This is a genomic window from Sphaerochaeta sp., from assembly GCF_050256055.1.
In the GTDB taxonomy this organism is placed as follows: Bacteria; Spirochaetota; Spirochaetia; order Sphaerochaetales; family Sphaerochaetaceae; genus Sphaerochaeta.
In genome coordinates, this window is sequence record NZ_JBFWIJ010000028.1 from 1 (window position 1) to 44,081 (window position 44,081).

The 44,081-nt window shown below is 51.3% G+C and carries 39 protein-coding genes; 22 read left to right on the forward strand and 17 right to left on the reverse strand.

Annotated elements, in window-relative coordinates:
• From AB7C91_RS10930 to tkt, 5 genes are all read left to right on the forward strand, one after another.
• On the forward strand, positions 1–184 hold a 184-nt coding region (locus tag AB7C91_RS10930; RefSeq protein ID WP_428591367.1), incomplete at its 5' end, for a hypothetical protein.
• On the forward strand, positions 181–675 hold the full coding sequence (locus tag AB7C91_RS10935; RefSeq protein ID WP_428591370.1) for a rhamnogalacturonan acetylesterase: 495 nt from the start codon (positions 181–183) through the stop codon (positions 673–675). The genes AB7C91_RS10930 and AB7C91_RS10935, both read left to right, overlap by 4 nt.
• Positions 676–702: 27 nt before the next feature.
• The gene (locus AB7C91_RS10940) at positions 703–873 is read left to right on the forward strand and encodes a hypothetical protein (protein WP_428591373.1); all 171 of its coding nucleotides are present in this window, start codon (positions 703–705) and stop codon (positions 871–873) included.
• A 109-nt stretch (positions 874–982) separates the two neighbouring features.
• A complete protein-coding gene (locus AB7C91_RS10945; RefSeq protein ID WP_428591377.1) occupies positions 983–1,849 on the forward strand; it encodes a hypothetical protein in 867 nt (288 codons plus the stop codon).
• A 125-nt stretch (positions 1,850–1,974) separates the two neighbouring features.
• Positions 1,975–3,969 carry a transketolase gene (tkt, locus tag AB7C91_RS10950; protein WP_332447790.1) on the forward strand — a complete coding sequence of 665 codons (1,995 nt, stop codon included), beginning with the start codon at positions 1,975–1,977 and terminating at the stop codon, positions 3,967–3,969.
• A 72-nt stretch (positions 3,970–4,041) separates the two neighbouring features.
• On the opposite strand, the gene AB7C91_RS10955 is transcribed toward tkt, so the two are convergent.
• The 3 genes from AB7C91_RS10955 to AB7C91_RS10965 form a co-directional block, all read right to left on the reverse strand.
• Complete coding sequence (locus AB7C91_RS10955) at positions 4,042–4,989, reverse strand: ADP-ribosylglycohydrolase family protein (protein WP_428591380.1); 948 nt, start codon at positions 4,987–4,989, stop codon at positions 4,042–4,044.
• A 99-nt stretch (positions 4,990–5,088) separates the two neighbouring features.
• Entirely contained in the window at positions 5,089–5,961 is an 873-nt protein-coding gene (locus tag AB7C91_RS10960) for an HNH endonuclease signature motif containing protein (RefSeq protein WP_332447792.1), read from the reverse strand.
• A 49-nt stretch (positions 5,962–6,010) separates the two neighbouring features.
• Positions 6,011–6,985 carry a DUF523 domain-containing protein gene (locus AB7C91_RS10965; RefSeq protein WP_428591383.1) on the reverse strand — a complete coding sequence of 325 codons (975 nt, stop codon included), beginning with the start codon at positions 6,983–6,985 and terminating at the stop codon, positions 6,011–6,013.
• 104 nt (positions 6,986–7,089) lie between these two features.
• On the opposite strand from AB7C91_RS10965, the gene AB7C91_RS10970 reads away from it, so the two are divergent.
• From AB7C91_RS10970 to AB7C91_RS10980, 3 genes are all read left to right on the forward strand, one after another.
• Positions 7,090–7,560, forward strand: a complete 471-nt coding sequence (locus tag AB7C91_RS10970) for a putative immunity protein (protein ID WP_428591386.1) — start codon at positions 7,090–7,092, stop codon at positions 7,558–7,560.
• 196 nt (positions 7,561–7,756) lie between these two features.
• The gene (locus AB7C91_RS10975; RefSeq protein WP_428591389.1) at positions 7,757–9,100 is read left to right on the forward strand and encodes an alpha-galactosidase; all 1,344 of its coding nucleotides are present in this window, start codon (positions 7,757–7,759) and stop codon (positions 9,098–9,100) included.
• A 429-nt stretch (positions 9,101–9,529) separates the two neighbouring features.
• Positions 9,530–10,729, forward strand: coding sequence for a restriction endonuclease (locus tag AB7C91_RS10980; RefSeq protein WP_428591392.1), 1,200 nt, complete (start codon positions 9,530–9,532; stop codon positions 10,727–10,729).
• Between the two features lie 36 nt (positions 10,730–10,765).
• Here the strand turns inward: AB7C91_RS10980 and AB7C91_RS10985 are convergent, their stop codons facing one another.
• Entirely contained in the window at positions 10,766–11,245 is a 480-nt protein-coding gene (locus tag AB7C91_RS10985; RefSeq protein ID WP_332447796.1) for a ferritin family protein, read from the reverse strand.
• 157 nt (positions 11,246–11,402) lie between these two features.
• Positions 11,403–12,428: an HD domain-containing phosphohydrolase gene (locus AB7C91_RS10990; RefSeq protein WP_332447797.1), complete on the reverse strand. Its 1,026-nt coding sequence runs from the start codon at positions 12,426–12,428 to the stop codon at positions 11,403–11,405.
• A gap of 597 nt (positions 12,429–13,025) precedes the next feature.
• Between AB7C91_RS10990 and AB7C91_RS10995 the strand changes: the two genes are divergently transcribed.
• Positions 13,026–16,157: a GNAT family N-acetyltransferase gene (locus AB7C91_RS10995; RefSeq protein WP_332447798.1), complete on the forward strand. Its 3,132-nt coding sequence runs from the start codon at positions 13,026–13,028 to the stop codon at positions 16,155–16,157.
• Here AB7C91_RS10995 and AB7C91_RS11000 read toward each other — a convergent pair.
• On the reverse strand, positions 16,154–17,224 hold the full coding sequence (locus tag AB7C91_RS11000; RefSeq protein ID WP_332447799.1) for a mechanosensitive ion channel family protein: 1,071 nt from the start codon (positions 17,222–17,224) through the stop codon (positions 16,154–16,156). The two genes, AB7C91_RS10995 and AB7C91_RS11000, sit on opposite strands and share 4 nt — an antisense overlap.
• A gap of 180 nt (positions 17,225–17,404) precedes the next feature.
• Here AB7C91_RS11000 and AB7C91_RS11005 point away from each other — a divergent pair, with 180 nt between their 5' ends.
• From AB7C91_RS11005 to AB7C91_RS11025, 5 genes are read left to right on the forward strand one after another with little or no spacing between them, the layout of a single operon-like run.
• Positions 17,405–18,679 (forward strand): KamA family radical SAM protein, encoded by a 1,275-nt coding sequence (locus AB7C91_RS11005; RefSeq protein WP_428591397.1) that lies wholly within the window; start codon positions 17,405–17,407, stop codon positions 18,677–18,679.
• Positions 18,664–19,650 carry a D-alanine--D-alanine ligase gene (locus AB7C91_RS11010; protein WP_332447801.1) on the forward strand — a complete coding sequence of 329 codons (987 nt, stop codon included), beginning with the start codon at positions 18,664–18,666 and terminating at the stop codon, positions 19,648–19,650. Before AB7C91_RS11005 ends, AB7C91_RS11010 begins: the two co-directional genes overlap by 16 nt.
• Complete coding sequence (locus AB7C91_RS11015) at positions 19,638–20,582, forward strand: hypothetical protein (RefSeq protein ID WP_332447802.1); 945 nt, start codon at positions 19,638–19,640, stop codon at positions 20,580–20,582. The genes AB7C91_RS11010 and AB7C91_RS11015 overlap by 13 nt, the downstream gene beginning before the upstream one ends.
• A gap of 1 nt (position 20,583) precedes the next feature.
• On the forward strand, positions 20,584–21,066 hold the full coding sequence (locus AB7C91_RS11020; RefSeq protein WP_428591402.1) for a GNAT family N-acetyltransferase: 483 nt from the start codon (positions 20,584–20,586) through the stop codon (positions 21,064–21,066).
• 2 nt (positions 21,067–21,068) lie between these two features.
• Complete coding sequence (locus AB7C91_RS11025) at positions 21,069–21,527, forward strand: GNAT family N-acetyltransferase (RefSeq protein WP_332447804.1); 459 nt, start codon at positions 21,069–21,071, stop codon at positions 21,525–21,527.
• On the opposite strand, the gene AB7C91_RS11030 is transcribed toward AB7C91_RS11025, so the two are convergent.
• A complete protein-coding gene (locus AB7C91_RS11030; protein WP_332447805.1) occupies positions 21,522–22,454 on the reverse strand; it encodes a D-alanine--D-alanine ligase in 933 nt (310 codons plus the stop codon). The two genes, AB7C91_RS11025 and AB7C91_RS11030, sit on opposite strands and share 6 nt — an antisense overlap.
• Before the next feature lie 46 nt (positions 22,455–22,500).
• Positions 22,501–23,928, reverse strand: coding sequence for a sucrose phosphorylase (gtfA, locus tag AB7C91_RS11035; RefSeq protein WP_428591406.1), 1,428 nt, complete (start codon positions 23,926–23,928; stop codon positions 22,501–22,503).
• 204 nt (positions 23,929–24,132) lie between these two features.
• On the opposite strand from gtfA, the gene AB7C91_RS11040 reads away from it, so the two are divergent.
• The 6 genes from AB7C91_RS11040 to AB7C91_RS11065 all read left to right on the forward strand — a co-directional run bounded on the left by AB7C91_RS11040 (position 24,133) and on the right by AB7C91_RS11065 (position 31,367).
• Positions 24,133–25,110, forward strand: coding sequence for a tripartite tricarboxylate transporter substrate binding protein (locus AB7C91_RS11040; RefSeq protein WP_332447807.1), 978 nt, complete (start codon positions 24,133–24,135; stop codon positions 25,108–25,110).
• 95 nt (positions 25,111–25,205) lie between these two features.
• Positions 25,206–25,685, forward strand: a complete 480-nt coding sequence (locus AB7C91_RS11045; protein ID WP_428591409.1) for a tripartite tricarboxylate transporter TctB family protein — start codon at positions 25,206–25,208, stop codon at positions 25,683–25,685.
• Between the two features lie 18 nt (positions 25,686–25,703).
• Positions 25,704–27,206: a tripartite tricarboxylate transporter permease gene (locus tag AB7C91_RS11050; protein WP_332447809.1), complete on the forward strand. Its 1,503-nt coding sequence runs from the start codon at positions 25,704–25,706 to the stop codon at positions 27,204–27,206.
• A gap of 2 nt (positions 27,207–27,208) precedes the next feature.
• Positions 27,209–28,342 (forward strand): hypothetical protein, encoded by a 1,134-nt coding sequence (locus AB7C91_RS11055; protein ID WP_332447810.1) that lies wholly within the window; start codon positions 27,209–27,211, stop codon positions 28,340–28,342.
• A gap of 16 nt (positions 28,343–28,358) precedes the next feature.
• Entirely contained in the window at positions 28,359–29,357 is a 999-nt protein-coding gene (locus tag AB7C91_RS11060) for a LacI family DNA-binding transcriptional regulator (RefSeq protein ID WP_332447811.1), read from the forward strand.
• Positions 29,358–31,367, forward strand: a complete 2,010-nt coding sequence (locus AB7C91_RS11065; protein WP_332447812.1) for an FAD-binding protein — start codon at positions 29,358–29,360, stop codon at positions 31,365–31,367.
• Between the two features lie 15 nt (positions 31,368–31,382).
• Here AB7C91_RS11065 and AB7C91_RS11070 read toward each other — a convergent pair whose 3' ends face one another.
• The 7 genes from AB7C91_RS11070 to arsB all read right to left on the reverse strand — a co-directional run bounded on the left by AB7C91_RS11070 (position 31,383) and on the right by arsB (position 38,849).
• Positions 31,383–32,156 (reverse strand): 3-ketoacyl-ACP reductase, encoded by a 774-nt coding sequence (locus AB7C91_RS11070; protein ID WP_332447813.1) that lies wholly within the window; start codon positions 32,154–32,156, stop codon positions 31,383–31,385.
• A gap of 150 nt (positions 32,157–32,306) precedes the next feature.
• Positions 32,307–32,588 (reverse strand): RNA-binding protein, encoded by a 282-nt coding sequence (locus AB7C91_RS11075; RefSeq protein ID WP_332447814.1) that lies wholly within the window; start codon positions 32,586–32,588, stop codon positions 32,307–32,309.
• A 226-nt stretch (positions 32,589–32,814) separates the two neighbouring features.
• The gene (locus AB7C91_RS11080; protein WP_332447815.1) at positions 32,815–33,819 is read right to left on the reverse strand and encodes a 2-dehydropantoate 2-reductase; all 1,005 of its coding nucleotides are present in this window, start codon (positions 33,817–33,819) and stop codon (positions 32,815–32,817) included.
• A gap of 67 nt (positions 33,820–33,886) precedes the next feature.
• Entirely contained in the window at positions 33,887–34,375 is a 489-nt protein-coding gene (gene xdhC / locus AB7C91_RS11085; RefSeq protein WP_332447816.1) for a xanthine dehydrogenase subunit XdhC, read from the reverse strand.
• Positions 34,368–35,255, reverse strand: coding sequence for a xanthine dehydrogenase subunit XdhB (gene xdhB, locus AB7C91_RS11090; RefSeq protein WP_332447817.1), 888 nt, complete (start codon positions 35,253–35,255; stop codon positions 34,368–34,370). Before xdhB ends, xdhC begins: the two co-directional genes overlap by 8 nt.
• Before the next feature lie 12 nt (positions 35,256–35,267).
• Complete coding sequence (gene xdhA / locus AB7C91_RS11095; protein ID WP_428591416.1) at positions 35,268–37,556, reverse strand: xanthine dehydrogenase subunit XdhA; 2,289 nt, start codon at positions 37,554–37,556, stop codon at positions 35,268–35,270.
• 255 nt (positions 37,557–37,811) lie between these two features.
• On the reverse strand, positions 37,812–38,849 hold the full coding sequence (gene arsB / locus AB7C91_RS11100; protein WP_332447819.1) for an ACR3 family arsenite efflux transporter: 1,038 nt from the start codon (positions 38,847–38,849) through the stop codon (positions 37,812–37,814).
• Positions 38,850–39,144: 295 nt separating this feature from the next.
• On the opposite strand from arsB, the gene AB7C91_RS11105 reads away from it, so the two are divergent.
• A complete protein-coding gene (locus AB7C91_RS11105) occupies positions 39,145–39,921 on the forward strand; it encodes a DUF4037 domain-containing protein (RefSeq protein WP_428591420.1) in 777 nt (258 codons plus the stop codon).
• Positions 39,922–39,925: 4 nt separating this feature from the next.
• On the opposite strand, the gene AB7C91_RS11110 is transcribed toward AB7C91_RS11105, so the two are convergent.
• The gene (locus AB7C91_RS11110) at positions 39,926–40,978 is read right to left on the reverse strand and encodes an LCCL domain-containing protein (protein WP_428591423.1); all 1,053 of its coding nucleotides are present in this window, start codon (positions 40,976–40,978) and stop codon (positions 39,926–39,928) included.
• Positions 40,979–41,143: 165 nt separating this feature from the next.
• On the opposite strand from AB7C91_RS11110, the gene AB7C91_RS11115 reads away from it, so the two are divergent.
• The gene (locus AB7C91_RS11115; RefSeq protein WP_428591426.1) at positions 41,144–42,133 is read left to right on the forward strand and encodes an alpha/beta fold hydrolase; all 990 of its coding nucleotides are present in this window, start codon (positions 41,144–41,146) and stop codon (positions 42,131–42,133) included.
• On the opposite strand, the gene AB7C91_RS11120 is transcribed toward AB7C91_RS11115, so the two are convergent.
• The coding region (locus AB7C91_RS11120; RefSeq protein WP_428591429.1) for an ATP-binding protein at positions 42,126–44,081 on the reverse strand (1,956 nt) is incomplete at its 5' end. The two genes, AB7C91_RS11115 and AB7C91_RS11120, sit on opposite strands and share 8 nt — an antisense overlap.

Below are 44,081 nucleotides of genomic sequence, written 5' to 3' on the forward strand. Positions count from 1 at the left end.
GGCCATGCGTGATCTCATAATTCTGGCAGCTTTCTACCTGATCGGGCTGCTGCTGTTGGGCTACGGCCTCTATGGGTTGCTGCAGGGGCGTAGAGAGAGGTATAAGCAAAAACAAGGAGTGTTGGTCTCCTCTGAGGATATGCTTGCGGGTTGGGGGAAGGAAGAGGAAGAGGCGAAACGATGAACCGGATTTTCTTGCTCGGTGATTCCACCTGCGCCCGGAAGAGTGACGACAAACGACCGGAGACGGGGTGGGGAATGGCCTTCCCTTCCTTGGTCGACAAGAGATGGAAGGTGGTTAATCTTGCAATGAATGGTCGGTCGACCAAATCCTTTCTTGATGAGGGCCTGTTTGCTCTCTGCCTCAAGGATCTACAACCCGGAGACTGGGTGCTTATCCAATTCGGTCACAATGACAGCAAGGAAGACGAGGAACGCCATACCGAACCGTGGACGAGTTTTCAGGACAACCTGTCCTTCATGGCTGATCAGGTGCTTGCAAGGCAAGCCCGTCCGCTTTTGCTCACCCCGATAGCCAGAAGGCGTTTCGATTCACAGGGGAATCTTATCCAGACCCATGGTGATTATCCTTGGGCGCTTCGTGAACTTGCCGGCAGAAAGGGGTATCCATTGCTTGATATGACCGAGGCAAGCGCCGATTTGCTTGCAGCTTAGGGTCCGGATGGTTCCAAGAGATTGTTCTTGCATCTCAAACCAAACCAGCATCCAAATTACCCTGATGGAATCGCTGATGATACCCATCTCAATGTAGAGGGGGCTCTGGTAATTGCCAGGATCATCTGTGATCGCTTGAGAAAGGCAATTCCCGACTGCCCGTTTCTGGGGGTTGGTAAGTCGATGGGGCAAGGTTGAACCTTCGGGTTGGGGATCTTGGTATCCACATACAGTTTTTGCTATTTAACTAACGGGTTTTTGGACACCTATGCTATGCTGTAGCTAATTCATGTAGGGAGGAAGTACTGTGAAACGGAATGCAATGAAGAAGACCCTTGCTGTTCTGGTGATGGTCATGCTCGGTTTCAGTTTGTTTGCCCAGAATACGAGTTCGGGGAGTGTAAAACTCACCGCAGCATATGGTACCGGTCTTGAAGCAAAGTTGGATGCAGCCTATCAGGTCAAGATTCCGATGTTGGTGGGAGACGGCGCATTGTTCAGTGGGAACAATCTGAAAGTCAAAGCTGGATTGGGTCTTTCCCCGATTGCCGGAACCTTCACCCTGGATGCTGTGCTTACCCCGATGGCGGTCTTTGAATTCAGCCTCGGTGGCGGGGTGGGGACCGGTTGGGATTTTGATCTCATGAGCCTGAATGGTCTGAAGATTGCCAGCGGCGGCATCGGTTCTCCGCTTGCTTCCGATTCTCTCGGCGGTTTGTATTATCTGGGAAAAGCCGGAGCGGCCTTCCAGTTCGATACCGGGGCCGTTTTCAAAGGTGATTGGATGAGCGTCGTCATCCGGTCCTATCAGGAGCTCAACTATAAAGGATACAGTGCTGCCGATGCTTCCATTGCCTGGGAATATGAGAACGGGGGCTCCATGGTGAATGGGTTTAACTACAAGGGTGAATACGTGTTGGGATACCAGATGCCTTTGATGGTAAATTTTGTTGGGTTGCAATTGGAAACCTACCGCTACGACCTTTTCGGGACAAAGAGTGATTTGGTTGGGGATTTGAGCATTCTGGCGAACACGCAGATCAATGACCAGTTTTCCGTGCTGACGGCCATCCAGCTCACCAATTACGTGAAAGAGACCGATACAACCAGGGTAATCACCAAAGTGGATCCAAAATTCAAGCGTGTTGCACTTATTGCAAGTTATGCTTTCTAAACGATTTTGACACTTTTGACTATTTTTCGATACTACGGTATCTTTCCAGTATGGATCACACCCCGGTTTCCCAGAGATCCGGGGTGTTTCATACCAAACCAGAAGAGAAGTTATTGGAGGGATGAATGAAAACGAATCGCCTTGCTGATGCAATCCGCATATTAAGTATGGATGGTGTACAGAAAGCCAACTCCGGACACCCAGGTGCTCCGATGGGTATGGCCGATATCGCTGAAGTTTTGTGGCGCAAGATCATGGCACACAACCCAAAGAATCCACAGTGGGCAAACCGTGACCGTTTCGTGCTTTCCAATGGGCATGCCTCAATGTTGCTGTATTCACTGCTGCATCTCAGCGGGTATGACCTGAGCATCGAGGACCTGAAGCAGTTCCGGCAGCTGCACAGCCGCACTGCAGGACATCCTGAATACAAGTTGACTCCGGGAGTTGAGACTACCACCGGACCGCTTGGGCAGGGAATCGCCAATGCCGTCGGTATGGCTCTGGCTGAAAAGATGCTCGCAGCCCAGTTCAATAAGGAAGGTTTCCCGGTTGTCAACCACTACACCTATGCGTTCCTTGGTGATGGTTGCATGATGGAAGGCATCAACCATGAAGTAGCTTCGCTCGCTGGAACCTGGAAGCTTGGCAAGCTCATTGCCATCTACGACAACAACGGCATCTCCATCGATGGGGAAGTGAAGGGCTGGCTTACCGAGGATACCGCCAAACGTTTCGAGGCATATGGCTGGCAGGTGATCAGGGATGTGAATGGGCATGACTCCGATGCAATTCAGAAAGCCATTTCGGCCGCTCGGTATGAGACCTCCAAACCTTCCTTGATCATGTGCAAGACCACGATCGGCTACGGTTCTCCCAACAAGGGTGGAAAGGAATCCTGCCATGGGGCACCCCTCGGAGCAGAAGAGGTCGCCCTCGTCCGCAAGCAGTTGGACTGGGAGTACAGTGAACCGTTCTTTGTTCCCGAGGATATCTATCAGGCTTGGGATCAGACGGAACGGGGTGGAAAGCTTGAGAGTAAGTGGAACGAGCTATACAAGGCCTATCAGAAGGCTTATCCGGTTGAAGCCGCAGAGTTGAAGAGAAGACTCGACGGCGAATTCCCTGTCGATTGGGAGAAGACATTCAACGAAGTGGTACAGCAGTGGCAGACGGAAAAGGTGAAGGTGGCAAGCCGCAAAGCAAGCCAGATGACCCTTGATGTTCTGGGCAAGCTGCTTCCCGAGCTGGTTGGAGGATCGGCTGACCTTTCTCCCTCCAACCTTACCCAGTGGAAGGGTGTGCAGGACTTCGATGTTGCTACCGGAAAAGGGACTTACCTCCGCTTCGGTGTCCGTGAGTTCGGCATGACGGCCATTCTCAACGGTCTTTCCTTGCATGGCGGCTTCCTTACCTATGGGGCAACCTTCCTGATGTTCATGGAGTATGCACGCAATGCGCTTCGGATGTCTGCCCTCATGGGACTGCGCAATGTCATGGTCTTTACCCATGATTCCATTGGGCTTGGCGAAGACGGTCCGACCCACCAGCCGGTTGAACAGATCGCCAGCCTGCGCATGACGCCGAACATGGTGACATGGAGACCCTGTGACGCAGTGGAGACTGCTTGTGCTTGGAAGAGCGCAGTCAAACGGACCAACGGTCCGACCTCCTTGTTGCTCAGCCGCCAGAATCTGGCTCCGCAGGAGAGAACTGAAGACCAGCTTTCCCAGATTTCCAAGGGTGCATATGTGCTCTATGAGTCTGCTGCAAAGCCGCAGGTCATCCTGATCGGAACCGGTAGTGAGGTTTCCCTCGCACTCGAGGCCGGAAAGAAGCTTGCTTCTGAAGGAAAGTCGGTACGTGTTGTTTCCATGCCCTCTCCTGAGGTCTTCGAGATGCAGGACGCTTCCTATAAGGAAGCAGTGCTTCCTGCCTCGGTGAAAGCACGTGTTGCTGTCGAGGCCGCTTGGACGGATTACTGGTACAAGTATGTCGGTCTTGATGGAAAGGTCATCGGCATGCACAGTTTCGGTGAGTCCGGTCCTGCCGACCAGCTTTATGAGTACTTCGGCATTACCGCCCAGAAGGTCTACGAAGCCGCGGTTTCACTGCTGTAAGGCATCTAGAATCAAACAAAATCAGCCCGCGTTCCTTTGGGGATGCGGGCTGATCTATTTGCTGGATCTACTTTATGAAAACCTTGGGAAAGCTGGTATCTCCAGCAACTCGGAGACCCAGGTCTCGGCAAGATCGGGGAGAGCCTTATACGGTTGCCCGATCAGTCGCTTCAGACAGGATGACAACTTGAGCTGCTTAACCCACCGTTCAGGAATTCCTGCTTTGCTTACAAAGGCTCCTGCCAGTGCCCCATAGATGGCTGCATTGGTATCGGCATCTCCTCCACGCATGATCACATCGATCATACCTTCCTCGAAGGATGATGCATTGAGGAGGGTATAGAAGGCCAATTGGAAGGCAACCAAAACCCAGCCTCGTAGATTTCCGTCAATCCCTTCAGGGGGTTCGGTTGCAGCAGCTTTCAGTGCCGTCAACACTTCAGGTCGGGTGACATAGCTGGGGGCGGCTTCTAGGAGATATGCGTAGACTTCATGTATGGTCCATCCTTTGCTGATGGCAAGACTGAGTGCGAAAGCAGTCAGGCGGTTGCAATCACGGCAGACGGGATTCACATGCGTGACACTGCAGTCAAGATCACTGAGATGCATGAGGTCGGGGATGGAGAGTTTGCTTCCCAGGATTCCCAACGGGGCTATGCGCATGAGAGCGCCATTTGCTTGGCTGCTGGGGTTGAAACGTTCGTCCAAGGCCCCGAAAATGGTAATCCCGATGTCCAAAGGCCCTGCATCACGCCATTTGCGATACGCATTAAGTACCGCCTGTTTGGAATACGTGCCATGTTGGAGGACGGATTCGATCATCATAATGGCCATTTCGCTGTCGTCCGTCACTTCTCCTGCTTCACCGATAAAACGGGGATTCTGATCCATGTCCCGAATTCCTTGGGGGAATTGTTTCTGGACCTGTTTCCCCATTTTGAACTCGGTTTGCGCCCCAAAGGCGTCACCGACGAAACTTCCCAGCAAGGACCCGAGTGCTCGATCATGGACTGTAGTCAAATGCGCGTCTCCTTTTTATACAGTGTAGCACAGAGAAGCCCGAGAGACAGGATATCTCATCTGATTGGCAAGCATAATTTGTAAGAATGGAGGAATAGCCTAGGGGTGGAGGATGATAGGATGCTTTTCGGTTACTTGCCATTGTCTCCCCAGTATCACATCCTCGCAGCCCAGATTCTGGTTGTGTCGGATGAGGTGCAGCTGTTCAGTATGAAATTTACGATGACATGTCGGGCATAGACACAGCAGGTTGTCCAAGCTGTCGGGGCCTTCCTGATACAAGGGGAGTATATGATGGGCATCGGCGTTGAGGAAATGCCATTGTGCACTTCTGGGGAGGGTTGCCAGCCAACCTGGTCGATACACACGAGTTTGGCAGATTTGGCATTGGAAGTCATACAGGCATTTGACCGCTTCCTTCAAGGCTGCATCGCTTACGTGGTAGTGGTGCTTTCCCAGTTTCACCGCATGTTTCTTCGGATCGAGTGTTGCCAATGCTCTCAGTTGATCATCGATTTGTTGCTCATCGGAACTGTTCACCAGCGTATGCAGTACCCAATAGGAGGCTTCCACCTGTTGGGTCTGATAGTCTGGATCATGCTCTTTCGCCAGAAGGACTGATACCTCCTCTTCTTGTGGATGGCTTTGATGCCAATCGCGCAGGTAACAATAGATGAGTGCATAGGCAGGGTCCTGGTCGCTTTGTGCAAGCAACAGGGAAAGGGCATAGGACATCGGGCATTGGTCGAAGAAGTTGTGATGCGCTTCGTTCAATCCCAGATAATGGGCGATTCCCATTGATTGCCAACCATGGGAATGAGCTCCATCCAGATTCAGGCAGAGGGTGTCGAGTTCCCGAAATCCGTTGGAGGTGAACAACCAATGGTACACTACCGAACTGCGCTCTGCATCAGTATACAGGGAGAACTCTCGTTTTCGGCTTGATTGCTGCAAGGGTGGGAACGCCTTCATGGGTGTATGGTAGCAGCCTGTTGTCGGCTTTGCCAGCCTATTGTTTTGCCTAAGGTTCCATTTCTTCGGTTTTCTGCTTCTCCAAAGCTTTCATTCGGTGCTCGTCCCGGTAGATGACCGGGCTGGCTCCAAAGAAGAAATCCTCTTCAACCGCTGTCCGTTCCATTTTCAGGAGTTCCTTGGCAATGGTGGTGACATTCCGCTTGAACGTCGGGCTGTTGATTTCCTCAACGGTCTTCCCTCGCTGTTTGCGATAATGCGAGTAATGCTTCCAAAGGCTGTTGGTGATCTTGGCAGTGGTGGAAGGTCGGCGCAGCAGGTCCAGAACCTGTGACCGGAAGGTTGGCTCAAACTCGGCGAAGTCATTTTTGGAGAGAGATGCGAGGGTGCGTCCCATCCCCCGAGCCCAGGTGTTGTCCAATTCCTGGCAAAGGAACTTGAGTGCATACCAACTCTCATAGAGCTCCTGCATGGAGTGGAGAGGATGACTTGCAAACCAGTGGAAGGCCAACAGCCTTCTTCTCCAATCCCACCACTTCAAGGGGCTTTGGAGGTCGCTTGAGGGGATGAGAAAGAATCCTTCGTCCAAAAGAAGTGCCCCAAAGACTCCTGGAGGGTTTCCTCGTTTGGTGTTCTTCAAAGTGGTCCGATATACCCCGCAAGAAGGACTTCCGTCCATATAGATGAAGGCTTTGACGTTGCATCGTTGGAGTACCTGCAAACATTCCAGGGAACCTTGCTTCATCTCCTTGGTGACCAGACGTCCGGTGCGGTTCTTCACTTCTGCTTCCCCGCTCCAAACCTGCTCCCCATTCCCTCCTGAAAGATGCACCGGGTCGCGGGTGATGCCCAGCCCTGCCTGACACTCCGGGCAGAGGGGGAAGAACGTGAAGTCGTTCTTTTCCCTTCCCAGGGAAGAAAGGACGTCGATTCCTTTGCCATTATACCGAACCGGGCCTCCCATGGCACACAAACTGATGCCGATGGGTATCTTTTGGGTAAGGATGATAGGTTTTTGTTCCATGGGATTCCCCCTCTTAAGCAAAGTGTAGCATTGCAGAAGGTAATCGCAAATTAGTTTTTTTGCATTGTCATTTCTGTTGTACCATGGAAGGTAAGGAGATCCCAATGCGTAATCCACAGTTCATAGCCGTTCACCGTGGTGGATTGTTGAAGAAGGAAGATCACAGTGCTTTGTTGTTGTGGGCGCTTGACTGCACCAATCATCTGCTTGAGCGCTGTCCGTTTTCTTTGGATCCTATTCTGGAGCAGGCCCTGGAAGTAGGGTATCGTTGGACAAAAGGAGATGCCACCACCGGAGAAGCAATGCAGGCAAGCAGGGCTGTCCATCGGTTTGCCCGAACGGTTGAGGATCCTGCCTATACCTTGTTTTGTCGTTGTATAGGGCAGGCGGTGGCTACCGCCCATATGGCTGACCATTGTATGGGACCGATCTGGTATGGACAGAAATTGTTTGATCTATGTGGGTTGCCCTATCAGCAAGAAGTACAATGGCAAGCCAAGCGGTTGTATGAACTCTGCCCTTCCCTGTATACGGTGGTGCAGGAAGAAATGAGAGTACGGCATCTGGTGAAATGACGGAATTTCTGTACATTCTTCTTTTTTTTAATCGATTCCTGGATCTCATGAAAAAATCTGTACTGCCTTTTCATTGCATGACGTTCCTGCACTATTTGCTCATAAATGTCAAAAAAAGATACCCAATGTCAATGTAATCTTCCTGTTCTTCTGCTAGGATAGGGAAGAAAATGCAACTATTGATAGGAGGTAGGGAATGAAGGAAACTCGTATCTGCATTGTCGGCGGAGGTGGTCGACTTTGGGCCATTCAGTTCATGAAGGATCTTGCGTACAACACCATGACCCACGGGACATTGGTTCTGTACGATATTGATAAGGAAGCCGCCCGGAATAACGTTGCGGTAGCACATCAGATTATGGCAGTCAACAACAGTGAGGGACGTTTCAACGTCGTGGCTGTTGATGATTTGGGTGAAGCCTTGACTGGTTGTGATATGGTCATCATCTCGATCGAGCCGGGAAAAACCGAGTGCCGGTATGGTGATTTGGTGCTTCCCGAGGAATATGGGATTCTCCAGAGTGTTGGGGATACCACCGGTCCCGGTGGGATCATGCGTGCACGCCGGGCGTTGCCCCTGTTCTTTGATCTCGCCAAACATATTGAGCAATTCTGTCCCGATGCCTGGGTGATCAACTATACCAATCCGATGACGCTTTGCACTGCGGCGCTGTACAAAGCATTTCCGGACATCAAAGCCCTCGGGTGCTGCCATGAGGTATTCCATACCCAGAATTTCCTTGCGAAGAAGGTCAGTCAGTGGTTCGATGTCCCGGTTCCCGATCGCAGGGAGATCAAAATTGATTTGACGGGGGTGAACCATTTCACGTTTGTAACCAAGGCTTTTTGGCAAGGGCATGATCTTATGGAGAAATTGGTTGCTGAACTCGGGGATCCCCAGTTGCTTGCCGATGAGACCGCGATTGCCCACAAACGTCTTGCTGAAGAGAAATGGTTCGATTGCGATCAAAAGATTGCATTGAGCTTCCTTAGAGACTTTGGTGCATTGGGTGCTGCCGGTGACCGACATTTGGCTGAATTCGTTCCTTGGTTCCTTACCAGCGATGAGAATCTCCATACTTATGGAGTTATTCGTACTCCATATTCCTGGCGTCTGAGTCAAGCGAAGGAAAAGCGGGAGCGTATATTCAAGGATGAAGACCTGAAGGCTTCGCTTTCCGATGAGGAAGGGGTGGATATCATGCGTTGCTTGATGGGGGACAAAACGATGGTCACCAACATCAATCGACCAAATGAGGGTCAGATCAGTTACTTGCCGAAGGGAAGGATTGTGGAAAGCAATGGAGTCATTTCCGAAGACTCAATCCGCCCGATTGTAGCAAATGATCCCCCGCTTGCCATCCAAAACCTGGTCAGACAGGTCAGCGATGTACAACAGATGACGTTGGATGCAATCTACAACGGCGATGATGATCTTCTGTTTACGGCATTCCTCTCCGATCCTCTGATGAAATTGCCTAGGGATACAGCTCGCGAATTGTTTGAAAAGATGCTCGAGGCCTGCAAACTGGAGTATTGATTCCCACAGTGACAGGGGAATCTGGTTTGCTGACTTGTGCCTCCTTTTGGAGCCGGTCATTAGCCTGAATACCTAACATACTGGCCAAGGATTGGATCAAGTCCTTGGCCAGATTTGGTTTTACCCCGAACCGTATATACCATCCAACGAAAATAAAGCATTCTATCGCTTAGCCAAGATTGCTCGTGTTTCGTTGCAGCTTAGAATTCCGGCGCTTAGTTCCACTTCCTAATACTGGGATGAAAGTATAAAAAATTTTGAAAGCTATGTAGATATAGGGTTTTTTCTCGACTGTACTTGCCTGATCTGAAATGATTGAACCTGTCAGTACAGTGGTCTTGAAAAAGTAAAGCTTGTTCTCTTCCTATTGCAGGATTATGCTGCTGGTATGGTGTATGCAAACCAATATCTATCGTTAAGGAATTATATATGAGCATGCGTTTCCGCTTTGATGAACTCCCATCAGCCGATTTGTATGTCGATGCAGTGTATGAAGGAGGGGAAGTTTCAAACTTATCGTCCGAGCCTTTGCGCAAGTTGTTTCCAAAATTAGGAACCAGCGGAGGGTTTCGGAAAGTAAATAGAAATGATGGTAGCGGGAAACCTGCATATGTGGTGCTCTATACATCGATGGAAGAACTGGAATGGCCTGATTATTTGGATGAAGAGACTGGGGTGTTCAGATATTACGGTGACAATCGACAGCCGGGAAGAAATATCACAGATACAAAGTTACGAGGAAATGCACTGTTGGAGGAGGTGTTTGGGAAACTCCATATGTTTTCTGATTTATCTGACATCCCACCGTTTTTTGTGTTCAAGAAAACGGGCAGGGGACGTGATGTGCAGTTTCTCGGCCTTGCCGCACCAGGGAATCCAAGAATTTCTCCTGATAAGGATCTCGTTGCATTTTGGCGAACTATGAAAGAATATCGCTTCCAAAACTACGAAGCATATTTTACCATCCTTGATACAAAGAATTCCATTATATCAAAACAATGGCTCGAATCGCTTATTTACGATCATGAACATAGTCTACGGTTTGCGCCTCCTGCATGGAAGGAATTCATAGCTTTTGGACGAGATGGCATCTCTGCTTTGAAGGCAAAGCGAATTCTCGATATACCTACACGTTATGAACAATTACAGAGTGATGAAGAAGGAAATCGATGCATCGATGTAATTCGGAATTTTTTTAAAACAGATCCATTCGGGTTTGAACGTTGTGCTGTTGATTTGGTTTCCAAGATGGATACACGGTTTGTAGGTTTTGATTTAACCAGACCTTGGCGTGATGGTGGAAGAGATGCGCTTGGTTATTATGTGATTGGCACAGGGGGAAAGGCAAATCATCCTTTGCGTATAGACTGTGCTTTGGAAGCAAAATGTTACGGGCAGAAAAATGCTGTCGGTGTCAGACAGATGAGTCGACTGATTTCAAGGATTCGATATCGACAATTCGGAATCATTGTAACTACCAGTTTTGTTGATTCTCAAGCCTATAAAGAGGTCGTGGAGGATGGGCATCCAATTCTAATTGTTACGGCATCTGATATAGGCACAATTTTACGAAACAATTCAATTAACACAAGTAATGTAAATAGTTGGCTTAGCTCTCTTCATGCATGACATTGCGGCATAAAGAGAGCATAACCGAATTATATCCTAATAATCTTCTCGAACCCCAAATTCTGCGTTTTCGACCCAACGATGGGGGCGGGTGACCAACTTGAGGATTTCTTCAAGAATTGCATAGTGTTTCTGCTCTTCTGCCAGGATCTGGTTCAGCGCTTTCTTCTCGGCATCAAAGACGACAGTCGGCAGCTGTTCCTTATAGAAATCTATGCTTTTCTTTTCGATCGCCAAAGCCTCTTCATATGCTGGTATCTGGTCTTCTTCCGGGGAGAATGCATCAGGGTTGAATGCTCTGAAAATGGTCTTTGCTGTTTCAATAGCAGTCGAACTCACCGAGATGGGAGCATTCCGTTGCTGAAGGGCACGAAAAATATTCTCATGCTTCTTCTCATCTTCCGCAAGCATGGAAAAGATATTTGCAAATCCGTCCGAAGAGGTCTTCTTTGCAAGTTCGGTATAAAACTGAGCGCCATCCTCTTCCAGTTTGATTGCTACTTCAAATAAGTCCATAAATGCCTCCTAATGTCATAGAGTATAAGTAGGATCAGGGATTGTAGCAAGGTTTACCAGCTGTCGGAGCAAAAGATGATAATTCTTTGGTAGTCCGCGTAACCTGAAACATTGCACCCTTCAAGGTGTATGAATTTACTATATTGAATTGCCTGTCCTACAGTAAATACAACTCATGCTCTATGAAGAGATCAACCAATTCAGCATCGAATTGGGTGCCAGAGAAGAACTTCAGTTCCTCAATGGCAATCTCGGTGGGGAGAGCTGAACGGTAGGCACGGCTGCTGGTCATTGCATCGAAGGCATCAGCAAGACTTACAATCTTGACCTCCAGAGGAATCTGATCACCTTTCAGCCCATCAGGATAGCCAAGACCGTCGATTCGCTCATGATGACTCCGTACGATGGGCATGTACCGCTTGAACAGCGGAAGATGGCTGATGATCCGCTCCCCCGCCTCGGGATGCGTTTTGATCTGCGCATATTCCTCTTTGGTGAGGGAAGTGGTCTTATTCAGGATATCTTCGGGAATGCTGATCTTGCCGATGTCATGCAGCAATGAACCGCCTTCCAGAATTTCCAATGTCTCCGGGGGGAGGTTGAGGACCCTGCCCAAGGCTACCGACAGTGTCCGCACCCGACTGCAGTGTCCTTTTGTATATGCATCTTTCTGCTCGATCGTCTCACTGAAAGCCTGCAAGGTTGCCACCGTAGCATCCTTCAGGGCAGAAAGCGCCAGCTGCAGCTCCTGCTCCAGCTTGAGCATGTGCGCCTTGCTTTTATCTTCTTCCGCATGTTGCTGTTTTTCTTGCTCAGCATGGTCCAACACTCGTTTCACACACGATACCAACGTCTCACGATGCACTGGTTTTGCCAAGTAATCTACCGCTCCCATACGGATCGCCTTCATGCCGGTATCCAGATCATTGAAGGCGGTGATCATGACCACCGGGATCTGCGGGTAACTGACATGGATCATATCCAAGAGCTCAAGGCCGGTGAATCCAGGCATCTTGATATCGAGCAACAGAAGATCCACATCCTGGGCACGGGTTCGCAGCAACGCCAACAATTCGTTGCCGTCCTCACATGCAGTAACCAGGTATCCTTCCTTGCGAAGCATGATCTGAAGTATTTTTCGGATAGCAGGATCGTCATCAGTAGTCACAATATGTCTAGTCATCTCAAGCATCTCCGTATCGTCGGTCCTAGCAAGGGATCAAGAATGGGGTGGTTTTCTTATACTCACCATACTGAGGGAATAGTCTGGGAAACAAGATGACATCCTCAAACACGATCAAAAGGAAGTTGCACGCTATGAACCCAAAACCTACCAACACGATAGGAGCATACCAGAAATATACAATAACGCACAAGGTAAAGATGGTATACCACCAAAACCCCGGATGTCGACAGAAAGCATACGTACCTTTTGTATACAGCGTGCCGTCGGCATGCCCCTTCAGCGGTATTTCCACCAATACCGAGTAAATCAATAGGAGAAGGGAGGCCCCCATTCCGAAAATGAGGACAATTTTGAAGGGGGTGGAAAAAGGAGACTGATAGGTGTAAAACAGAAACGGAAAGGGCAGGGCGGTAACAAAAAAACCCAGGTAGAGAACCCTGCTGAGAAGGTGATGTTTGTACAATAAAGCAATATCGTATAGGGCCGCCAGCAAATATCCACAGGCTCCCAGTAAAAATAGTTTGATTAACTCCATAATTTGCTTCTATAATAATACAAATTTCTTGCATTTGAAAGAAAAATAGAGGAATCCTCATGATCATTGATGTTTCAACCATAATTCCTGCGGTGGCCTGTGTTTTATATGTCTCATTCGTCATATTCGGTTTCCTCCAATACAAGAAGGATCGCTTCTACTGGTCGTTTCAGCTGTATATGATTTTTGTTTCCATCTGGAGCTTCGGGTCCATGATGATGCACCTCAACAGTTCCATCCTTACCCCGTTGTTCTGGAACCGTATCATGCTCATAGGCCTGCTCTCCGTACCCTATGCACTCAGCAGCTTTGTCGTGGACATTCTGGAGATTCATCAAAAGACGATCCGTACCATTCTCAAGTTCAGTTACATCCTCATCATCCCCCTCATGTATCTCAATTTCACCGGAAACATCGTCCATGCTGCCGGATTCACCAGTGATGGCGTATTCTATTATGACTTGGCCTCCGGCGCGCTGGGTGCTTACAGTTTCAGCTATGTCTATCTGATCCTTACCTTGGTCTTGTTGCTCTTCGGTTCACGCATCCGCTCCTCCCAACAGTTCCAGAAGAATCTGCTCCTCCCCTTGATCGGGGTGGTCATCATGCTCATCGGCATCTTCATGAACGTATTCCCCGAGCTCGGGCGCTATCCCATAGACATCTTTGCGGCTACCATCAATGCTGTCTTGCTCTTCTACACCATTTACAAATACAAGTTGATCAACTACTCACGATTCGGCCTTTCGATCATCTACTCAACGCTCCTTGCCATAGCCGCCTCGGTGGTCTATTACCTGATCATCAGCTTTATCAAAGTCTTCAACAGCAATTTCGCCCCGGGCAACATCTTCCAACTCTCTTTCATCCTGGGCATTGCAACCGTCCTGATCATCTATCCTCTGAAGAATCTGGTGTCCTACTTGGTTGACAACGTCATCATTCCCAAACGTCACCCCTACCAGATGACGATCAAGAAGCTGAGCAAGCGTCTGACCACCATCGTCAACCTGCATGAATTGGGCGATGAGGTGGTGCAGAATCTGAGTAGTGGAATGAAGACCGAGTGGGTTGTGTTCATCGCCAAGCGCATTGATGACGGACAAAAGTTCTATCTGGTGGCAAACAACAATTGCCCGACCAACCGGAGTATTGGAACGGAAATATCGTTCTCCTTCCCCCCCGCCATCGAAGAACGTCTTGAAGCCTGTAAACGTGAGAACGTATCATCGGTCATCAATGTGGATCCGGATGAACAACGTCTTGAAGTCAGCTCCCATCTTCCCCCCGCCGATGTCTTGATTCCACTGGTATTCCGAAAGCAGATCGCCGGCTACATACTCATCGGGTATGACCATACCAAAGCCCTGATCAGTGAAATTGAACGAGAAGCACTGGAAATTCTTGCCGCGCAAAGCAGCCTTTCCTTGGAAAACGCCCTCAGTTTTGAACAGTTGCGCATCCAAGGTGATGAACTGACCATGAGCAAGAATAAGTTGGAAGCCATCTTCAATGGGATCGCTTCCCCTGTTTGCTTGATCGACATCGATTATACCATACAGGAAGCCAATACTGCGGCGGTCAGCTTCTTTGGAGAGAACCGGGAAAGCATGATCGGAAGCAAATGCTATCGTGCATTCTTCCACCGCAATCGTCCCTGTCCGTTCTGCCAAGGACTTGAGTGCATCCATACCGGGGTCCTGCAGGAAACCGAGGCCGATGTATCCGACCAGGTATTCTCCTTCCAATTCCATAGTGTCCGTTCACCGGACAAAACCAAAAGTGTATTCATTGAGATCATCAACGACATCACCGAACAGAAGCATATGCAGGAAGAATTGGTCCGTACCGAGAAAATGGCCGGTATCGGAACCTTGGCCGCCGGAATCGCCCATGAATTGAATAATCCTTTGGCCGGCATCGTCGGTACTGCCGAGATCATGCTCTCCGAATTGGAGGAAGCCAACCCCCATCATGAATACGTCCAGGACATTCTTTCCTATTCCAAGACGGCCAGCGATGTCATCAAGGAACTTTCCATCTACAGCAGAAAGGAAGAAGTGAAGAAGACTGAACCCGTGGAATTGGTACGGGTATTGGAATTCTCCCTCCGTCTTGCCCTGCGCGGTGTTGATTCCCAGAACATCCGGGTCGAGCGCAACTACCATGCCCTGCCCACGATTGAAGCCAATGAAGGGGAGCTCCAACAGCTCTTCCTCAACCTCATCGTCAATGCCATCCAGGCGATGGATGGAGATGGGAAACTTACCCTCACCTGCTTTGAAAAGGACGGCTTTGTGCAGATCAAGGTGATCGACACCGGGTGCGGTATTCCTGAAAAGTACATGAGTCAGATTTTCACTCCCTTCTTCACGACCAAGGCACCGGGAAGCGGCACCGGCCTCGGGCTCTCCAACTGTTACAACATCGTCGAGAAAATGGGCGGCCGAATCAGGGTCAAGAGTGAGGAACATGTAGGGTCGGAATTCACCGTCATCTTCTCCCTCGATGAGGAAGGCAAGGAAATCATCCGGTTCAGCATGGCAAGCGACCAGAACAGCATGAATGACGTCTTCTTCATCCAACGCAAGGTGTTGGTCGGGGAGAAAGGCTACCTGGAGGAGTCGATCCATCGCAAAGTCGATGAGAAAGCGATGCATATCCTTGCTTTCAGGGGTCTGCAACCGGTTGGAACAGTATCTCTGATGACCAGTGAGCATTTCTGGCCGCTTCCCATCAACAAGTACTTTGACATCCAATCGGTGTTGAAGACCAAGAAATGTGCTGAGATCATCCGTCTCGCCGTACTGCCGGAAATGCGCAACACCAGTGCCTCGATCGGCTTGATCATCTTGGTCTTCCTGTTGGCAAGGGCTACCGGAGTCGAGGAATTGATCATCGATGTCTTCGCTGATGATACCAAAACCATCAAGCTGTACAAGAAATTCGGGTTCGTCGAGGTCGGCTCATACAACTCGCCGTCTGCCGTGACCGTCATGGTCCTGCAGAGCAAATCCACGCTTGAGAAGGACCGCAGTCAACTCAGACATTTCGTCAGGCCTCTGTTCAACCGACTCAGACCGTTGTTTGATTTCGGTCCCTACACCAAGGCAGTCCATGAGGAAATGGATCGCATCCTCAGTGCAGACACCGAGGAAGTGCAGGAAGCACAGGAAAGCCAGGTCATCTAGGACGAGACCGTAAAGACCTTCTGGGTGGGGTAAGCGAACTCGATTCCCTCAGCGGCGAATGTCTTTAAGAGCTTCAAGTTGATTTCTTGTTGTACATCCATAAACAACGTGTAGTCGGAAGAAGGGATGTAGTAGACCGTTTCAAAGGCCAGAGCTGAAGCACCCAATGTCTGGAAATGGGAACGGTCGCATACCACCTCCTGTGCCGATTCCACCGAAGCGATGATTTCTTTGATCAAGGAAGGCACCTTCTCCACTTTCCTGAGGTCGGTTTCATACGGGATGGTCGTACTCATCACCACCCTGCGCCGTTGCATTTTCTTGTAGTTGTGGATACGGCTCTTGGTGAGATCGGAATTGGAGATGATCAGAATTTCCCCGCTGAGTACCCTGATTCTGCTGCTCTTGATGCCGATCTTCTCCACCACACCGGCTTTGTCATCGAATACAATGAAATCACCCAAAGCAAACGGCCGGTCGAAGAAAATGACAAAGTAGCTGAACAAATCTCCCAGAATCCCTTGGGCGGCGATTGCAACGGCAATGCCGCCGACGCCAAGGCCGGCAAGAGCGGTTGATACATTCACTCCCAAATTACTGAGCAGCACCAAAAAGCCGACCACCCAGAGCAGCAACTTGATGAAGGAAATCAAAGGTCTGAGGTTGTTCTCCTGTTCGTGCGTGGCATATTCCTTTTCAAAGTACTTGGAGAAACTCAGTTCCAGTCCTTTATTCAGAGACCGTACGATGATGACGGTCATCACCAGGGCAAAAAGGATATGCACTACTTTCTGGATCTCCTCGGCGAATGAGATCCTACGCAAAGATATGGAAAGAATTCCAAGAAACAACAACGGGATGGCTATGCGCTTGACGAAACGCAGCAGCGGCAGCGAACCCGCACGAACCTTGGTCTCATCCTGCATCTTGAGCGCCTCGAGCTTGGTAATCCGTTTGCCCAACAGGGCGTTTGCCGACAACAGCAGGACGGTTGAAACCGCCAAAAGCAGGATCGAGGGCAGGTAGTCAGTTCTCACGATTTCGAAGAATTTGGTGATATATTCCATACCTTCACTATACTATACTTTCTGCTTGGCTTCCATCGAGAAAGTCGGAGCGGAATTTATAAGAAAATGTCAGAAAATGGGGATAATATGGCGACGTTTTTTTGCCTTGGTGATACACTACCCGCGATGGCCTAGTAGAGTAGAAAAGACCGGTGGTTAGGCCTTCAAGGACGATTTTTTATGGGACAGTTCAATACTAACGATCGTGTTATTATTGATGATGTCGAGCCTCCGCTTATACGGAGCGGCGCACCGGAAGGTACGCCGAAACCCCATCACCAGAACAGTGGCCTTTCAAACTCCAGATACCCTTTGGAAGGCAGAATCGAACAGTTCAGGAAGACCTATTTCCCGGACGCGACCGATGCGATGTGGAATGACTGGCATTGGCAGCTTTTCCATCGGATCACCACCTATCAGGATCTTTGTCGGTTTCTTACTCCCACCAGCAGCGAAGCAGAAGCCCTTCTGCATGCCGACACGCTGTTTCCCTTCTCCGTTACCCCGTATTATTTGAGTTTGATCGATCCTTTGGACAGCAATAGCGCCCTCAGAAAGACTGTCATCCCTTCCATAGAGGAATCGTATGTACAGCAAGGCGAAAGTCAGGACCCTCTTTCTGAAGAGCATACTACTGCGGTAAAAGGGGTGGTGCATCGGTATCCCGATCGGGTCCTGTTCCTTACCACAAGTTTCTGTTCAACCTATTGCCGGTACTGCACCCGTTCGCGTATGGTCGGCGGGCATACCGAACCCCTGCAGAAATACTGGGAGGGTGCGTTGGACTATATTCGTGAGCACAAGGAAATCAGGGATGTAATCGTCAGCGGAGGGGATCCGCTCACCCTCAGTGACGAAAATATTGACTACCTGCTCTCCCAACTCTCCAGCATTGAGCATGTTGAAATGATCCGTCTCGGCACCAAGGTCCCCATGGTCCTTCCCCAACGGATCAACGACAGCTTGCTTTCCGTCCTTCGCAGGTACAAACCCCTGTATCTCAGCATTCATGCCACTCATCCGGATGAATTGACCAGGGAAACCGACCGTGCCCTCAATGCACTTGCCGATTGCGGTATAGTCATGGGAAGCCAGACGGTTCTGCTCAAGGATGTCAACGATTCGGTTGCCACATTGACCGAGCTGTTCCATAAGCTGCTCCGTTCCCGGGTCAAGCCGTATTACCTCTATCAGTGCGACCCCATCCTTGGTTCCGGGCATTTCCGAACAACCGTGGACAAAGGCAAGGAATTGATGCAAGGCATCCGAGGGTTTACCAGCGGCTATGCCGTTCCCCAGTATGTCATCGACACCCCGGGAGGAGGGGGCAAGGTGCCCATTCTACCTCAGTATGAAGTTGGCCAGGATGACCGATACCTGTATCTGCGCAATTACGAAGGGAAGATTTTTACCTATCCCACAACCAGGGAGTGTGCATCGTGCTCGTCGGATTGACGTATGATTTGAAGGATGAGTACCTTGCCCAAGGCTTTGATGCGGAATTGGTAAGCGAATGCGACAGCCCGGTTACGATCAACGCCCTGGAGAAGACCCTCCGTGATCTGGGGTATGAAACCGAGCGGGTCGGGAATCTCCAATCCTTGGTGCAGGCACTCGCCCAAGGAAAACGATGGGACGTGGTGTTCAATATCGCCGAAGGCTTGTTCGGCTTGCTTCGTGAATCCCAGATTCCCGCCTTGCTTGATGGGTATCGGATCCCCTATGTTTTTTCCGACTCCTTCGTCCTCGCCGTCTGCCTGCACAAGGGAATGGCGAAGGACGTGGTCGCCAAGGCAGGGGTTCCCACCGCTCCCTGGCAGGTGGTCTCCCAATGGGAACAAACCCGTTCCCTTGGTCTTGGGTTTCCGTTGTTCCTCAAGCCGGTGGCAGGAGGAACGGGTATCGGCATCAGCAAGAACAGCAAGGTATCCAACCAAACGGAACTGGAGACGACTTGCCGACGCCTGCTTGCCCAATACGGTCAACCGGTGTTGGTCGAGCCATTCCTCAGCGGGAGGGAGTTCACCGTAGGCATCGTCGGAACCGGTGATGCTGCACAAAGCGTCGGTGTCATGGAGATTGTGGTCGACCATGCACGTGACGGCGGCATCTATTCCTATGCGTCGAAACAGGAGTATGAAACGTGCACCCGTTACGAGAAGCCTTCAGTTGAAGTGGCCGGGCAATGCGAACGGGTCGCCCTCGGAGCCTGGAACGCCCTTGGTTGCCGTGACGGTGGCCGGGTCGACCTGAAAATGGACGGGAACGGGCAGGTCCAGTTCCTGGAAGTCAATCCGTTGGCCGGGTTGCATCCGATTGATTCAGACCTTCCCATCCTGTGCAGGATGCACGGCCTTGATTACACAGGGTTGCTCTCCCGTATCATGGAATCGGCAACCAAACGGTTGGGCCTATGCATGTCCTGATCCTCACCGACCGATTGGGGCCGGAGCAAACCAAGGATGCACTCGATACCAAAGCCCAGGTCAAGGCGGTCCGTGAGGCCCTCAAGTCCTTGGGGCATACGGTGGAGGTGGCGTTCTTTTCCATGAATCTTGCGCTCACCGGTCGGAGGATTGAACGTTCAGGCTGTGATGTGGTTTTCAATCTGGTGGAAAACTTGGCTTCAAGCAAGCTGCTGCATCTGCCGGCCTTGGTATGCGAGTCATTGGGTGTTCGATGCACGGGAGGAAGCGCCCATACACTCTGGGTGACCGGAGACAAGCTGGTGGCGAAGCACCTGCTGTCCAGTGCAGGTCTTCCCACCCCGCGATGGGTCACCCGACGCACTGTGGCGGATGCCTGGTACCTCCATACCCCCTTGATTCTCAAACCGATCGCCCAGGAAGCTTCCGTCGGGATCACCGAGGCATCGGTGAAGACCTTCAGCACCACCGAACAGCTTGGTTCGGCTTTGGACGTGGAAGATCTCTTTGGGGAAGCGTACATTGAAGGACGTGAGTTCAACCTTTCCATCCTCCCCGGAGGGAAGGTTCTTGCACCTGCGCAGATGCTCTTTGTCGAATACCCGGAAGGAAAGGCGAAAGTAGTGGGATATGAGGCGAAATGGGAGGAGGACAGCTTTGCCTACCAGCATACCCGGCGTACCTTCACCTTGGGTGAGGAAGACCGTGATCTGGGACGTGAACTGCAACATCTGGCCCTGGAAACCTACACCCTGTTCGGTGGTACCGGTTATGCCCGGGTGGATTTCAGGGTGGACGCCCAAGGCTGTCCCTATATTCTGGAAATGAACAGCAATCCATGCATAGCCGGGGACAGCGGTTTCATCGCTGCAGCCATGCATGAAGGACTTTCCTACAAGCAAGTCATCGATCTGTTGGTGCAGGGAGTGTGAGATGGAAACCATCACCATACGAGAAATGCCGAAGGCCTGTGATCTGGATTCGGTAGCCTATATACTCAAGGCGTCAGGGTTCTTCAACGAGGCTGAACAGGAAGTCGGGGTCTCTTTGGTTCGGGAGCGGCTGGAGGTGGGAGAGTCGTGTGAGTATTTCTTCCAATTTGCCGAGCGTGAAGACGTATTGCTCGGGTACACCTGTTTCGGTCCCATCCCCGGAACCCAAGCCAGCTATGACCTGTATTGGATTGCGGTCGATCCGGTTTACCAACGGATGGGGCTGGGAGGCATGCTTTTGGAGGGTACCGAGGCAGTGATACGCAAACGAGGAGGAAGGCGGGTGTACATTGAGACATCCTCTTCCGACTTGTATGTACCCACCCGCTCCTTCTATACCCACCATGCGTATATCATGGAAGCCCGCCTCAAGGATTACTATGCACCCTCGGACGACAAGTTGATCTATGTGAAGGGATGGTGACCATGGAATTGGAATGCACATGTTACCGACACACCTTGGACATCCTCGATCATGAACGGGTTGTGGAGCTCATCGGTGAACAGATGGTTTTCATCGGATACGAATATGACCACAAGCAGGTACACTATGTTTTGGAAAACGCCATGAAGGCGGAAAGCCGTTCGGCTCTCTGGGTGGCGTACGAAGGGGATAGTGCAGTTGGTTTTGCCTTCGGCAATGTCTGTTGCGGACTGGAAAGCGGTGGCGACTACCTGTGGCTCAATGAATTGTATGTCGGGCAGCGATACCGGAAGCAGGGTGTTGGATCGTTTTTGCTGGAAACCGCCCAGAAATGGGCGAAAAAAGCAGGCTGCACCTACTTTGCCTTGGTGACCCATCCCCGCAACGAACGGGCGCAGAAGTTGTACGAGGATGAAGGTTTTGAATTGGAAGGCTTGGTCTGGGTGGACAAGTACCTATAAGCGATGGGCATGCTCGACGAGGAATACGATGATATCCTCGAATGAGAAGTTCCATTCCTTGGCCAGATGGTAGAAGCCATAGAAACTTGGATTTGCATTGAGCTCGAGGATGTACGGCCGATTCTGGGCATCGACGCGGTAATCGACGCGGGCATACCCGCTGAGGCCGAACACATCCCAGCATGACTGTGCCAGTCTTTTCAATTCCTGCAACAACGCACCATCCGGCCCGTCATGGGTGTATTTTGGCTCGATATGCGTATAGCCGAAGGTATCTTCCGTCCATTTGGCGTCATAGGTGATGATCTTCGCCCTTGTTTCATAGTCCTTGAACACCCATTCGTAGGGGGGAAGGACGACAGCATTGCCTTCGGTACCGTACATGCAGACGGTAAACTCCCTCCCGTCGACATACTGTTCAGCAAAACATGGGCAGCCGAGCAGGGCTTGTTTCGCTTCCAAAGTGGGCATGACCAAGGAAGCAGGTACAAGACAGGTTTCGTCCAGTCCGACCGATGCATCCTGGTTGGTGGGTTTGATCAGAAAAGTCCCCTCCTGCATGCCCTCTTCGTAGCGCAGGGGGGTGGGCAGCCCATGGTTTTTGAGCAATAACTTTGAAAGCACCTTGTCGGTGCTCAGATACAGAGAAGCCAGCGAGCAACCGGTATAGGGAAGCGCCAGATGCTGGAGAATCCCTGCAGCCAAATAGGAAAGCTGTTCCTCTCCCGGTGCGGAATCGACCAGATTGAAGATGACAACGTCCTTTGGAAGACGTTCCAAAGCAGCCAAGGAAAAGGGTAGTGTTTGTACCTGATATCCCCGTTCTGTAAGGATCTCTTCGATCCATTGGGCTTGTCTCAGAATATCCAGAACATCTTCAGGAGCGTCTTGGGGAATCTGATTGTGGAGGATGATGACCTGTTGCATGATGCTCTCCCATCATTCTCCTCTCCAAAGACTTTGTCAAGCAAGGCTACAGCCTCATCAGGACTTTTTCTCCTTCCTTGATGGTGAACGTGCTGCTCTGGAAGTCCGCATGCAGAAACAGCTTTCCTGTTTCATATTCCCAACTGATCGTCAGCAGATGGTCGTCTTCTTCCTGCTCCAACACAAAGGTCCCGTCGAAAGCGGGATGCGTGGAACGCAGTTCCATCAAATGACGCAAGGCTTGGACGACCGGGCGGGCAAGTTCTTCCTCGATTTCTCCAACGCTGTAGGAATGCCGGTTGATGTTTCTGCCTTCCTTGGTCTCCTCGAGTAGTTTCAGGTCATTCATGCCGGCCAGCATACCGACATAGTAGACCTGTGGAATACCCGGGCAGAAGAATTGTACGGCACGAGCCAACAGATAGCTGCGGTCATTGTTTCCCAGGGCTGAATAATAGGTGCAATTGATCTGGTAGATGTCAAGGTTGTTGTACTTTTCCGTATTGTAGATGCGCTTGACGTTCGCCCCATAGGCATAGAGGTGTTCCTTCGTTTTTTCAATCTCTTCAGGCGGCAAGAGGCCGAACACATCCACCACCCCGATGCCGTCATGGGTATCCAACGTGGTGAACTGATTGCGTGGACAGATTTCCAGCCATCCCTTCAGATAGGTGGTTTGTTGGAAATACAGTGCATTGAGCATCAAAAAGGGAAGGGCGAAATCATAGACCGGGTATCCATTTCGGGCCAACTTGAGTTGCAGTGAATAGTGTTCATGGATTTCCGGCAGTACATCCGCCCCATACGGTTCCACAAGAGCACGGCAATGTCCCAGCAATTCCCAGATTTCCGGTTCGACGAAGAAACAGTCGGTATCGATACGCTTGGTTGCATAGGCAAAGGCGTCGAGGCGGATCAGTTTTGCTCCGTTTCTGACCAAGGATTGCAGATTCTGCTCCAGAAATTCCAATCCCCGCCGGCTTCGGGTATCCAGATCGATCTGTTGCTCCCCGAAGGTGCACCAAAGCTTTCGGACCTGTCCATCGGCGAATCGTATTTCCTCATATGGTGCTTTGTCCTTGCGTTTGTAGATTCTGTCCAGCTGTTCTTCGGTGATCGATCCTCCCCAGAACGCATCGAAGTCGAGGAAGAGTGACTGCAACGGGGAATCGGGGCCTTCCTGCAGATAGGTCTGGAAGATTTCACTTTCCCGGGAGATGTGGTTGATCATGTAGTCGAAGACCAGATCATAGTGCTTACCCAGTTTCTGCAGGTCTTCCCAGTTGCCGAAAACTGGATCCACCATCTCATAGGTTTTTGGCGCAAATCCCCTGTCAGCAGAGGATGGGTAGAAGGGAAGTACATGAACAGCGGTGATGGCCTTTGGAAAATGCTTGGAAAGCACCTTCTCCAGACTGGAGAGGTCGGATCCGAGGCTGTCTGGATAGGTGATGAGCAGAACTCCATTTCTCATATGCGATTAGCCTATGATAAAGCAAGAGAAATAGCAACCATGGGGGCAGGGATGTGTCGGCAGAATTCTACCGATTCGAAAGTTGAAAGTTTCCCTTGACAGGACGAAGGAATGAGGTATGATTGTTGCATGCAATAATTAAAAGTTGCATGCAACAATTCTGTATGTGTCACCTGCTCGTGACACGCTCCTAAGGAGGAGACCATGAAAAAACTTTCGGTTTTGGCGCTCATTCTTGTACTTGCGTTGCCCATGTTTGCAAACGGCACCCAAGAACAAGAAGCCAAAGCCTACCCGTCAAGGAACGTCCGTGTGATCATTCCTTGGTCGGTAGGTGGTATGACTGACGTTCTGACCAGGCCCATCGCCAGCTATCTGGAGAAGGAATTCGGTGTTCCGTTCGTAGTTGAGAACAAACCCGGGGGGGGTGGCGTCGTCGGTTCCTTGGAAATCGAGAAGGCTGCAAATGACGGGTACGTCATTGGAACCACTTCCATGTCTACCGTTTCCGCAAAATACGTATCTCCCATCTATCCGGATATCCATAATGTTGATTTGATCAGTCAGGTCATCACCATTCCTGCGACCGTGACCGTCAATGCAGACAGCCCCTTCAAGACGCTGCAGGATTTGGTTGACTATGCAAAGGCTCACCCCGGTGAACTGAAGAATTCCAATTCCGGTACCGGTGCAAGCGCCCATATCTACGCCGCATATTTCGAGGCAATGGCAGGCATCAAAGTGAACCATATTCCGTACCCTGCCTATGCAGAGGCGGTAACCGCACTGCTTGGCGGTCACGTGGATATGACCAATATCCCGCTTCCCGATGTCGCCGCCCACGTTGATAGTGGCGATCTCAGGCTTCTGGCGATTGCTTCAGCGGAACGCCACCCGTCCTATCCTGATGTACCAACCCTCAAGGAATTGGGCATTGATGCCGTGATGGGCAACTACAGTGGTTTCGTTGCACCGAAGGGAACCGATCCTGAGAAGATCCGCGTCCTTGATGAAGCCATCGGAAGGGCGATGCAGGATGAAAAGATCCGCAAGTTCCTCATCGATGCCGGGTATCAGCCGCTGTATCTGGACCGCAACCAATTCGGAGCCGTGATTACGGATGCTGAGAAACAGCTTGACTTCCTGGTCAATGACCTTGGCATCGAATTCATCGATGACTGAGTCGGAAGACGATTGACTTGCCTATTCCATCGTCCCCGGGCAATCGCTTCGGGGACGATATTCACTGCCTCTCTCAGAATGATTTGGAGAATGAGATGACAAAAAGAAATGCCGATATCACTGCAGGAATAGCATTTTTTGCCTTTGCTGGCCTGCTTTTCATTGGATCCGGCTTCATGCCGACGAGAAATGGGGGAATCCCCGCCTTGAATACGGGATTCTATCCCCGGATCCTTGCCGTCCTGCTTGCAATCCTATCGGTCCTGATGGTGGTTGAGGCAATTCGGAAACAAAAGACCGAGGAGCAGGTGGAAACTTGGTGGAACACGAAGAGCGCTTTCTTCATGTTCTTCATCACGCTTTTGTTGTTGGTGTCTTATCCGCCTATCATGAAAACCTTTGGGTTTGCAACTGCCAGCTTCCTGTTCATCACCATCCTGACTTGGCTGCTTTCAGAAAAAGGCAATCGCAAGCCGGTATGGATCATTGGAATCTCGCTGGGTATCACCGCCATTGTGTACGTGATTTTCAAAATGATACTCGCCATTCCCTTTCCGCAGGGAATGTTGCTCTAAAGTACAGAGGAATACAACATGGAATTGTTTTCAATGGACCTATACCTAGCCGGACTGCAATACTTTGCGAATCCCGCCATGTTTCTTGCATCCATCATGGGAGTGCTGGTAGGCATCGTGTTCGGAGCACTGCCCGGCCTCACCTCAACGATGACCATTGCCGTTTTCATTCCTTTCACCTTCGGTTTGTCTCCGTTCATTTCGTTCGCTTTTCTGCTTGGATTATATTCAGGATCGGTGTACGGTGGTTCCATTTCGGCAATCCTCATCAATATACCGGGAACCCCTTCCGCCATTGCAACCAGCTTGGACGGTTACCCGATGAGTAGAATGGGAAAAGCCGGTGAAGCAATCGGCATCTCGACGATCAGCTCCACCATCGGAGGCCTGCTCAGTGTCGTGGTCCTCATGTTCGCTGCTCCTGCCATCGCCAGTGTCGCCCTGAAATTCAGCGCCGAGGAATATGTCGGCATCACCCTGATCGGCTTGAGCATCATCGCCATCATTTCCCCCGGTTCCACGGTTAAAGGCCTGATCAGTGGCGTCATCGGCCTGATCATCGGTATTGTGGGGCTTGATCCGATCACCGGATATCCACGGTTCATCATGGGACAGGCTGAACTTTTGGAAGGAATCGATTCGATTCCCGTGATGATCGGCATGTACGGGCTTTCGGAGATGTTGGTCCAGATCTCCAGTTCCGAATATAAGATTACCGTCAAACAGAAACTCACCAAATTGGTCCCCCCGATCAAGGACTTGAAACGAATCCTCGGGACGGTCATCCGCTCTTCCTTCATCGGCGTCCTGATCGGCGCCCTGCCTGCAGCCGGTGGTTCGATTGCCGCATTGGTGGCCTATGGGCAGGAAAAACGGCTTGGGAAACGGAAAGAATTGTTGGGAACGGGCATCATAGAAGGTATTGCAGCTCCTGAAGCCGCCAATAACGCCAGCACCGGAGGTGCGTTGATTCCCATGCTTACCCTAGGTATCCCCGGGGATGCCATGACAGCAGTTCTTATGGGTGGGTTGATCATCCAAGGGCTGAGACCCGGCCCGCTCTTGTTCCAGCAGCAGATGCCGTTCGTATCTTCCATCTTCATCAGCCTGCTGCTCTCGGTGGTGTTCATGTGCATCCTGGGTTTGCTGGGTGCTCCCGTGTTTGCCCGCTTGATCAGTTTCCCGAAGAAATACCTGATTCCTGCAATCCTGGTATTCGGGTTGGTCGGTTCTTACGCCATCAGCAACTCGATCTTTGACATCTGGGTATTGATCATCAGTGGAATCGTTGGATTTGTCCTGCGCAAGATCGGACTCCCCATTGCACCGATTATTCTGGGAATGATTCTCGGCCCGCTGTTTGAGAGCAATCTCCGTCGTGCCTTGTTGCTTTCCAAAGGAAACTGGGCTACCTTTGTCCAGCGTCCGATCAGCCTCGCCTTCCTCATTGTCGTAGTGTTGGTTCTGGCAGGCCCTGCAATCTTGAAGAAGTTCAACAAAACCATCATGAGGGGTAATTGACCATGCTTGATCCCAACAGCATTCTGCTGACTCCAAGGAACATCGGGAAGCGAATCGCCCAGAACCGATTCGTCGCACAGCCGATGGAGGGAAACGATGCTCTTGACCATGCGGTTTCCGAACGGGCGATCGCACGGTATGCCAAGCTTGCGCAAGGCAAGTGGGGGGTCATTGTCATCGAGGCGTTGGCTGTCCAGGATGACGCCTTGGCGCGAAAGAATCAGATGGTGATCAGTCGTGAGCATCTTTCTGGATTCAAAGCCTTGGTAGCTGCCATGAAGGAAGCGGATCCCAACGTTTTGGTGCTCTTTCAGATCACCCACTCAGGGAGAAAAAGCGGGAAGGATTTCTCCCGTCCAACCGCTTTGTATGCACCACAGGAGCATGAGCATTTTCTGGATACCGAGGAAATCGAGGAGATTCAGCGGTTGTTCATCGAAGCTGCGCTGATCAGTGAGGAAGCCGGAGCAGACGGAGTCGATTTCAAGCTTTGCCATGGATACTTCGGATGTGAAATGCTGAGGCCTGCAAACATTCGCAACGACAAATTCGGTGGTAGTTTCGAGAACCGGACCCGTTTCCTCGCCGAGTCGATTCCGGAGATACGCAGGCGTCTGGTCAACAAGAACTTCATCCTGGGAAGTCGTATTTCCTATTGGGAAGGCATCAAGGGTGGTTGCGGAACAGCTGGCGTGCATGAAGCAATTGAACATCTGGATGAAATGGATGAGCTCCTTCGGCTGATGGTCCGTCTTGGGTTGGACTATGTGAATGTCTCGGCAGGCATTCCGGGTACCACCAGCGAGATTACCCGACCAACCGCCACTTCGAAATGGTTTTACCTGCATCAGTTTCGCTATGCAGAGCGGGCGAAGTCGATTGTGGGGGATGCCATGCAGGTATTCGGTTCAGCCTATTCGGTGCTTCAGGAAGCTGCAATCGGTGAGGCTGAGTACAATCTACAGGAAGGCCGCACTGATTTCATCGGGTGGGGACGGCAGACCCTCGCCGATCCTCTGTTCCCTACTCGTCTGATGCAGGGGGAGGCGGTCGATTATTGCAAACTCTGCTCAGGTTGTTCAAAACTCATGGTGAAACAAGAAAGAGTGGGTTGTATACTATATCCTGCAAAGTAAGGGGATGGTAGCACACATGGCAAAAAAAGTTACGGTCTACGACATTTCCAAGGAACTGGGGATTTCCCCCAGTACGGTCTCCAGAGTTCTGAACAATTCCTCACTCATCAGTGAGGAGAAACGGGAACTCATTCTTCGTACGGCCGAGCAGATGGGATATACCAAACGTTTGATCAAGAAACAGAAAGGCCGTGCAATCATTACGGTCCGTCTGTTCCTTCCCCAGGCGAAATACAGCTATATTCACTTGTTTTACGACATCGCTGAGCTTCTGGAAGGCATCCAACAGGGGTTTGGGGAAAATCGCGTCAATATCATAACCAGCGTCAACGACGGTGATGTCTCCTTGTTTGATTCCAAGAAGCTCGGTGACATCGATGGTTGTGTGTTTGCCTTCACCCAACCATCCGATGCCATGGAAGAGCGATTGGAAGAACGTGGCGTTCCGTTTCTGACCCTCAACCGTTCGAATCCGGAACACAACTACGTCCTGGTCGACAACAAGCTGGGGATGGATACCTTGGTCGGAGCGATGCATGCAAAACGCGGGTCTTCGCTTCGTCCGTGTTTCATTGGATTCTCCCAACTGCCTTCGGTCAGTGAACAGCGGGAGTCGGCTGTTGCTGAGGCGTGTCGTTCACGCGGCATCGTCTTTGACCGCTCCCGGGATGTCCTGTTGGTCGACTCCATCACGCAAATTCGGGAATCCGTGCTTCCTGCGATCGAGACACGAGGGTACAACGGGGTGTTGTGTTTCAATGACTTGATGGCGGTTTCCCTGTACCAAGCGGTACTCCATAAGCGATGGCGCATACCGGAACAATTCTCGCTTTCCGGATTCGACAATTCTCCCATGCTCCAATTGATGGACCAGCGTATCGATACGATTGAGTTTTCCTTGTGGAATCTGGGCACTGAGGCGGGTCTTTGGTTGCGTTCTCGCATTCTTGACCGTTCCGACCTCGTCATCCAGAAAGCTTTGCAGGGAAACTATGTCGTAGGAGACACGATTTGAATGAATGAACCAAATGAATATGTGGTAATAGAAGGGGTGAAGGTGCCACTCAGGCGTACCGGAGCTTTGGTGATTGGAACCGGCTCCGCCTCCCTTTCCTGCGCCGTCCAGCTCAAGCGCTTGGGTTTTGAGGATCTTTTGATCGTAACCGACAACCGGAAGGGCGGCACGAGCAGGAATACCGGCAGCGATAAACAGACCTACTACCGCCTCAGTGATGCCAGCCCGATTCCCGACTCACCGTACGCCATGGTTGAATCCTATACCAGAGGAGGAGCGGTGCATGGGGATGTCGCATTCATCGAAGCGCAGAATTCACTGCGTGCTTTCTACAATCTGGTGTCTCTCGGGGTAGGATTCCCCACCAATCGATATGGTGGGTATACCGGATACAAGACCGATCATGACCCCAGCAATCGTGGGACCAGTTTGGGGCCGTATACTTCCCGGGAAATGGTACGCAAGTTGAACGAGGAAGTGGATCGGCTCCAGATTCCCGTTCTGGACCGCTGTGATGTGGTGCGTCTGCTCGTTGATGACCAGAAGGCCATGGCAGGGGCATTGGTATTGGACAAGGATCGGATGACTGATGATTCGTTCGGCCTGCTGGTCATTCTTGCTCCCCACGTGGTTTTGGGAACAGGTGGTCCTGCAGGTTTCTACGCCGCTTCCGTGTATCCAAAGGTCCATACCGGCAGTATCGGTCTTGCCATGGAAATCGGTGCTGAAGCTGCGAATCTTACAGAATCGCAATTCGGCATCGGCAGCATCTCCTTCCGGTGGAATCTGTCGGGCAGCTACCAACAAGTACTTCCCCGCTATGTTTCCACCGACCAAAACGGCAATGATCCGCGCGATTTCCTGGTTCCTTATTTCTCGAATTGGGACGCCCTGACCCATGCGGTCTTCCTCAAGGGGTATCAATGGCCGTTCGATGCATCCAAGATTCCTGATGAAGGATCCTCATTGATAGACTTGCTGGTGTATCAGGAGACGCAAGTAAACAAACGACGTGTATTCCTGGATTTCCGTACCAATCCGACAGGAAACCATGCATGGTCCTCCTTTTCCCGACAATGTGTGCACCCTGCCGCATTGGGGTATCTCGATGCTTCGAAGGCATGGGCATCCACTCCGATCGAGCGTCTGAAGCTGCTCAATCCGACTGCGATCGAATTGTACGCTCATCATGGGATCGACCTATCCAAGGAGATGTTGGAGATCGATGTCTGTGCCCAGCATAACAATGGGGGGCTGTATGGTGACATCTGGTGGGAATCGACGAATATTACCCATCTCTATCCCATCGGGGAGGTGAACGGAAGCCATGGGGTGGCCAGACCGGGAGGCAGTGCCCTGAATGCCGGGCAGGTCGGTGCGTTGCGTGCCGCCCAGCGTATCGTCGGCTACGGAGTGCTTGGCTCTCCAAATGTCCTTCCCAGCCTGAAATCCCAATTGGCTCAGATGGTCAGACTCATCAAGATGTGGGTTGATGACACCGCTCCGCTTTCTCCGGCAAAACAGGTTCTGGATGCACAGCGCCAGCAACTGCAACACAGGATGAGCGAAGCGGCGGGTCCCCTCCGTCATCAACAGCAACTGGAGCAGGCCCTGTCGGAGGCGGCTGAGCAGCAACGGACCGGTCTTTCGGGAATAGCCGTACCTCGGGTCCTGTTGCCCCAGATTCTGCGCCTCAGGCATATGCTCATCGCCCAACAGTGGTATCTGTATGCAATCGCCCAGTATTTGAAGCGGGGAGGGGGAAGCAGGGGTTCCTATCTGGTTCTTGACCATGAGGGTAGGCCTTCCCATCCGTTGCTGCCTGACTATCGAATGAAGGCGGAAAACCTGAGCCTTCGGTCGGTCGTGCAAGTCATCTCGTTCGACGATTCCCAACACCTTGTGGATCGTTTTGATCCTTGCAGACCGGTCCCTACCGAATCCTTTTGGTTTGAACGGGTATGGAAGGAGTATCGGGAGCAGACCTATCTCAATGCATCCAGGCATTGAGATAGGAACCGTTTACTAAAGCCGGGGAACGGCCAATCCTCCATCAACGGTAATGACCGCTCCACTGGAGAAGGGAAGCGCGCCCTGGAACAGGGAGCTGACGGTTTTGCCGATATCCTGGGGTGTTCCCCATCGCATCTGTGGTACCAATCCGTCCTGCAGCAGTTGCGTGTATTTTTCTTCGACCGCACTGGTCATATCTGTCTTGATGATACCCGGCCTGATCTCATACACCAACGTTCCCTCAGCGGAAAGCCGGGATGCAAAAAGAGATGCAGCCATGGACAATCCTGCCTTGCTGATGCAATATTCCCCCCGATTGACGGAAACCATCGTCGCAGAGACAGAGGTGATGAATATAATCTTCTTGTCCTTCAATTGAGAAGTCAGTTGCCATTGTTTGGCGATTTGTTGGGTCAAGAGGACGGGCCCCCGGACATTGATATGCATCAACCGATCGTACGATTGCGGTGCCATATCCAGCAGGTCTGCACGCTGGGCAGGTGCAACACCTGCATTGTTGACCAGGCCATCGAGGGAACCTGTGGCTGTAAAGGCCTGCTCCACCAATTTGGCACGTTGCTTGTCATCGGAAATGTCTGCTTGGAGCACAATGAATTGCTGGGATGCATCAGGTGCAACCGCCCTGCACTGGGCTTGCGTAGTCCGTGCAGCATCCTCGTTCCCCGCATAGTTGATGAGTACTGAATATCCATGCTCCGCCAAGCTCAGGCAGATGCCTCTGCCGATGCCCCTGCTACCGCCGGTAACGAGAATTGTCTGTGCCATACCATTCCTCCATATTGTTGCATGCAACAATATGGATTGTGGATTGTTTTCGTTCTGCTGTCAAGTCGGAATTGAAATCACAATCGCAGAGATGGGGTGACTATAGAAAAAGGAGCCCTTTCAGGCTCCTTATGCTGCTTGTGGTAGTGATTAATACCGGTAAGAAGGTCTGCGCTCAGTGCGCTCTTTTGCGATGGCTTCGTTGACCTTGAGGTTTCTTCCCTCAAACTCGCTTCCATCAAGCTGGCTGATGGCAGCAACCGCTGCGTCGTCCTGATCCATTTCCACGAAACCGAACCCCTTGGGGCGGTTGGTGTCGCGGTCCATGATGATGCGGGCACTAAGTACTTCACCGTACTGTGCGAAAAGGGAGTACAAAGACTCCTCAGTGGTCTGATAGCTCATGTTTCCTACATAGATTTTTTTTGCCATGTTGATTTCCTTGTGCAGGCTTTGCCTGCTTTCTTTGGGTGTCTTAGGAGTTTGGTGCAGTTTTCGGTCGATTACCCGTCAGAAGTGCAGAAAATGCAAGCAGCATGGCTACAAAGATAGGATCGGGAACAAAAAGGAACACAAAGTCGTAAGCACCTATAGGCTATGTGGTATTGGAAATAATGTCAACGCGTTTAGGAAAAGTATTTTTATATTTTTTCAAGAGTTATGAAAAAGCATCCAGATTCTGCCAACCGACCGATTTCTGTTTTTGCTCAATTGCATGGATCAACGACACCACTTGGTCGTTGACCGGAGTAGGTACTCCGACCTTCCGTGCCTGGGAGGAAAGGACGCCATTGATGGCATCCACTTCGCATGGTTTTCCTTTCTCCAAATCCTGCAGCATGCTCGGTTTGAGTGCACGGTGCTTCTTCATGGCGAGGGGGATGAGCGAGAAACTGATCAAGCGTTTGACCGGACCGTGGAAATCGAACAACCTTGCGATGTCCTTGCCTTGTACCGGCTGGAGCACTACACCGCCGGTCTTTGCCGTATCGAGGCACTCCTTCATAATCTGCTGGGCCAAGCGCCGTGCCTGTCGGTTGTCCACCACCTCCCCAAAGGTACAGCCCAATACGGTGGCAATGCCACTGAATGAAGCATTGATCAGAAGCTTCGACCAGCGTGCTCCCAAAAAGTTTTCTTCAATCGTCACCGGTCCCATGATGGAAAGCAGATCAGAGAGTTTGGTGAGCATCGCGTGATTCACCGGAGGGAGCATCCCCAGATTGAAGGAGAGAGCATCGGTTTCGCTCGTAAGTTCCACCATGCCTGGTTCCAACAGGGTCGCTCCCCAACCGATGGTACACCCGCATACACGGCCCGGTCCCAGCTTCTCCATCAAGGCGGGTTCGGGAAGGCCATTCTGGAGGGTGCACAACACGCCGGTTTCTCCCAAGAACGGGGCAAGGAAGGAGGATACCTTGTCGTTCTCCAACTGTTTGGTCAAAAGCAGGATATAATCGTAGGTTCCTTCCATGTTTTCGTAGTGCAACGCATTCACCGGCACGGTGAGTTCCTGCTTGCCTACGATTCTGGCCCCGTGTTTCCTGAGAGCCTCGATATGGGCACGATTACGGCTGATCAAATCAACCTGCATTCCCGCCTTCGTCAGGTAGGCTCCCAATACAGTCCCTAATGATCCGGCCCCATAAATTGCTGTACGCATACCCTCTCCTTGCTTTCCCTACAAGAAGGGATCCTCCGAAGAAGATCCCGTATCTGGTTGCTTGTATCTATTTCTGGTTTTCTGCGATTCGCTTTTTCTGGGTTTTCTCGATTGCATTGACAATATGTTCATAGCCGGTACATCGGCAAAGGTTGCCGGAAATCTGCTTGCGGATTTCCTCTCGGCTTGCCGGAGTTCCCGCGGTGATGATGGGAACCGAAGCCATGATGAATCCCGGGGTGCAGAATCCGCATTGCACAGCGCCTTCGTCGATGAAAGCCTGTTGGATGTCGCTGATCGATCCCTTCTGGTCGCTCAAGCCTTCAAGGGTCAGGATGGTCTTCCCTTCCGCCCAGACAGCAAGATAGATGCAGGAATTGAACGGTTTCCCGTCGACCAGAACGGTACATGCACCACATTCCCCTACATCACAGCCATGCTTGATGCTGTCCAAACCGGCATTGCCGCGCAGCATATCCGACAAGGATGAACGGACATCCACCGAATAGATTCGCTTCTTTCCGTTGACGATACAGGTAATATCTTTGTTAGCCATTGATTGTTCCTCCTGCTCGCTCGATTGCCGTCTTGGTGGCACGTCGGGCAAGTTCCTTGACCAGTTGCATCCTGAATTCCTTGGAAGCACGCCAGCTGGTTCTGGGGTTCACATCGGAGCTGGCCGCTTGCGCAACCAGTTCCAGCAGCGCTTCATCAAGTGGATGTCCCGTTGCCTGGGTTTCAGCAGTCGTTGCACGAATCGGGGTGGGGGCCGCGACACCGAAGGCTATACGCAGTCGTTCGATCTTCTGCTTATCTTGGGTCAATCGTACATTGACTGAACAGCCGAGGGTTGCAATGTCCATCGCCCGGCGCATCGCATACTTGATGTATTCACCGAATGTTCGGTCATAACTGTCCTTGGGAATACGGATTCCGGTGAGCAACTCTCCCGCTTTGAGATCGACTTTCCCCGGGCCAAGGTTGAATTGTGCATAGGGAAGGATGCGCGTTCCCTCGAGACTGCTGAGCTCCAGCACGGCATCATATGCCTTAAGTGTGGAAGCGGAATCTGCACTGGTGACCCCGTTGCAGATATTGCCGCCGATGGTCCCGATATTCCTGATCTGCGGTCCGCCGACCTGATCGACCGCATCTCCGAGGACCGGCAGATGCGCCTTGATGATCGGATGCATCGTAACATCGGTGAAACTGGTCAGCGGGCGGATGAGGATGGTTCCGTCCTCCTCAAGGCAGATGCCCCTCAGTGCATCGAGGTTGTAGATGTTGATCAAATCACAGCCGGCAAGCTTGCCTTCCCGGATCTTGATCAAAATATCGCTGCCTCCGGCAAGAAAGAGGGCCTGAGGATGTTCTTTCTTCAGGCGCAAGGCATCTTCAACGGAGGTTGGTTCGTATAGGTTCTTGAAATTATACATACGTTGCTTCCTTTATTTGATGAGTCGTGCGTCAGTGAAAGCGTAAAAAAGCTTTTCCGGATTGAGCGGGATCGAGTTGACGGCGACACCGGTTGCATTGAGCACAGCGTTGCGGATGGCAGGGGCTACCGGGATTACCGGGGGTTCCCCCAACGATTTGTTGCCGTACGGGCCGGTCGGGTCGTTGGTTTCCACGAACTGGGCATGCAGTTCCGGGGTGTCCATAGCCGTCATCAACTTGTAGTCCAAGAGATTGTCATTGAGCATCTGTCCGGTTTTCGGGTCGAACTTCAGATGTTCATACAGCCCGTATCCAAGACCCATGCTCATCCCGCCATGCACCTGTCCACGGGCCGTCTGCTGGTTGAGGATGGTACCCGAATCGTGGACATTGATGATGTCCAACACCCTGATCTGACACATCGGAATGTCAACCTCCACCTCGGCAAAGCATACGCCGAAGGAATAGGTGTTGTCCGAGCAGTGGTGCGATTCCTCTGCACTGATATGCGTTGAATTGGTGAGGCTGTAACAGGATTCAATGGCAACCTCGGCAACGGAAAGCAGATGCTCATCCTTGTTTGCATGTACGATGAAGTTGTCCTTGATATCCAGATCCCAGGGGTCTTTCTTGAGCATGAAACCTGCATACTCCAGCAATTTTTTCCTAAAGCTTTCCGCGGTCTTTTTCACCGCCATACCGGAAACATACGACTGACGGGATGCATAGGCGCCGGTGTCGTATGGAGTGACATCGGTATCCTGCTTGCTCACCACATGGATCTTGTCCACAGTCAGCCCGATGGTCTGGGCCGCCATCATGGCAAAGACGGTGTCCGCTCCCTGCCCGATCTCGGTAGCTCCCAGCTGCATCTGCAGCGAGCCATCCTGATTGAGCACCATGCGGCAGGCGGAAGTTTCCAAACTGATCGGGTAGACGCCGGTCTTGTAGCAGAAGATGGCCATGCCGACCCCTTTTCTGATCGGACCGGTCTGGTTGGCATATTCCTTGCGTTTCTTCGAATAGGAGAGATACTGTTCTCCTTGTTCGATGCATTCCTCCAATCCGGTGGAATGGCAGGTGATGGTGGTCATGGGATCGACATAGCCGAGCTTCATCATATTTTTCTTGCGAAGCTCGATGGGGTCGAATCCGGTCTTCGCGACGATGTCATCGATATGGGCTTCCAAGGCGAATCCGATCTGGGGAATTCCGTAGGCTCGCATGGCTCCGGCGGTTGGCAGGTTCGTATAGACCGTGTAGGCTTCCCCCTTGATGGCCCCGACTGGATACATCATACGAAATCCGTTGACCGCATTGGCGACCAAGGCATGTGCATGGGATGCATAGGCACCTTGGTTGGAATAGGCAAGGATTTTCCGGGCGGCAAAGGTTCCGTCCTTTCTGATGTAACTCTCAAGATGGAATTTCATCGCATGCCGGGTTCTGGTACAGGCGAAGGTTTCCTCTCGGGTATAGGCAAGCCGTACCGGCCTGCCTCCGACACGGGTAGTGAGGAATGCATTCAAAGGTTCGGTCAAGGCATCCTGCTTGTTGCCGAAGCCGCCGCCGATATACGGCTTGATGATCCGAATATCCCCGAATCCCACTCCGAGAGCTTGGGAGCATACCCGTCTGACGATGTGGGGGATCTGGGTGGAACTGACGACTACAATTTTGCCGCTTTCCATATAGGCGAATGAGTTGGCACTTTCAATATGGCAATGGCTGACGATCGGGGTATCATAGTCACCCTCGACCTTGATCAAACCTTCTTCCTTGCTTGCTTCTTCGAAGGAACCAACTTCATATGCCGATTTCACTACTACGTTGTTCGGTTTCTCCTCGTGGATGGCTATCGCCCCTTCCTTCATTGCATCTTCGATGGTGAGGATGGGTTGATACTCCTCATAGGTCACCTTGATGCACCGGATGGCTTCTTCGGCAGCAATTTCGTTTTCCGCAATGACTGCGGCGATATCATCGGAATAACACCGTACCCGAGTATTGAGCAGCTTCCGGTCGGCGATGTCCTGATGCTTGGGTTCGGTCGACCATGGGTGGCCGGCGGTGGGGAATTGGATGGACGGTACATCAAAACAGGTGACGATCTCCACGACACCTTCCACCTTCCAAGCTTCTGAGAGGTCGAATTCCTTGACCCAACCGTTGGCGATGGTGCTGTGCAGCACCTTTGCAACCAAGGTGTGGGGAGGTACGAGATCCGGGGTGTATTTTGCTTTTCCTGTCACTTTGTCGAAGGCATCGACTCGGTTCAGGGAAGATCCAATTATGTTCATGGGGCCCTCCTACCGTAAACATGGCGATCTGTTGGCGTTTCCAAGGTTGCGGTATCTATCCTGATTCAGGGTAATGAGGAGGAGAGGCATGCAAACCTGGAAAGGCAAACCTTTCTTCTTGCATTCCTATAATACAACAGATTGCAACAAATTCAAGGAGAATACGATGAATTTTCATGGAGAATACAAAACAAACCCGGCTCGTGGAAAGGATATAGGATGGTTTGTAAGTATATGTACACAAGTGTTTTTAATTCAACGCGCTTGTGATTTATTCGCAATGGAGACCAAGATGAGCATCACCGGAACCTCCACCAGCACGCCGACGACTGTGGTCAGTGTTGCACCCGAATTGAGTCCGAAGAGCGAGATGGAGACGGCGACGGCAAGCTCGAAGAAATTGGAGGCTCCGATCAGGGCTGCCGGTGCTGCGATATCATGGGGTAATTTCCAAGCTTTCGCCCAACCGAATCCGACGAAGAAAATGAAAAACGTCTGGATGGTCAGCATGATGGCAAGCAACAGAATGTGCATCGGATTGGCGATGATGGTTTTTCCTTGGAATGAGAAGATGATGATCAGCGTCAGCAACAGCCCGATGATCGTCACCTGTTTGAAATACGGGATGTAAGTCTGCTCAAAATAGGCGAGTCCCCGGCGTTTGGTGATGAGAATGCGGGAAAACCAGCCCGCAGCCAATGGGATGACGACAAAAAGCAACACCGAAAGAAAGAGGGTGGTCCAAGGGATGCCGATCCCGCTGATACCCAGCAGCAATCCAACGATCGGGACAAAAGCAACCAGGATGATCAGGTCGTTGGTTGCCACCTGCACCAGGGTGTAGGCGGGATTGCCTTTGGTAAGATGACTCCAGACGAACACCATGGCGGTGCAGGGGGCTGCTCCCAGTAATACGGCACCACTGAGGTATTCCCTCGCCAAGGCAGCGGGAAGCAGGGGCCGGTAGACGACAAACAGAAAGAACGAGGCGATGGCGTACATGGTGAATGGTTTGATCAACCAGTTGGTTACCCAGGTCACCACCAAGCCTTTCGGGTTTCTGCCGACATATTTGATGCTGTGAAAATCCACCTTGAGCATCATCGGATAAATCATCAACCAAATAAGGAAGGCAACCGGCAATGACACATGTGCATATTCAAAGGTGGCGAGCAGACGCGGAACCTGGGGAAGATAGATTCCGATCAACAACCCGATTCCCATGCAGAGCAATACCCACAGGGAGAGATACCGTTCGAAAAACCCGATGCCGTCAGCAGTCTTTGTTTCCATTTGTACACATCCTCTTGGTGAAAAGTATACCTTATAATATTGATAGTTATCAATATGATGATTGGCATGGTTCGACCCTGGAATAAGTAATTATGGTTTCTTTCTTATTCCAAAGGTCACTTTTCTTGGTTTGTAATCCTCTGCCAAACATAGTGGATCAAAAGGAAGCGAATGAATCCAAACACATGAGGAGAAAGGAATGAAACGACCATTCCAGACGGCAAGTGTCGACCCTGCCTGCACGATACTGAATTCCGTACTTCCCATTTCTGTGTGATTGCAGCACAATACCACTATGATTGACACCTTATTTGAGGCACTAGCCGAACGTCCTGAAGTCGACGCCTTGGTTCTTGCCGGTTCCCGTACCGGATTTGGGAGTGACCAGCTTTCTGATTATGATGTATACGTCTACTCAAAGCAGAACCTGTCGCTTACGATTCGCAGGCGGCTTTTCGGCCAATTCGCATCGCAATCGGAGATCGGCAATGATTTTTTCGGGGAAGGGGATGAGATGATCCTGACCGACGGGACGGTGGTGGATGTAATGTACCGAAGTCTCAGTTGGGCATATGACGAGGTGGACCGTGTCTATCATCGTTTCCAAGCCAACGTAGGCTATTCCACCGCATTTCTGCATAATCTGAAAACCTCATCCATCCTCTCCGACCCCAGCGGGAGTTTCACACGGTTGCAACAGCAGTTGGAGAGCCCCTATCCAGAAGCATTGGTACAGAATATTCTTGCAAAGAACTATCCGCTGCTTCGGAACAAGCTCTGTGCATCCTACTATGAACAGATCGAACATGCAGCAGCACGACAGGATCTGGTCAGTCAGGCACATCGCACCACTGCGTTGCTGGCCAGCTACTTTGATATTCTGTTTGCCGTAAACAAGCAGTTCCATCCAGGGGAAAAGCGCCTGGTTGACTGGGTGAAGCGGACATGTCCACATATTCCCGTACAATTCGAGGAAGATCTGAATTCAGTCATCTCCGGCATCGGGAATTCCACCCTGTTGCCGGCTTTGGATGCCTTGCTTGATCATTTGGACCAGTTGTTGGAAAGGTAAGTAGTCACCACAGGTAATCATCCACCGTCAACTCCACCGTCCAACTGTCTTCGTGGGGATACCAAGACTTGACCAGCACGTAGTCATCTTCGTCGTAGGCAACGATCAAAAGGCCATCCTCGCTGAAGGTCGAGAGAAAGTCCTCCAGATACGGCCAACTTGCCAGGTCAATGTCGGTGTACATGCCGTCATCGAGAGACCAGACATCCAGAAGCTGGCGGCTGAAATCCAGATCCGCTTCCATCTGGGGAGTGAGCAGATACAGATCGAAGATTGCATACCCTGTGTTGTTCATGATCCTAAGATACGAGTCGGAGGATTCCAGACGGGCGATCCGATGTTCAGGTCCCAACACCAGGACCCGATCGGTCTGATCCGGCTCCCAGGTTCGATACAATTTGGTGCCGGTTGAGTCGATTGCCTGTACATGGAACATCTGTCCGTATCGGGACAGCATCGCTTCGGAGAGTTCAGGTTCATCGGAAAAGAAAATCGGCGTATTGGCTAGGTTCTCCAAAGGTTGCTTCAATAGATTATGGCCGACCTCATCGACGGCAAGCATGTCGTTGGTATAGATATCCAGGTAGGTCAATGACGTGCCGGTTTCATTGCGTACGGCAAAGGACAGGGGTTGGGCCTTCGGTTGCCAGGCCTGTTCATCGGTATCGATGGTCAATACCGGTGTGCTGTCGCCGAGTATAGGATGCAATTGATCATCAAGAAACACGAATACGGTATTCCATCCCTCATAGGAATCCGATATCTTGGTATAGTCTGGTCCTTCCTGGATTTCAATGGTCACCGTACCGCCCCGGGCGTAGGTAAGCAGGCCCATGTCCACAGCCGCGGACCCGATGCTTGAGTCCCAACTATAGGTGCCATGTCCATGGATGGGAAACGCATGGCCTTCTGGAGGCAAAGTTACCGTATAGCGTTGTCCATACAGGGTTTTGTACGGCTTTGCGGTATCCTCCCAGCCGATGCCCAGACCAGCATATAATGCATTGATGCCCAGCACCAACACAAGGAGAACGAGAAACGATGGATGTTTTCTCATTGCCTTGTCTCCTTTGCAAAAGTGTACCAGCTGATGCTGAAGAACGAAAGTAGGATACCGAATCAATTCTCTTTGTATCTCTTTTTCATCAAACGAGGATGCAACGCTTGCCGATTTCGGTCCGCTCTCATACAATCGAGCAAGAGAAGTCGGGGAGGTTGGACCATGGGTAAGAAAACCGGTCGCGTTCGTTTTGGAAGGATCAAGAAGGTACTGCTTTGGCTGCTTGCGATACTTGCGGTTGTGTTGTGTGTGACCACTTTGCTGCATGCAACCTATTTCAAAGCAAAACGGCAGGCCATCCAACCCTACGGCCAATTGGTACCCGTCTTTGACGGCATGATGCACGTCTACTCCCAGGGAACCGGAAAGGAAACGGTGGTGTTGCTCCCCGGCATGGGAGTGGCCCTTCCTTCTGCAGATTTCGGGCCGCTGGCACGCAGACTCAGCAAGGACTACACCGTGGTTGTCATTGAATACTTCGGGGTGGGGTTCAGCTCGACCAGCAAGCGGGAGCGAAATAGTGCCAACTATGGAGAGGAAATCCGGGCCGCCCTTGCCGAGGCCGGGTACAAACCTCCTTATATCCTGATGCCCCATTCCATTTCGAGCGTATACAGTGAGGATTATGCCCAGCGTTATCCCGAGGAAGTGAAGGCCATCATCTCCCTTGACGGGACCTCCACCGCATATTACGCGAAGACCCCTGCGATCGTGGGGGCTCTGTTACCGATTGCCAAGGTCCAGCAGGCCTTGGGGGTGACCGGATTGCTTGGACCGCTGGTAACCAACAAACCCCAAGCCCTTGGGCTGGGATACACAGAGAAGGAACTTGACGACATGCTGACGTTCTCCGGGTTTTCGCTCAATGACACGGTACTCAACCAGATCGCCCAGTCAGCCGAGTGTATCCATCAGACGATGCAAACACCCTATCCTCGAGAGGTCCCCTATTTCAAGATCATTGCAAGCAAAACCTATGAGACAGCCAACAAGCAATTGCCGTATTCCCCCCAGCAATACCAGGAGGAGCATCTCAAGCGCTTGGGGCCGCAGGCCCAATACACCATCTTGGAAGGCAGTCATTTCATCTACCAGACCAATGTGGAACGTATCGCGCAGATTACCAAGGATTTTCTTGCTTCGATCAAATAGGAGCATATGAGCGAGCTGCTGCCAGCACGTCCCGCAGTTCATTGATCAGATTTGTGGTGTATGCTTCCACTTCTTGGTAGGAATGCTGTTCCAGCAATCCTTGGATTTGGATGCACAGCTTTTGCGCCCGGAGAGCTCCGACACTGGCGCAACTGCCTTTGCAGCGGTGCACCAGCTCGAAGAGCTCGGTGTATTCGGTGGTGGGTTGTACCCGCTCCAGGTCGGTGATCAGTTGATCCAATTCGGCAATGAAGGATTGCAGGACCAATGCATAGATCTTTGGATCGGAACCGACCATCTTCAGTCCAAGGTTATAATCGATGCTTCTTTGGTTGCGATAGCTAGCAATAAGCGTTTTGATACGAACAAGCAACTCGTCTGGATCATAGGGTTTCCCGATCAGGTCGGTCACCCCGACTTCCCGACATTTTGTCCGTACACTGCCCATCAGGTCGGCCGACGTGACGAGAATCGGTAGGGAAGCATGCTTTTGTCGGATCAGGCGGGATGCCTCGTATCCATCCATCACTTCCATATGGAGATCCATCAGTACCAGATCAACCGAGTTTTGCATCTTGAGGAACAGTTCATAGCCTTGCTTTCCGTTGTTTGCCAGATGCACGGTATACCCAGCCTGTTCCAACAACTCCTTGGCGATGATTTGGTTGGTGACATTGTCTTCCACCACCAAGATGGTGTAAGCACCCATACTCCTTGTTTCCTTGCTTTCCTGTATAGTTTCCTGTGTTTGCTCTGCTCCTCTCCCCAGCAATTGGAGCAGCGCGTTGAGCAGCACAGAATTGACCAAGGGAAGGGGAAGCGTCAAGTCCGCGGTTTCCTCTGCAGAGGGTTGTCCTGTCCTGATCATTTCTTCCTGGACCAGCGCGAGCACCTTGGGGCTATGGGTTCCCAAACCAGAAAGCGTCTCCTTGAGGAGGGAACAGGAGGGATGGGATGCATTGCATTCCACGATCAACAGATCGAAGTGTTCGCCTCCTTGCAGTATCTGGGCCGCCAGTTTGGTGGAGGTCACTCCTTCGCTTTGCATCTGGTAATCCTCAAGAAGCGCTTGCACCCGTTCAGAAAGCAGCATGTCCTGCAGAACCAGTAATGCCTTGTGCGAAGAAAAATCGATGGCTTTCTTCCTTTGTTTTTCCTCTTCCAGTCCCTGCATGTCCAGCTCCAGCGGAAGCAGTACGGTAAAGGTGCTGCCAACCCCCGGTTCGCTTTCCACGGAAAGCGAACCACCCATTTTTTCCACCAGACCCTTCACGATGGAAAGGCCCAGTCCTGAGCCTCCGTATTTGCGGTTGATCGTCTCATTGGCTTGGACGAAGGGTTGGAATATATGAAAGAGTTGTTCCTTGTCCATGCCGATGCCGGTATCGCGGACGCTGAGATTGAGCGTACATTGATTCTGTGCCTGCTTGGTTGTTCCCACTGCGATGGTGATGCTCCCTTCCTCAGTGAACTTGATTGCATTGTTCAGCAGATTGATGATGACCTGGGTAAGCCGGGTGGGGTCGCCAAGGAAGTTCTGCTCGGCAAGCTTGGCTTGTTCCAGATGCAGAACAAGCCCTTTTTGGTGTATTTGGTACGTCTCAATCGAGATACATGCATGCAACACGTCGTCAAGGGTGAAGGGAACCTTTTCCAGAATGACCCGGTCCTCATCAAGACGCGAGTATTCCAGGATATCATTGATGATGGTTTGCATTGTCTGGGTTGCATGGGAAATGGTGGTTGTATAACGTCGTTGCTGGTCGTTGAGCTGGGTTTTCTCCAACAAATAGGTTGTTCCCCGGATACCATTGAGCGGAGTGCGTATTTCATGGGAAATCCGGGCGAGGAACCGGCTTTTCTCCTGGTCGGCTGTCTGGGCTTCCTTCTGAGCCAAATCCTTTTCCTTGACGGCCTTGCGAAGACGAAACGCCCAGAAGAGCGAGAC

What these genes read in the sequence shown, in the direction of transcription:
- AB7C91_RS11020 (WP_428591402.1), top strand. Translation starts at nt 20,584, where the DNA reads ATGGAAACCATCACCATACGAGAAATGCCGAAGGCCTGTGATCTGGAT.
- AB7C91_RS11075 (WP_332447814.1), bottom strand. Translation starts at nt 32,588, where the DNA reads ATGGCAAAAAAAATCTATGTAGGAAACATGAGCTATCAGACCACTGAG.
- AB7C91_RS11080 (WP_332447815.1), bottom strand. Translation starts at nt 33,819, where the DNA reads ATGCGTACAGCAATTTATGGGGCCGGATCATTAGGGACTGTATTGGGA.
- xdhA (WP_428591416.1), bottom strand. Translation starts at nt 37,556, where the DNA reads ATGAACATAATTGGATCTTCCCTGAACCGAGTCGATGCCTTCGACAAA.
- AB7C91_RS11065 (WP_332447812.1), top strand. Translation starts at nt 29,358, where the DNA reads ATGAATGAACCAAATGAATATGTGGTAATAGAAGGGGTGAAGGTGCCA.
- xdhB (WP_332447817.1), bottom strand. Translation starts at nt 35,255, where the DNA reads ATGTATAATTTCAAGAACCTATACGAACCAACCTCCGTTGAAGATGCC.
- AB7C91_RS11045 (WP_428591409.1), top strand. Translation starts at nt 25,206, where the DNA reads ATGACAAAAAGAAATGCCGATATCACTGCAGGAATAGCATTTTTTGCC.
- AB7C91_RS11005 (WP_428591397.1), top strand. Translation starts at nt 17,405, where the DNA reads ATGGGACAGTTCAATACTAACGATCGTGTTATTATTGATGATGTCGAG.
- AB7C91_RS10935 (WP_428591370.1), top strand. Translation starts at nt 181, where the DNA reads ATGAACCGGATTTTCTTGCTCGGTGATTCCACCTGCGCCCGGAAGAGT.
- AB7C91_RS10975 (WP_428591389.1), top strand. Translation starts at nt 7,757, where the DNA reads ATGAAGGAAACTCGTATCTGCATTGTCGGCGGAGGTGGTCGACTTTGG.
- gtfA (WP_428591406.1), bottom strand. Translation starts at nt 23,928, where the DNA reads ATGAGAAATGGAGTTCTGCTCATCACCTATCCAGACAGCCTCGGATCC.
- AB7C91_RS11105 (WP_428591420.1), top strand. Translation starts at nt 39,145, where the DNA reads ATGATTGACACCTTATTTGAGGCACTAGCCGAACGTCCTGAAGTCGAC.
- AB7C91_RS10960 (WP_332447792.1), bottom strand. Translation starts at nt 5,961, where the DNA reads ATGAAGGCGTTCCCACCCTTGCAGCAATCAAGCCGAAAACGAGAGTTC.
- AB7C91_RS11025 (WP_332447804.1), top strand. Translation starts at nt 21,069, where the DNA reads ATGGAATTGGAATGCACATGTTACCGACACACCTTGGACATCCTCGAT.
- AB7C91_RS11030 (WP_332447805.1), bottom strand. Translation starts at nt 22,454, where the DNA reads ATGCAACAGGTCATCATCCTCCACAATCAGATTCCCCAAGACGCTCCT.
- AB7C91_RS10985 (WP_332447796.1), bottom strand. Translation starts at nt 11,245, where the DNA reads ATGGACTTATTTGAAGTAGCAATCAAACTGGAAGAGGATGGCGCTCAG.
- arsB (WP_332447819.1), bottom strand. Translation starts at nt 38,849, where the DNA reads ATGGAAACAAAGACTGCTGACGGCATCGGGTTTTTCGAACGGTATCTC.
- AB7C91_RS11070 (WP_332447813.1), bottom strand. Translation starts at nt 32,156, where the DNA reads ATGGCACAGACAATTCTCGTTACCGGCGGTAGCAGGGGCATCGGCAGA.
- AB7C91_RS10965 (WP_428591383.1), bottom strand. Translation starts at nt 6,985, where the DNA reads ATGGAACAAAAACCTATCATCCTTACCCAAAAGATACCCATCGGCATC.
- AB7C91_RS11115 (WP_428591426.1), top strand. Translation starts at nt 41,144, where the DNA reads ATGGGTAAGAAAACCGGTCGCGTTCGTTTTGGAAGGATCAAGAAGGTA.
- AB7C91_RS11055 (WP_332447810.1), top strand. Translation starts at nt 27,209, where the DNA reads ATGCTTGATCCCAACAGCATTCTGCTGACTCCAAGGAACATCGGGAAG.
- AB7C91_RS10970 (WP_428591386.1), top strand. Translation starts at nt 7,090, where the DNA reads ATGCGTAATCCACAGTTCATAGCCGTTCACCGTGGTGGATTGTTGAAG.
- AB7C91_RS11060 (WP_332447811.1), top strand. Translation starts at nt 28,359, where the DNA reads ATGGCAAAAAAAGTTACGGTCTACGACATTTCCAAGGAACTGGGGATT.
- tkt (WP_332447790.1), top strand. Translation starts at nt 1,975, where the DNA reads ATGAAAACGAATCGCCTTGCTGATGCAATCCGCATATTAAGTATGGAT.
- AB7C91_RS10980 (WP_428591392.1), top strand. Translation starts at nt 9,530, where the DNA reads ATGAGCATGCGTTTCCGCTTTGATGAACTCCCATCAGCCGATTTGTAT.
- AB7C91_RS11040 (WP_332447807.1), top strand. Translation starts at nt 24,133, where the DNA reads ATGAAAAAACTTTCGGTTTTGGCGCTCATTCTTGTACTTGCGTTGCCC.
- xdhC (WP_332447816.1), bottom strand. Translation starts at nt 34,375, where the DNA reads ATGGCTAACAAAGATATTACCTGTATCGTCAACGGAAAGAAGCGAATC.
- AB7C91_RS11000 (WP_332447799.1), bottom strand. Translation starts at nt 17,224, where the DNA reads ATGGAATATATCACCAAATTCTTCGAAATCGTGAGAACTGACTACCTG.
- AB7C91_RS11110 (WP_428591423.1), bottom strand. Translation starts at nt 40,978, where the DNA reads ATGAGAAAACATCCATCGTTTCTCGTTCTCCTTGTGTTGGTGCTGGGC.
- AB7C91_RS10990 (WP_332447797.1), bottom strand. Translation starts at nt 12,428, where the DNA reads ATGACTAGACATATTGTGACTACTGATGACGATCCTGCTATCCGAAAA.
- AB7C91_RS10995 (WP_332447798.1), top strand. Translation starts at nt 13,026, where the DNA reads ATGATCATTGATGTTTCAACCATAATTCCTGCGGTGGCCTGTGTTTTA.
- AB7C91_RS11050 (WP_332447809.1), top strand. Translation starts at nt 25,704, where the DNA reads ATGGAATTGTTTTCAATGGACCTATACCTAGCCGGACTGCAATACTTT.
- AB7C91_RS11015 (WP_332447802.1), top strand. Translation starts at nt 19,638, where the DNA reads ATGCATGTCCTGATCCTCACCGACCGATTGGGGCCGGAGCAAACCAAG.